56 protein-coding genes and 1 tRNA gene (2 of these 57 running past the window's edge) are annotated in these 57,671 nt (G+C 65.4%); 21 read left to right on the top strand and 36 right to left on the bottom strand.

Features of this window, described 5'->3' with window-relative positions; translation table 11 throughout:
* From A5636_RS20115 to A5636_RS26275, 8 genes are all read right to left on the bottom strand, one after another.
* Positions 1–368: the 5' portion of a YoaK family protein gene (locus A5636_RS20115; protein ID WP_081287893.1), read on the bottom strand. 403 nt of this gene lie to the left of the window's left edge; the window shows 368 of its 771 coding nt (coding positions 1–368); its start codon is at positions 366–368; its stop codon lies off the left edge, out of view.
* Between the two features lie 79 nt (positions 369–447).
* Positions 448–1,647: an acyl-CoA dehydrogenase family protein gene (locus A5636_RS20110; protein ID WP_065160369.1), complete on the bottom strand. Its 1,200-nt coding sequence runs from the start codon at positions 1,645–1,647 to the stop codon at positions 448–450.
* A gap of 4 nt (positions 1,648–1,651) precedes the next feature.
* Positions 1,652–2,689 (bottom strand): acyl-CoA dehydrogenase family protein, encoded by a 1,038-nt coding sequence (locus A5636_RS20105; RefSeq protein WP_065160368.1) that lies wholly within the window; start codon positions 2,687–2,689, stop codon positions 1,652–1,654.
* A gap of 2 nt (positions 2,690–2,691) precedes the next feature.
* On the bottom strand, positions 2,692–3,540 hold the full coding sequence (locus A5636_RS20100) for an amidohydrolase family protein (RefSeq protein WP_065160367.1): 849 nt from the start codon (positions 3,538–3,540) through the stop codon (positions 2,692–2,694).
* Positions 3,537–5,168 (bottom strand): acyl-CoA synthetase, encoded by a 1,632-nt coding sequence (locus tag A5636_RS20095; RefSeq protein WP_065160366.1) that lies wholly within the window; start codon positions 5,166–5,168, stop codon positions 3,537–3,539. Before A5636_RS20095 ends, A5636_RS20100 begins: the two co-directional genes overlap by 4 nt.
* An 8-nt stretch (positions 5,169–5,176) precedes the next feature.
* Positions 5,177–6,388, bottom strand: a complete 1,212-nt coding sequence (locus A5636_RS20090; RefSeq protein WP_065160365.1) for an amidohydrolase family protein — start codon at positions 6,386–6,388, stop codon at positions 5,177–5,179.
* A gap of 33 nt (positions 6,389–6,421) precedes the next feature.
* Positions 6,422–7,285: an enoyl-CoA hydratase gene (locus tag A5636_RS20085; protein WP_065160364.1), complete on the bottom strand. Its 864-nt coding sequence runs from the start codon at positions 7,283–7,285 to the stop codon at positions 6,422–6,424.
* Between the two features lie 180 nt (positions 7,286–7,465).
* A complete protein-coding gene (locus A5636_RS26275) occupies positions 7,466–7,618 on the bottom strand; it encodes a hypothetical protein (protein WP_155763913.1) in 153 nt (50 codons plus the stop codon).
* 32 nt (positions 7,619–7,650) lie between these two features.
* Between A5636_RS26275 and A5636_RS20080 the strand changes: the two genes are divergently transcribed.
* Together A5636_RS20080 and A5636_RS20075 are read left to right on the top strand one after the other, a co-directional pair.
* On the top strand, positions 7,651–8,865 hold the full coding sequence (locus tag A5636_RS20080; RefSeq protein WP_065160433.1) for a CaiB/BaiF CoA transferase family protein: 1,215 nt from the start codon (positions 7,651–7,653) through the stop codon (positions 8,863–8,865).
* Between the two features lie 116 nt (positions 8,866–8,981).
* The gene (locus A5636_RS20075; RefSeq protein WP_065160363.1) at positions 8,982–10,529 is read left to right on the top strand and encodes an HNH endonuclease signature motif containing protein; all 1,548 of its coding nucleotides are present in this window, start codon (positions 8,982–8,984) and stop codon (positions 10,527–10,529) included.
* A gap of 11 nt (positions 10,530–10,540) precedes the next feature.
* On the opposite strand, the gene A5636_RS20070 is transcribed toward A5636_RS20075, so the two are convergent.
* On the bottom strand, positions 10,541–11,386 hold the full coding sequence (locus A5636_RS20070) for an enoyl-CoA hydratase (protein ID WP_065160362.1): 846 nt from the start codon (positions 11,384–11,386) through the stop codon (positions 10,541–10,543).
* Between the two features lie 35 nt (positions 11,387–11,421).
* Entirely contained in the window at positions 11,422–11,694 is a 273-nt protein-coding gene (locus tag A5636_RS20065; protein ID WP_065160432.1) for a GlsB/YeaQ/YmgE family stress response membrane protein, read from the bottom strand.
* Between the two features lie 114 nt (positions 11,695–11,808).
* On the opposite strand from A5636_RS20065, the gene A5636_RS20060 reads away from it, so the two are divergent.
* Complete coding sequence (locus A5636_RS20060) at positions 11,809–12,048, top strand: hypothetical protein (RefSeq protein WP_155763912.1); 240 nt, start codon at positions 11,809–11,811, stop codon at positions 12,046–12,048.
* Positions 12,049–12,122: 74 nt separating this feature from the next.
* Here the strand turns inward: A5636_RS20060 and A5636_RS20055 are convergent, their stop codons facing one another.
* On the bottom strand, positions 12,123–13,127 hold the full coding sequence (locus A5636_RS20055; protein WP_065160360.1) for a dihydrodipicolinate synthase family protein: 1,005 nt from the start codon (positions 13,125–13,127) through the stop codon (positions 12,123–12,125).
* Positions 13,128–13,242: 115 nt separating this feature from the next.
* On the opposite strand from A5636_RS20055, the gene A5636_RS20050 reads away from it, so the two are divergent.
* Entirely contained in the window at positions 13,243–14,016 is a 774-nt protein-coding gene (locus tag A5636_RS20050; protein WP_065160359.1) for a TetR/AcrR family transcriptional regulator, read from the top strand.
* Between the two features lie 17 nt (positions 14,017–14,033).
* On the opposite strand, the gene A5636_RS20045 is transcribed toward A5636_RS20050, so the two are convergent.
* Together A5636_RS20045 and A5636_RS20040 are read right to left on the bottom strand one after the other, a co-directional pair.
* Positions 14,034–14,930, bottom strand: a complete 897-nt coding sequence (locus tag A5636_RS20045; RefSeq protein ID WP_065160358.1) for an enoyl-CoA hydratase/isomerase family protein — start codon at positions 14,928–14,930, stop codon at positions 14,034–14,036.
* On the bottom strand, positions 14,927–15,601 hold the full coding sequence (locus tag A5636_RS20040; RefSeq protein ID WP_065160357.1) for a hypothetical protein: 675 nt from the start codon (positions 15,599–15,601) through the stop codon (positions 14,927–14,929). Before A5636_RS20040 ends, A5636_RS20045 begins: the two co-directional genes overlap by 4 nt.
* A gap of 127 nt (positions 15,602–15,728) precedes the next feature.
* Here A5636_RS20040 and A5636_RS20035 point away from each other — a divergent pair, with 127 nt between their 5' ends.
* From A5636_RS20035 to A5636_RS20010, 6 genes are read left to right on the top strand one after another with little or no spacing between them, the layout of a single operon-like run.
* Positions 15,729–16,550: an enoyl-CoA hydratase-related protein gene (locus A5636_RS20035; RefSeq protein ID WP_065160431.1), complete on the top strand. Its 822-nt coding sequence runs from the start codon at positions 15,729–15,731 to the stop codon at positions 16,548–16,550.
* Positions 16,551–16,571: 21 nt separating this feature from the next.
* Positions 16,572–17,378, top strand: a complete 807-nt coding sequence (locus A5636_RS20030) for an enoyl-CoA hydratase/isomerase family protein (protein WP_065160430.1) — start codon at positions 16,572–16,574, stop codon at positions 17,376–17,378.
* Positions 17,378–18,163 carry an enoyl-CoA hydratase/isomerase family protein gene (locus A5636_RS20025; RefSeq protein WP_065160356.1) on the top strand — a complete coding sequence of 262 codons (786 nt, stop codon included), beginning with the start codon at positions 17,378–17,380 and terminating at the stop codon, positions 18,161–18,163. Before A5636_RS20030 ends, A5636_RS20025 begins: the two co-directional genes overlap by 1 nt.
* Positions 18,163–19,611: a class I adenylate-forming enzyme family protein gene (locus A5636_RS20020; protein WP_065160355.1), complete on the top strand. Its 1,449-nt coding sequence runs from the start codon at positions 18,163–18,165 to the stop codon at positions 19,609–19,611. The genes A5636_RS20025 and A5636_RS20020 overlap by 1 nt, the downstream gene beginning before the upstream one ends.
* The gene (locus A5636_RS20015) at positions 19,601–21,148 is read left to right on the top strand and encodes a class I adenylate-forming enzyme family protein (protein ID WP_065160354.1); all 1,548 of its coding nucleotides are present in this window, start codon (positions 19,601–19,603) and stop codon (positions 21,146–21,148) included. Before A5636_RS20020 ends, A5636_RS20015 begins: the two co-directional genes overlap by 11 nt.
* Positions 21,141–22,667, top strand: a complete 1,527-nt coding sequence (locus A5636_RS20010; RefSeq protein WP_065160353.1) for a class I adenylate-forming enzyme family protein — start codon at positions 21,141–21,143, stop codon at positions 22,665–22,667. The genes A5636_RS20015 and A5636_RS20010 overlap by 8 nt, the downstream gene beginning before the upstream one ends.
* On the opposite strand, the gene A5636_RS20005 is transcribed toward A5636_RS20010, so the two are convergent.
* The 6 genes from A5636_RS20005 to fabG form a co-directional block, all read right to left on the bottom strand.
* Positions 22,664–23,026 carry a hypothetical protein gene (locus tag A5636_RS20005; protein WP_065160352.1) on the bottom strand — a complete coding sequence of 121 codons (363 nt, stop codon included), beginning with the start codon at positions 23,024–23,026 and terminating at the stop codon, positions 22,664–22,666. The two genes, A5636_RS20010 and A5636_RS20005, sit on opposite strands and share 4 nt — an antisense overlap.
* 220 nt (positions 23,027–23,246) lie before the next feature.
* Entirely contained in the window at positions 23,247–23,939 is a 693-nt protein-coding gene (locus A5636_RS20000) for a GntR family transcriptional regulator (RefSeq protein ID WP_065160351.1), read from the bottom strand.
* Positions 23,940–23,943: 4 nt separating this feature from the next.
* Positions 23,944–25,137 carry an acyl-CoA dehydrogenase family protein gene (locus A5636_RS19995; RefSeq protein ID WP_065160350.1) on the bottom strand — a complete coding sequence of 398 codons (1,194 nt, stop codon included), beginning with the start codon at positions 25,135–25,137 and terminating at the stop codon, positions 23,944–23,946.
* Positions 25,134–26,342: a CoA transferase gene (locus A5636_RS19990; protein WP_065160349.1), complete on the bottom strand. Its 1,209-nt coding sequence runs from the start codon at positions 26,340–26,342 to the stop codon at positions 25,134–25,136. The genes A5636_RS19995 and A5636_RS19990 overlap by 4 nt, the downstream gene beginning before the upstream one ends.
* Entirely contained in the window at positions 26,339–27,565 is a 1,227-nt protein-coding gene (locus A5636_RS19985) for an acetyl-CoA C-acetyltransferase (RefSeq protein WP_065160348.1), read from the bottom strand. The genes A5636_RS19990 and A5636_RS19985 overlap by 4 nt, the downstream gene beginning before the upstream one ends.
* Positions 27,562–28,311 carry a 3-oxoacyl-ACP reductase FabG gene (fabG, locus tag A5636_RS19980; protein WP_065160347.1) on the bottom strand — a complete coding sequence of 250 codons (750 nt, stop codon included), beginning with the start codon at positions 28,309–28,311 and terminating at the stop codon, positions 27,562–27,564. The genes A5636_RS19985 and fabG overlap by 4 nt, the downstream gene beginning before the upstream one ends.
* A 104-nt stretch (positions 28,312–28,415) precedes the next feature.
* Between fabG and A5636_RS19975 the strand changes: the two genes are divergently transcribed.
* The gene (locus tag A5636_RS19975; RefSeq protein WP_065160346.1) at positions 28,416–29,576 is read left to right on the top strand and encodes an acyl-CoA dehydrogenase family protein; all 1,161 of its coding nucleotides are present in this window, start codon (positions 28,416–28,418) and stop codon (positions 29,574–29,576) included.
* A 114-nt stretch (positions 29,577–29,690) separates the two neighbouring features.
* Here the strand turns inward: A5636_RS19975 and A5636_RS19970 are convergent, their stop codons facing one another.
* The 5 genes from A5636_RS19970 to A5636_RS19950 form a co-directional block, all read right to left on the bottom strand.
* A complete protein-coding gene (locus A5636_RS19970; RefSeq protein WP_065160345.1) occupies positions 29,691–30,767 on the bottom strand; it encodes a phosphotransferase family protein in 1,077 nt (358 codons plus the stop codon).
* A 53-nt stretch (positions 30,768–30,820) separates the two neighbouring features.
* Complete coding sequence (locus A5636_RS19965) at positions 30,821–32,575, bottom strand: ABC transporter ATP-binding protein (protein ID WP_065160429.1); 1,755 nt, start codon at positions 32,573–32,575, stop codon at positions 30,821–30,823.
* Positions 32,572–35,148, bottom strand: coding sequence for an ABC transporter ATP-binding protein/permease (locus A5636_RS19960; protein ID WP_065160344.1), 2,577 nt, complete (start codon positions 35,146–35,148; stop codon positions 32,572–32,574). Before A5636_RS19960 ends, A5636_RS19965 begins: the two co-directional genes overlap by 4 nt.
* On the bottom strand, positions 35,148–35,861 hold the full coding sequence (locus A5636_RS19955; RefSeq protein WP_065160343.1) for a TetR family transcriptional regulator: 714 nt from the start codon (positions 35,859–35,861) through the stop codon (positions 35,148–35,150). The genes A5636_RS19960 and A5636_RS19955 overlap by 1 nt, the downstream gene beginning before the upstream one ends.
* Positions 35,862–35,949: 88 nt before the next feature.
* Positions 35,950–36,570, bottom strand: coding sequence for a TIGR03085 family metal-binding protein (locus A5636_RS19950; RefSeq protein WP_065160428.1), 621 nt, complete (start codon positions 36,568–36,570; stop codon positions 35,950–35,952).
* An 85-nt stretch (positions 36,571–36,655) separates the two neighbouring features.
* Here A5636_RS19950 and A5636_RS19945 point away from each other — a divergent pair, with 85 nt between their 5' ends.
* The 4 genes from A5636_RS19945 (at position 36,656) to A5636_RS19930 (ending at position 38,766) form a co-directional block, all read left to right on the top strand.
* Positions 36,656–36,871 (top strand): DUF3072 domain-containing protein, encoded by a 216-nt coding sequence (locus A5636_RS19945; protein ID WP_065160342.1) that lies wholly within the window; start codon positions 36,656–36,658, stop codon positions 36,869–36,871.
* An 84-nt stretch (positions 36,872–36,955) separates the two neighbouring features.
* Positions 36,956–37,252, top strand: a complete 297-nt coding sequence (locus A5636_RS19940) for a hypothetical protein (protein WP_065160341.1) — start codon at positions 36,956–36,958, stop codon at positions 37,250–37,252.
* Positions 37,252–38,331, top strand: coding sequence for a hypothetical protein (locus A5636_RS19935; RefSeq protein WP_065160340.1), 1,080 nt, complete (start codon positions 37,252–37,254; stop codon positions 38,329–38,331). The genes A5636_RS19940 and A5636_RS19935 overlap by 1 nt, the downstream gene beginning before the upstream one ends.
* A 12-nt stretch (positions 38,332–38,343) precedes the next feature.
* On the top strand, positions 38,344–38,766 hold the full coding sequence (locus tag A5636_RS19930; RefSeq protein WP_065160339.1) for a hypothetical protein: 423 nt from the start codon (positions 38,344–38,346) through the stop codon (positions 38,764–38,766).
* 61 nt (positions 38,767–38,827) lie between these two features.
* Here A5636_RS19930 and A5636_RS19925 read toward each other — a convergent pair.
* A tRNA-Leu gene (locus A5636_RS19925) sits at positions 38,828–38,910 on the bottom strand.
* 61 nt (positions 38,911–38,971) lie between these two features.
* On the opposite strand from A5636_RS19925, the gene A5636_RS19920 reads away from it, so the two are divergent.
* The gene (locus A5636_RS19920) at positions 38,972–39,361 is read left to right on the top strand and encodes a hypothetical protein (RefSeq protein WP_065160427.1); all 390 of its coding nucleotides are present in this window, start codon (positions 38,972–38,974) and stop codon (positions 39,359–39,361) included.
* A complete protein-coding gene (locus A5636_RS19915; RefSeq protein ID WP_065160338.1) occupies positions 39,358–39,714 on the top strand; it encodes a DUF3817 domain-containing protein in 357 nt (118 codons plus the stop codon). The genes A5636_RS19920 and A5636_RS19915 overlap by 4 nt, the downstream gene beginning before the upstream one ends.
* 1 nt (position 39,715) lies before the next feature.
* On the opposite strand, the gene rdgB is transcribed toward A5636_RS19915, so the two are convergent.
* From rdgB to clpS, 8 genes are all read right to left on the bottom strand, one after another.
* Positions 39,716–40,318 (bottom strand): RdgB/HAM1 family non-canonical purine NTP pyrophosphatase, encoded by a 603-nt coding sequence (rdgB, locus tag A5636_RS19910; protein ID WP_065160337.1) that lies wholly within the window; start codon positions 40,316–40,318, stop codon positions 39,716–39,718.
* Positions 40,315–41,094: a ribonuclease PH gene (gene rph / locus A5636_RS19905; RefSeq protein ID WP_065160426.1), complete on the bottom strand. Its 780-nt coding sequence runs from the start codon at positions 41,092–41,094 to the stop codon at positions 40,315–40,317. The genes rdgB and rph overlap by 4 nt, the downstream gene beginning before the upstream one ends.
* 81 nt (positions 41,095–41,175) lie before the next feature.
* Positions 41,176–41,955 carry a cyclic nucleotide-degrading phosphodiesterase gene (locus A5636_RS19900; protein ID WP_065160425.1) on the bottom strand — a complete coding sequence of 260 codons (780 nt, stop codon included), beginning with the start codon at positions 41,953–41,955 and terminating at the stop codon, positions 41,176–41,178.
* 67 nt (positions 41,956–42,022) lie between these two features.
* Complete coding sequence (murI, locus tag A5636_RS19895) at positions 42,023–42,838, bottom strand: glutamate racemase (protein ID WP_065160336.1); 816 nt, start codon at positions 42,836–42,838, stop codon at positions 42,023–42,025.
* The gene (locus A5636_RS19890) at positions 42,835–43,497 is read right to left on the bottom strand and encodes a rhomboid family intramembrane serine protease (RefSeq protein WP_065160335.1); all 663 of its coding nucleotides are present in this window, start codon (positions 43,495–43,497) and stop codon (positions 42,835–42,837) included. The genes murI and A5636_RS19890 overlap by 4 nt, the downstream gene beginning before the upstream one ends.
* A 48-nt stretch (positions 43,498–43,545) precedes the next feature.
* On the bottom strand, positions 43,546–44,586 hold the full coding sequence (locus A5636_RS19885) for a P1 family peptidase (RefSeq protein ID WP_065160334.1): 1,041 nt from the start codon (positions 44,584–44,586) through the stop codon (positions 43,546–43,548).
* Positions 44,583–45,170: an oxidative stress transcriptional regulator AosR gene (gene aosR, locus A5636_RS19880; protein WP_065160333.1), complete on the bottom strand. Its 588-nt coding sequence runs from the start codon at positions 45,168–45,170 to the stop codon at positions 44,583–44,585. The genes A5636_RS19885 and aosR overlap by 4 nt, the downstream gene beginning before the upstream one ends.
* Positions 45,171–45,194: 24 nt before the next feature.
* Positions 45,195–45,500 (bottom strand): ATP-dependent Clp protease adapter ClpS, encoded by a 306-nt coding sequence (clpS, locus tag A5636_RS19875; protein WP_065160332.1) that lies wholly within the window; start codon positions 45,498–45,500, stop codon positions 45,195–45,197.
* Here clpS and A5636_RS19870 point away from each other — a divergent pair.
* Positions 45,499–46,854 (top strand): nicotinate phosphoribosyltransferase, encoded by a 1,356-nt coding sequence (locus tag A5636_RS19870; RefSeq protein ID WP_155763911.1) that lies wholly within the window; start codon positions 45,499–45,501, stop codon positions 46,852–46,854. The genes clpS and A5636_RS19870 overlap by 2 nt on opposite strands.
* Positions 46,855–46,860: 6 nt before the next feature.
* Complete coding sequence (locus A5636_RS19865) at positions 46,861–48,840, top strand: ATP-dependent DNA helicase (RefSeq protein ID WP_065160330.1); 1,980 nt, start codon at positions 46,861–46,863, stop codon at positions 48,838–48,840.
* Here A5636_RS19865 and glgP read toward each other — a convergent pair.
* Complete coding sequence (glgP, locus tag A5636_RS19860) at positions 48,837–51,431, bottom strand: alpha-glucan family phosphorylase (protein ID WP_065160329.1); 2,595 nt, start codon at positions 51,429–51,431, stop codon at positions 48,837–48,839. The two genes, A5636_RS19865 and glgP, sit on opposite strands and share 4 nt — an antisense overlap.
* A gap of 361 nt (positions 51,432–51,792) precedes the next feature.
* Between glgP and A5636_RS19855 the strand changes: the two genes are divergently transcribed.
* Together A5636_RS19855 and glgB are read left to right on the top strand one after the other, a co-directional pair.
* Positions 51,793–53,901, top strand: coding sequence for an alpha-1,4-glucan--maltose-1-phosphate maltosyltransferase (locus tag A5636_RS19855; protein ID WP_065160328.1), 2,109 nt, complete (start codon positions 51,793–51,795; stop codon positions 53,899–53,901).
* A 6-nt stretch (positions 53,902–53,907) separates the two neighbouring features.
* Positions 53,908–56,109 carry a 1,4-alpha-glucan branching protein GlgB gene (gene glgB, locus A5636_RS19850; protein ID WP_065160327.1) on the top strand — a complete coding sequence of 734 codons (2,202 nt, stop codon included), beginning with the start codon at positions 53,908–53,910 and terminating at the stop codon, positions 56,107–56,109.
* A 31-nt stretch (positions 56,110–56,140) separates the two neighbouring features.
* On the opposite strand, the gene A5636_RS19845 is transcribed toward glgB, so the two are convergent.
* Complete coding sequence (locus A5636_RS19845) at positions 56,141–57,097, bottom strand: thioredoxin family protein (protein ID WP_065160424.1); 957 nt, start codon at positions 57,095–57,097, stop codon at positions 56,141–56,143.
* Positions 57,098–57,229: 132 nt separating this feature from the next.
* Positions 57,230–57,671, bottom strand: partial view of an acetyl-CoA C-acetyltransferase gene (locus A5636_RS19840; protein ID WP_065160326.1) — the final stretch only. Its footprint extends 740 nt past the window's final position; 442 of the gene's 1,182 nt are visible here — the last part of the coding sequence; its start codon lies off the right edge, out of view; it ends in the stop codon at positions 57,230–57,232.

Here is a 57,671-nt window from a genome sequence, read left to right as displayed (position 1 = left end):
GATTCCACCCCTGCGGCGGCAAGGAATAGCAGCAGCGCCTCGATCACCAGCACGGTGGCATGCCGTGTCCTGCGCGGCGCCCCGTTCGAGGCGAGCAACGCCCCGGCGACCGCCGCACCTACCAGAAAGCCCAGCAGGATGGCTATCAAGACGTGGCTCTCGTATCGCCAGGGATTGGCCGCATCCATACCGAGCTGGGTGGTGACGCCGGTGAGGTTGCCCACCGGCACAGCCAGGATCAGCAGCGCTACCGCGTTCACGAACCCGGCTGTCAAGGCCAATGCCGCGCAGTAAGCAAGGACGTGACTCGGCGGGTGCAGCGGCTCGGGGCGACGCTCTTGAATCCCGCGCGGGTCGGTTGTGGTCATGCCGCAATGCTGGCGGCGCGACCTTGAAGGATCCTTGAAGAATTCTCGGAAGGCGTCGGAAGGCGTCGGAAGGCGTCGGTCAGGACGCCTTGGCGGCCGGCGGCGAATAATTCGGCTTACCCAGGCCAAGCACGTGCTGAGCGATCATGTTGCGGAAGACCTCCAACGTCCCGCCGTAAATCCCAGCCAGCGGTGCGAACCGGTAGAGATATTCCGACGTTCCGTTGTCCGCGGCGCCGTCGGTCTCGATGGGTAGCACCGAGGCGGGTCCGGCGATGTCCATCAAATCGGATCCGATGTCGCGCATGGTCTGCGCCTGGGCGACCCTGCCGAAGATGCTCGGAGTCGACAGTGCACCCTCCAACCGCGCGGCGCTGCGGCCCAGCCGGTATGCCACGGATCCGTCATCGATCGGTCGCGCCCCGTCCGGTCCCGGCTGGGCGACCCTGGCTGCAACGGCGTCCAAGGCCGCCGACATGAAGCCGGTCTGATGCTGCATTATCGCGACGTCCTGCAACCCGTCCGGCGCCGCTGCCACGGCGCCGTGTTCGGCATCCAGCGGTCCGCGCAGCACCGTCCAACCGCCGTTGACCTCTCCGAGCAGATACTTGTCGTCGACCCGCACGTCGCTGTAGTAGACGATGTTCGTCCGGTCACCGTCGACGGTGCGGATGCCCTGGATCTCGATGCCGGGCAGGTCGAGGGGAACCAGGAACATGGTCAGGCTCTTGTGCTTTCGCGCTGACGGGTCGGTGTTGGTGATCAGGAAGACGTACTGGCAGTTGTGCGCGCCGGTGGTGAACATCTTCGACCCGTTGATGATCCAACTCGACCCGTCCGCCTCCCGCACCGCCCGCGTCTTACACGTCGCAATGTCGGAACCCCCCTCGGGTTCGGTGTAACCCAGGCACATCCGTACCTCTCCGGTGAAGACCTTCGGTAGCACCTCTTCCACGAGTTCGGGTTTGCCGAAGGCGGCGACGGCGCGCGCCACCATCGCCGTTGTCCCCCAAGTCACCCAGGGCGTGTGTACGCGGCGCTTCTCCAACTCCCAGATCCGCCGCCGCACCCGGGTGAAGCCGCCGTCGGCCGCGGACTTCCACTCCTTTTCCAGGTAGCCTGCGGCGCCGATCGCCAGGTGCACGCCCTCGTCGAAATTGTCACCGGTGTCCCGGTCCCGACGGCGTACCTCATCCGTCACGTGCTCGGCCAGGAATGCGCGAACCTCGGCCAGAAACGCCTTGTCGTCATCTTCGAGTTGTACGTGTCCGAAATCCATTGTGTTATGCGCTTTCCCGCTCGGCGACCAGTCGACCTACCTGCTTGGCCGTGAGTCCCGGATCACCGCCGGCCAAGCCCCAACCTCGGGCCCGGACCAGATACGCGGTCGCCGCGGCTTCCACGGAGACACCGAGACCGCCCTGAATATGAACCGCCATCGTTGCCGCCTTAGGTGCCTCTTCGGCCATGAACACAAACGCGCAACCCGGTAATTCCGGTCGCTCGTCGGGTTCGTTGTCCAGGAACCACGCGGCGCGCCGGGTGAGATTACGGCCGCCCTGGACGGCAATTGCCATGTTGGCCAATGGATGTGAGATCGCCTGCAACGTCGAGATGGGAACACCGAGGGTGTAGCGCATCTTGGCGAATTCGGCGGCGATGGTCATGGTCTGCTCGACCAGACCGGTCAGCGCCGCGGCGGTGAGCACCCGCCACTCGTCGACGGCACGACCGTAGGCGGCCATCGCCTCCGGACCCGCGCCCAGGACCGTGCGGGAATCCGCCGCAGCAGGGTCTACCCAGGCCATCGGCAACTGACCGAGATTGGGCACCCGCGTCGGGTTGGTCGCAAACGTCAGTAACACCACCTCGTCCCCGTCCCGGACAATGAGGCTGTCTGCGATCGCTGCGGACGGGATAAGCCGCTGTCCTGTCACGGGTTCCGGCGTGATCTCGAGACCGACGATCCGATTGCCCTCGACCATCTCCGGTGTGACCGCTCCAAGTCGCTCGGCCAACCGCACGGCACAGACATGATCGATCCACGGCACCGGGGCCAACACCCGGCCGACTTCCTCGGCGACCAACGAGAGATCCACCAGGGTCGCGCCGTCCCCGCCGGCGTGCTCCCCGACTGCCATCGAGGTGGCGCCGGTGGCGCACAGTCGCTCCCACAGGCTCTTGTCGAATCCCGTCTCCTGCGCAGCCCATACCGTCTCGATGGGGCAGTGGGTCTCCAGCAGTTGCCGGTAGGCGGCCTGCAGGGCCTTGTGATCCTCCGTCAGGCTGTAGTCCATGCGGCGCAACTCGTAGCGATCCACTGTTACTGCTCCTGTTCCAAGCCGAAAAAGAACTCTTTGGCGTTGTTGTAGAGGTAGTTGTCCAGGACGTCGGTCGGCAGATCGAGGGCCCTGGCCTCGGGTACCACGCGGTGCTGGCGCAGTACCGGCCAGTCGGAGGCAAAGATCACCTTGCCGGTGCCACGGGTGCGCATGTAGTGAATGAGGCTTTCCGGCAGCCGCTTTGGCGACCAGGCGGATGTCATCAGCCGTAGGTTCCGGTACTTGATCAGCATCCGGATCGCGATGTCCCACCAGGGATCCGCGCCGTGGATCATGCACAGCTTCAGCTCCGGGAACCGCACGCACACCCGGTCCAGGTGGATCGGGTTCTGCACCTCACCGGGGATCGGCGGCCCAGGCAGGCCGGTGTTGACGCACAACGGTAGATCGATCTCGGCGCACTTGGCGTACAGCGGGTAATACACGGCGTCGCTGGGCGGGTACATGCCGTCGGCCCAGAAGCTGGGGCCCACGACGGTGTAGGCCACCGGCAGGTCTGCAACCGTCGCACTCAACTCGCGCAATGCTGCTACCGGGCGCAGCAGGTTAACGCCGCCGATGGCCAGGGCGAACCGGTCCGGGCGCGCGTCGACGAACTTGCGGGCCGTGACCGAGGGCTTGACCAGATTGTCCATCAAGATGGCTTTCTCGACGCCGTGTTCGTCCATCTCGTCGAGCAGTTCCGCGAGATCCACCGGGTCGAACATTGATGTGGGTCCTTTGAAGTAGTCGTCTCGGACTCGCTTCATGAACTCCGGTTGCGCTTCGGTCTCGCCGAAGTGCACGTTGACCAGGCAGTCGATCACCGGCCGGTGGCTCCGTCCGCTCATTCTCCGGATACCTTTGCCATGCTTACCGTTTCAGCTCGCTGTTTGGCCCATCGATAGTCGGCCTTGCCGTTGCCCAGCCGGCGCACCCGATCTACCACGATAATCGCTTTGGGCACCTTGAACCCCGCCAGATCGGCGGCACAATGTGTGCGTAACGCGTCAGTGTCGGGCTCGGCACCCGCGCGCAGTTCGACCAGCGCCACCACTTCCTGTCCCCACCGCTCGCTGTCACGACCCACCACGAGAGCGTCCGCGATGGCCGGGTGCGCGCGCAATACCTCCTCGACCTCCTCCACGAACACCTTCTCACCACCGGTGTTGACCACCAACGAGTCGCGCCCGAAGAGCCGAAGCGTGCCGTCGGCGTCCACCTGGGCTCGGTCACCCGATATCACTACCCGCAACCCGTCCACCACCGGAAACGTTTTGACGGTCGCCGCCTCGTCTTCGAAGTAGCCCAGCGGAATCCGTCCGGTACGGGCCACCCAACCGATCTGCGGTTCGCCCGGATCGAGGAACCTGCGGTAATTTTCCGACAACACCAGGCCGCCGGCGCGGATGGTGAAGGTGTCGGCCTGGGTGCCCTGCCGGCTGTGCCCGAACCCCATGTTGCCCGTCTCCGAGGAGCCGTAGCCGTTGATGACGGTGATGTGCGGCAGATATTTCAACAGCGCCCGTTGATATTTGACGTTGGTGGCCGCTCCACCGGTACCGATCGCGAACAACGCGGACAGGTCGTAGGTGCGCCGGCCGAGTTCGTCGACGAGCGGCGCGGCATAGGCATCGCCCACCATGGTCATCAGACCGACCTTCTCGCGCTCGGCGATCGCCAGCACTGCTGCGGGATCGAACTTCTGCCGGGTGTCGTAGAGGACCGCCGTCTGCCCGGACAAAATGGCGGAGAACGCGGTCCACATCCCGGCGGCGTGCATCAACGGGGACACCGCGAACCACGGTGCTCCCGCGTTCTGGACCCGCTGCTGGATCTCTCCGGCGTCGGCGTGGTCGTCGCCGTTCATCGACGCGACGTACATGTCGGCCTGTCGCCACAGCACGCCTTTGGGCCGCCCCGTCGTTCCGCCCGTGCAGATCATCATCAGGTCATCGGGTGAGGGTGTGCTGTCGTGGTCGGAATCACCCTGTGCCAGAGCGTCTTCAAGATCAACGGAACCCCCGAGCTGAGCAGCTGCGCTGCCGTCGTCAATCGAGATCAGCAGGTCGGCACCCAAAGTGGTCAGGACGTCGGCGAACTTGGCACCCAGCGAGCGGTGGTAGACGACACCCCGAGGTTTGACGTAGGCCAGCAACTCGGCCACTTCCCGCGGTGTGTAGTAATGGTTTACGTTGACCGGCACCACTCGCGCTTTCAGACAAGCGATCACAAGGTCGGAATAGAGATCGTTGTACATGATGAGCGCCACCCGGTCCTGGCCGCATTCCCAGTTTCGCAGTGAGTCACGCTCGCTATATGCCCCGAACCGCCTGTCCGCCAAAAAATTTGCCAGTCGGCGGGTCCGGTCGGCGGATTCGGCGAACGTACTGGTGCGGTCCCCGCAGATCGTCATCACCCGGTCCGGCACGGCGTCGGCCATAGCGTCCAGAACGTCTCCGATCGTCCATTCGCTCATCGCTGGTGTTATACCGACGCGGTAACGTTCGCACCCAGCAGGTCAAGCGCGTTGTCGCGCATGACCTTCCGAGTGTCTTGGGGGCTGAACTCGGGGAATTGCGGAATGTCGGCGGTGAAAGACATTGGATCTGCCAGCCCCTCGCCGTGCGGCCAATCCGAGCCGAACAGGATCTTCTCCACGCCGATCGTCTCGGCGAGCAGCTTGACGTCATCCTCGTAGTAGGGCGCGATCCAGACGTTGTTCCTCAACTGCGCCACCGGATCTTCCTTGAAGTGGTAGGGCGCAGTGTTGGCAGCCTTCTTGAGCCGCTTGATCAACCGGTAGACGAAGTACGAACCGTTCTCGATGCTGGCGACCTTCAATTTCGGATGCCGGGTGAAGACCTGATGCACGATCATCGAGGCCATCGAGTCGTGAATGGCCCGGTCATCGAGGAGCACCTGGTCGAGGGGATCCTTCTTGCCGAATCCCTCGAAGGTGGCCTTGCCGCCCCACAAGGCATTGATCGCCAGATAGCCGCTGTCACTGAGGTGAAACCCAACGGGGACACCGGCTTCGGCGAGTCTGGCCCAGACCGGATCGTGCACCGGGTCACCCAGCGAGCGCGGCTTGACCGCGCCGGGTACCGGGGCTGGACGGACCAGCACCATCTTGGCGCCCCGACCTAGTACGAACTCGACTTCCTCCACCGCTTTGGCTGGATCGGCCAGCGAAATGATCGGCGCCGAGATGATCCGGTGATCGGGACGGTCGAAACCCCAGTCTTCGTCGAGCCACAGATTGAACGCGTGCACCGACGCCATGGTGGCGTCGATGTCGGTTTTAAGTGCCTCCTCCACGCCGCAGGCGAAGGTCGGCAACATGAACACAGTCTCCAGATTCTGGGTGTCCATGACCTTCACCCGGGCGTCCCGGTTCTGGTATTCGGGATGGTTCGCCATTCGGTCCACCTTCATCAGTGAGGCGGGATCGACGCCGTCCGGGATCTCGCCGCGGAACAACAGATCCAGACACCCCGGTTCGATGATCGGGTCGAACGTCGGGTTCGGGATGAACTGGTTGATCCGCTGGCCGATCACCGCCCAGGTGCGTTTGCCGTCGTGCAGCATCTGCACACCACGGCGCTTGAACTCCTTCGGCAGATGCCGAGTGAATGAGTCGGTCGGTTCGTAGTAGTGGTTGTCGACGTCAATCGCTCGATAGTCCAACGTCGTCATCGTGGACGTCCTCTCAAATCAATTCCGGTGCCTCTAAGTGTCGTCGCTATGCGCGGCGAGCGGTGGAAATCGTGGTGCGCGCTTTTCGAAGAACGCCGTGATGCCTTCGATGAAGTCGGAACGCTGCATGGATTCGTGCATCAATTGTTCGGCGGAGTGGCTTGTTTGGACGATGCCCAGACCAGCGTCGGCGTAGAGCTGGCGCTTCATGACCGCCAGTGAGCTGGGCGCACAATTCACCGCGATGTCCTCGGCATAGGTCAATGTGACGTCCAGCAGCTGGTCGCCCGGTACCACCCTGTTGACCAGACCCAACTCGGCGGCTTCCTCGGCCGGGAAGGTACGACCGGACATCAGCAGGTCGGCGGCCGCACCCCAGCCGACCAGCCGCGGCAGGATCCAGGAGATGCCGTATTCGGCCACCAGTCCTCGACGCGCGAACGAGGTGGTGAACTTTGCGCCGGCAGCGGCGAAACGCATATCGGCCATCAACGCCAGGGACAGCCCGATGCCGGCGATCGATCCGTTGATCGCAGCGATCACCGGTTTGCGCAATTGGGTCAGGTAATACGGATGCTTCTCTGCCACCAGCGAAGTGACGTCGGTTTGACCGGCCGCCTCGACCGTCGTCGACGAGATGGAATCCAGATCACCCATGTCCGCCCCGACGCAGAATGCGCGGCCGCGGCCGGTGATCACGATGACCCGGACCCGGCCATCAGCCTCCGCGGCTTCCAGGTACCGGAAGAACGTCGATGTAAGCGCCCCGCCCCAGGCGTTTCTGCGCTCGGGCCGGTTCAGGGTGATCAGCGCGACGCCGGCCGGCGAGACCTCGTAGAGCACCGGGTCGCTCGACGTGGTCGGCCGCTCGGCAACCGCGCTGCCGTCGGTGCTCATCGAACCTGTCCCCTCGTCGTGCGACGCGTGCGCGACGCCTCCGTAAGGGTGGTCGCGTAGTAGATACTGTATACCTATCGGTACTCCTTTCTGCAATGCTGGCAGGACCTGCGTCGCGCGAGAGATTGCCTGATCACACCGGTTGTCGGCGGACTCGACTCTTGGCCTACTGTGGTGATTTCAGTAGGCTCCCACGAATAGATCTTTGGAGGGAGCCTGCCGATCCGGGCCGAACGGTTGTGCAATACCGAACTGGTCGTCGATCGCGATCCGCACTTCCCGGCCGACCATCCGTTCACCGTCGGGGCTGCCGGTAACCTTCGAACCGACCACGTGACGGGAGGCCACTCTTGACGATCAAGGTGATGGAAGGCATCAGGGTGCTAGAGGTTGCGCAGTTCACCTTCGTCCCGGCCGCCGGAGCGATCCTCGCCGACTGGGGAGCCGACGTCATCAAGGTCGAGCACCCACTGCGCGGGGACACCCAACGGGGGTTCCTCAACATGGGCGGCATCCAGGTCGACCCGGACCGCCACCCCCTCATGGAGCATCCCAATCGCGGTAAACGCAGTGTGGGAATTGACATCTCGACACCCGGCGGCCAGGAGGTGATCTACGAATTGGCCAGGAGTTCCGATGTATTCCTGACCAATTACATGCCCGCACAGCGACAGAAAAACAAGTTCGACGTCGAGCACATCCGCGCGGCGAATCCCAACATCATCTATGCCCGTGGTTCGGCTTACGGTGACAAGGGCCCCGAACGAGACGTGGGCGGGTACGACGGGACGGCGTTCTGGACTCGCAGCGGCGTCGGGCACTCGCTGACTCCGGCAGAGCTGGGTGGGGCTCTGGGACAAGGCATTCCGGCGTTCGGGGATTCAATCGGCGGCATGTTCATTGCCGGTGGGATCTCGGCGGCACTCCTGCACCGGGAACGCACGGGTGAAGCCGTCGAGTTGGACGTGTCGTTGTTGAGCACTGCCTGGTGGGCGGCCGGCGCGAGTGTGACGCAGGGTATGGAGACCGGCGAAGTGATGCGCTCCCATATGCCCGGATCCCTTGCCCCGTCGGTGAACCCGTTCATGGGCAACTACCAGACCTCCGACGGCGGCACCATCAATCTGTGCATCATCAGTCCGACGGGCCTGATTCGGGATACGTTCGAACACCTCGGTATTCCGGAGGCGGCCGACGATCCGCGCTTCGCGGATGTGTTGCCACTGATCCAGAACGCCGATGCGGCCGGCGAGCTGATCGCAAACGCTTTCGCCGCCAAGCCATTCGAATACTGGCGCCAACACCTGAAGACGATGCGAGGGCAGTGGGCCCCGTTCCAGAGCCTCATCGACTTGACCACTGACGAGCAGGCCATAGCCAACGACATGATCGCTGAGGTCGAGGTGGCCAGCGGCGGGGCACCGTTCCGCGTGGTCCGTGGACCCGTCCAGTTCAACCACGAGCCGTTGGAGACGACAAGGGCGCCGCAGGCATCCGAGCACACCGAGATCGTTCTGATGGAACTCGGTATGGACTGGGACCGGATAGCCGAACTCAAAGAGTCCGGCGCCATCGCCTGACGGGCCTGCTATCCACAGTTGGCCGTTCATCGGCTTGCTATCCACAGTTGAGCGCTCATACCCAGGTGCGTTTGCGGCCGGTAAGTTTGTCACCCCTCCGACCTAGTATCGAACATATGTTTGATCGTGTTGCGGATGCCGCCCTCGTGGACGCCATGGTTGCTGGCGCCCGCGCGGAGGCCACCGCAGCCGCCCAGCGTTTGGCCGCCATCGCCGAATTGGTCGCCCGACACGGCGAAGGCCCCGCCGATAGCCCCCGGTGGTCGTGTGACAACTGGGACTTCATGGCAGCCCAGGTCGCCGCCGCGCAGAACATCAGCCACGGCATGGCTTCCGGACAGATGTACCTGGCGTGCGCGCTACGCAATCGGCTCCCCAAGGTCAATGCTCTGCTGGCGGCCGGCATCATCAGCCTGCGCCTGGCCAGCACCATCGTCTGGCACACCGGACTGATCAAAGACCCTTGGGTGATGTCCCTCGTCGATGCCGCGCTGGCTGCCGACGCCGAGCGCTATGGGCCGTTATCGTCCGCCAAGACAGCGACCGCCATCGACGCACTCATCTCGCGCCATGATCCCGCGGCAGTGCGCCGCACCCGCAGTGGCGCACGCGGCCGCGACGTGACGATCACCCCCGCCGACGACCAATCCGGTATGGCCTCCATCTGGGGCAGTTTGCTGGCAATCGACGCGGCAGTCCTGGACCGTCGTCTGGACACGATGGCGCGTGATGTCTGTCCCGGCGATCCCCGCACCTTGGGTCAGCGCCGCGCCGACGCGCTGGGCACGCTGGCCGCCGACGGCAAACACCTGACCTGTGAGTGCCAGTCCCCGGACTGTCCGTACCGCGACCGGGTCGATGCCCGGGCCACCGCCGTGGTGATCCATGTCGTTGCCGACGCCGCTAGCGTCACCGCCGAGCCCGACCCGCTGATCAACGGCGAGCTGCCCGCGGTCACACTCGGTGCCGACTCCGACTCCGACCCAGAGTCCGCGTCGGCGACCGGATTGACTCCCGCCCAGATTCCCGGTGGATTCAGCCTTCCGGCAACGCTTTTGGCCCGATTGATAGCAGCCGGCGCCAAGGTTGCGCCCCTCGGGACATTCTTCGACACCCGGCCCGAAACCCGTTACCGCCCCTCTACCGCGCTGGACCGCTTCATCCGGTCGCGCGACATGACCTGCCGCTTCCCCGGCTGCGATGCAGTCGCCTGGACCGGCGACATCGACCACACCATCGCCTACCCCTGGGGACCTACCCACCCGTCCAACCTCAATTGCCTATGTCGAAAACACCACTTGCTCAAGACCTTTTGGACGGGTCTCGCTGGGTGGCGCGACCGCCAGCACCCCGACGGCACGATCGTCTGGACAGCGCCGACCGGCCACACCTATACCACCCGACCCGGCAGTCGGCTGCTCTTCCCCAACTTGTGCCTGCCCACCGGGAGCCTGCCGACCGGGAGCCTGCCGACCGGGACAGCGCAACCACTTTCGCCGGGACGCGGCATCATGATGCCGACCCGCCGCCGCACCCGCGCGCAAGATCGCGCCCAGCGCATCGACGCCGAACGCCGCCAGAACCTTTCTGTCCCAACGACCGCGCCCGTCGCTCCACCCCGCGAAGTACGCCCACCACGGGACGACGATCCGCCGCCGTTCTAGGCGGAACCTCGTTACGCCTGACTGAGCGACGGGAACTGCGGAGGCCGCTTCTGTAAAAAGCTCACGATGCCCTCGATCACGTCGGGCCGCGGCAATGCTTCCCACATCAACGACTCGGCATCGGCGGTGGCTGCTACCACGTCGCGCGTGGCATCGCCGTAGGCCTGCCTCTTGATCACCGCCATCGCCGTGGGCGAGCAGTATTTAGCGATGTCCTCGGCATATTCGAGGACGCGCGGCATAAGCTCGTCCGGCGCCACCACTTCCTTGACCAGACCAAGCTCGGCCGCCTCGTCGGCGAGAAAAGTCCGCCCGCTCAACAACAGGTCGAGGGCGACGCCCCAACCCACCAACCGGGGCAGGATCCAGGAGATGCCGAATTCGGCGATCAGCCCCCGGCGCGCGAATACCGCGCCGAACTTGGCACCCGCCGCGGCGAACCGGACATCGCACATCAGCGTCTGGGTCAATCCGATACCGACGCACGGCCCGTTGATCGCCGCGATAACCGGCTTACGCAGCTCGGTCACGAAGTGCGGGGGGCGCTCACCGACGAGGTCCGCGACACTCTTGCCGCCCGCGCTTTCCAGTGATTCACCCACTCCGCCTACCGAATTCGAAGAACCAAGATGCGCTCCCGCGCAAAAGGCGCGGCCGCGGCCGGTCACCACGATCACTTTGATCGCCGAATCCTGTTCGGCGCGATCGACCGCGGCATAGAAAGGGACCGCCATGTCGGGGCCCCACGCGTTCAGGCGATCAGGCCGGTTGAGCGTCACGATGGCGACGCCACCGGGAGTGGCCTCGTAAAGCACGGCGGGTTCGTCGTCACCGGCAACCGGTTGCGGGTTAGGCACCCATACTGTCTACCTATCGGTAGCGCTTTCCACAACTAACGGGAGGCCCGGCGCCCGCTGACCAATTTGACGATTCCCAGCAGGATTACCGCACCCAGCAGACACGTCAGGAACGAGAACAACAGTCCGCCGCCGGCCACATCGACACCGAACCCGCGCAGCAGGAAACCGCCGATAAGGCCCCCGACGATGCCGACCACAATATTGAGCACCACACCCATCTGTGCATCGGTCTTCATGATCTTGCTGCCAATCCAGCCGGCCAGACCGCCGATGATGATCCATCCGATGACACCCAGCGTGAGCATTTCCATTTCCTTTCGACGACTTTCGATGACGAGGGCCCCTGCCGCGCATGAAGCCGCATTGTCACGGGTATGCCCAGCTATCCGCCCCGATAATCGAACTGTTGAGAGGACTCCATGGATAGGACGAAGGCAGTTGCTCACCGCGCAGGTCAAGCGCGCTCATTGCTGCTGCGCGCCCAGCTGGCTCTCACACTCACTCAGGCGCTGTTCTGGCTATCGCTGATCGGCGGCGCTGTTGGTGTGGCGCTGCTGTGGGTGCGGCGGCGTGCCGCCGCTGCGGAGCAGACAGCGGCCGCTTCGGCAGCACCGGCCGCCGACGGGGCGAGCGACACTTCACCGGCGAGTTCGCCGTGACTCTTCGCCCGGGAATGAGCGATTCGCCCGGGAATGAATGATTCGCCCGGGAATGAGCGATCGATCCCCGGGGATCAGTCCACGAGTCCGAGCCGGCGATACGCACCTTCGATCTGCGTCTTGGCCTCCGGCGGCAACATGGCCTGGGGCGGGCGTGAATGCGGATAATCCCCTATCGGCAGACCCAGTACTGAGGCTGCGTATTTGAACGCACCGCCCCAGTGAGTGAAATAGTCGGACCTCCCCGGGTAGCAGGTGAACCACCCGCCGAGGTCGAGATCGAACTGGTCCAGTCCGGACTCGCGCCCGTAATCCATTGCCTCGAGCAACTTGTCGGCCCACACCAGGTCCCAGTATTCGGAGAACAATCGACGCTCGGGCGTCTCGAACAGGTAGCCGGTGGTGCCCAACTGCGCCGGGCAGACGATTCCCGCCCGCAGCCACCCCGCGCGGTAAACCGTGCGGTCGCATTCCCACAGCACCAGTCCGGGTGCGAGTTCGTGCAGCCGTCGGCTGCTCTCCGGCCGGAAGGCGCCCTCCTTGGTCGCGCACACCGCGGGCACCTCGTCATAGATTCGCGCCGCTTCGGCCGCGGTCAAGACGTAGCCCGAGGAAGGCGAATTGAACATGCCCAGCGCGATATCGGTGCGCGCCGCAATGTAGCAGAAAAACCTCAGAACACCCTCGCCCCCATGGGCTTCCATCATCGGCGTCTGGATGTAGGCGATGTCAGCGCCTGCCTGCTGTGCGTGCAATGTCAGCTCCAGACAGTCCTTCGCGGTCATGGCCGCGGTACAGGCCTGCACAACAACATCAGGATTGACACGCCGTCCCTCTTCAATGGCGATCTCCAGCAACCGCTTTCGCTCGTCTAGGGTCAGCGCCCAGAATTCCGCGAGGCCACTGGTGCACCACAACATCGGGTGCCCAAGATCACCGACGCAGTACCGCACCAGTGTGCGGTAAGCATCCCAATCGATATCGTCTCCGTCGGCACCGCAAAACGGGGTGTAAAGAGAGTCGCCAATGCCGCGTAGCGCACCCGGGGCCCAGCGGCGCGCATCACTGGCGGTCGCCACTACGACCTCGCTCTGCGCTGTATACAAAAAAGCCTACGATAGGTATTACAGTAACAGAGGAAGACGGGTTCGAGACCCGCGCGCGCAGGTCAGATCTTGATGGAGGTGCCCGGGAGTGGCAAAGCAGGCAACTGCGGAGAAGCGTCAACGCCGCGAGCGCGGGTCCATCAATCCTGACGACATCATCAGTGGCGCATTCGAACTCGCAGAACAGGTTTCGATCGACAATCTGAGCATGCCGCTGCTCGGCAAACACCTCGGCGTCGGTGTCACCAGCATCTACTGGTACTTCCGCAAGAAGGACGATCTGCTCAACGCGATGACCGACCGTGCGTTGAGCAAGTACGTCTTCGCCACTCCCTACGTCGAAGCCAACGACTGGCGGGAGACGCTGCGCAATCACGCGCGGTTGATGCGCAAGACGTTCATGGGCAATCCCATCTTGTGCGACCTCATTCTCATTCGGGCCGCGCTGAGCCCGAAGGCCGCTCGGGTCGGTGCCCAGGAGATGGAGAAGGCGATCAGCAACCTCGTCGAGGCGGGGTTGTCGCCCGAGGACGCATTCGACACCTACTCGGCGATGTCACTGCATGTTCGCGGGTCGGTGGTACTGCACCGACTGCACGAGAAGAACGAATTGTCCGACGCCGGAAGCCGCACCATCGAGGATGCGGTCGCCATCGACCCAGGGACAACGCCGTTGATCGCCCAAGTCACCGGCAAAGGGCATCGCATCGGCGCTCCCGACGAGAAGAATTTCGAATACGGCCTCGAGTGCATCCTCGAACACGCCAGTCAGCTGATCGAGAAGACCGCCAAATCCGGGGCGAAAGCCAAGAAAGCGGGCGCACGCAAGTCGGCCCCTCGCGCCCGGGCGGCGTCTCGCTGAGGTAGCGAATCTTGCAGTCAGGCTTCAGGTTCGGGCACGTGAAAGTGTTCATCTCGTAGCCTGAACGCTTCCTTGGTGCCAAGCTGTGCGCGGGTTTTCACGAAATTGAACTCCCCCGGTGCAAATTGCAGGTTGGTGCCGAAGGCGTGGAAGAGATAGCTGGCAACTTCCTCGCCCTGGTACACCTGACTCTGTTCGACCAGCCGGAAGGCCTCCTTGGCGATGACGACGCCGTCGGCCGGCATCTTCGCTGCCTTCTGCGCCCAATACCGGGCGCGGGCCGGCACGGCTTCGGGATCGCATGTCTCAGTGAAGATTCCGAGATGGGCGAGCTCGCCGGCTTCGATGATGTCGCCGGTCAGCAACAGCCGCCGTGCCATCACCGGGCCCAGACGATGGAAAAACATGTGCAGGCTACCCAGGGCGGGCCCCAGGAAACGCGTGGCCGGCATCCCGATTCTGGCATCCCGGGCGATCACCGAGATATCAGTCATCAAGGCGATCTCGAACCCGCCGCCGAGCGCGTAGCCGGAGATCTCGCCCACCGTGACCTTCGGAAAACCCAGCAGGTTGTGGTAGAAGCCAAATGACTTGCGGTCCACGGTGAGTCGCCGCCGCTGGCTGGGTCGGCTTGGCCTGGCCGGTTCGTCGTCGCCGCTCTTCGCGCCATACCAGCCATAGGCGTTGTTCATGTCCGCGCCGGTGCTGAACGTGCCGCCCGCACCGCGCAGTAGCACCACAGTGAGATCGTCATCCTCGGCGGCATGGTCCAAACATCTGGCGATGGCGTCGCGCATCGCGGGGTCATAGGTGTTGCGGTGCGCGGGATTGTTCAGCGTGATGGTGGCGATGCGCCCGTCGGGATCCACATCGAACAACACCCGGTCATCGGCGGTGTCGAAGGAGGTGCTCATTTGTCTAACTCCTCTCGGCGCCTGCCGAATTGGGTGGTGGCGAGCTGTTCTGGGCGGGACGCCAGTGCGTTGACCTCGCCGGTGCAAAGTACCTCGGCGTCGAGCAGCAGCCGGGCCGTCGATGTGATCCCCCGCTCAGCCCGCGAGCGGGTGATGTCAAACCGCAGTTCGGTCAGTATCGGAGTCGGTCGGCGGAAGGTGATCGTCAGTGAGCGCGTCTTCCCGGACAAACCGACCACACAATTCTGGTGCTGCATGATGCAGTCGAAGAAGACGCCCAGAAAGCCACCATGCACCAGGCCCGGAGGCCCTTCGTAGACCAGCGGGAAGGTCACCGAACCGACGGCGGTTTCGGCGTCGAGTTGATCGAATCGGTATTCGGGGAAGCATGGATTGAACGCCCCGATGTCCGTCGCGTGGTCGAGGTAGATCCGCCGGACATCATCTGGCTGGTGCCCGATTCGCGGGCTCGGATCGGGTGCCGCAGCCGCGGTCAGTTCGCGCTCCCACGCAGCGAACTGGCCCAGCATCTCGTCCACAGTTGGGTGCGGATGTTCCAGGGACAGCAACAGTGCGCTGAGCCGCCGGATCGCCCCGGCAGCCGCGACCGTCTGGGCAAGAGGCGCTTCACCGAACCGGGCCCTTTCGGGATTCACCTGTCCTTCGGGCATGCGTCCTCTTTCACCCTGCTGTTCCGTCGGCAGCGTTTCCTTGCTAACTTATACAGCGTAGCAATCGTATTGTTTACTGTATGGGTAACCGTATAGTTGGAGATCAGTGGAAGAGCCGGATCCGAAAGTGAGTCACCAGGCCGATTCGGCCGAGGTCCCGGGTTCGGTGACAGCCCGCCGGGACGGCGGGGTTCTGCGGATCGTCCTCGACCGGCCATCTCGCCGGAACTCACTGACACACATGATGATTCAGACTCTGGTTGATGTGCTGACCGATGCGGCCACGGACTACTCGTTGCGCGCCATCCACATCACCGGGGCCGGGGACGACTTCTGTGCGGGTGCGGACTGGGTGGCCACCAACTCCGCGGGCGGCGAACGCCCGCGCACGGGCGATCTGGTGCGCCGGGTTCCACACGCCGCCCACCGCGTGATCGAACTGGTGCACACGATCCAATTGCCGGTGCTTTGCAGCGTGCGGGGCTGGGCAGCCGGCATGGGCTGCAATCTCGCGCTGGCCGCGGACTTCACCCTCGCCACGACCGATGCGGTGTTCTGGGAACCCTTCATGGACCGCGGATTCAGTCCGGACTCCGGTTCGACCTGGCTGCTCCCCCGACTGATCGGTGTGGCGCGAGCCAGGCGGATGTTGTTGCTCGGGGAGAAAGTCGGTGCGACTGATGCCGCCGACTGGGGCATGATCCATCAGACCGTCGCCGCCGCCGAATTCGAGAGCACCGTCGAGGAGTTGTTGGGCCGGTTGGCGGGCGGACCGACCGTGGCGATCGGACTGACCAAGCAAGCTCTGGGCTTCGGCCAGCGGGCCACGTTGGGCGAGTCCTTGAGCCAGGAGTTGTTCAACCTGGAATTATCATGTCGGACAAGTGATTTCAAGGAAGGCCTGGAAGCGTTCAGGCAACGGCGCGCACCAGAGTTCCGGGGTCGGTGAAATGTCAGAAGGAACACGATGATGCCTACGTTTGACGCCATCGGCTACGACGTCGACGGGCACACCGCCACCATCACCCTCAACCGGCCCGAGGCGCTGAATGCGTTGAGTCCGCACATGATCACCGAACTCCGCGCGGCCTATGACGAAGCCGAGAACGACGATAACGTGTGGCTGACCATCGTGACGGGTACCGGTCGCGCGTTCTGCACAGGCGCCGATGTCAAGGAGATTCCCGAAGACGGGAAGGTGATCTACGAACGGCCCTACCTGTCCACGTATGACCAGTGGGAGGCTCCGCAGGAAGGCACACCGCCGTTTCGCACCATGGCCAAGCCCGTCTTGACCGCCGTCAACGGATTGTGTTGCGGCGCGGGCATGGACTGGGTCACCACGTCAGACATCGTCATCGCCTCCGAACAAGCCACGTTCTTCGATCCGCACGTCAGCATCGGGCTGGTGGCCGGCCGGGAATTGGTGCGAGTGGCGCGGGTGCTGCCACGATCGATTGCGTTGCGGATGGCGCTGATGGGTAAGCACGAGCGGATGAGCGCCCAGCGGGCCTACGAGCTCGGGCTGATCAGCGAAATCGTCGAGCATGACAACCTACTGGATCGCGCCCGTGAGATCGCCGACATCGTCAATTCCAATGCGCCGCTGGCAGTTCGGGGAACCCGGCTGGCGATACTCAAAGGCTTCAATATCCCGCTGCACGAGGCTGAAATCCTCGCCGAAACATTCCGTGAGCGGGTGCTGCGCACCGAGGATGCGCAAGAAGGCCCACGCGCATTCGTAGAGAAGCGGAAACCGAACTGGCAGTGCAAGTGATGAGTGCCGACTTCGAAACCATCCTGCTCGCTGTCGATGCCGCCAGTCACGTCGCAACCATCACATTGAATCGGCCCGAGCAACTCAACGCGTTCAACCGCACCATGTGCCGGGAGATGGCCGAAGCATGGCGACTGGTCAAGTTCGACGATTCGGTTCACGCGGTCGTACTGCGGGCGGCCGGCGACCGCGCGTTCAGTGCCGGTCTGGACGTCAAGCAGGCTTACGGCCAACCCGAAAACGTCTGGAACCACGAAGATCCTGGCGAGTACCTCAGCCCGAAGTGGCAGAAGATGTGGAAGCCGGTGGTGTGCGCCGTCCAAGGCATGTGCACGGCGGGCGCCTTCTATTTCGTCAACGAATCCGACGTAGTCATCTGCTCAGCCGACGCCACGTTCTTCGACTCCCATGTGTCGGCGGGTCTAGTCTGTGCGTTGGAGCCGATCGGGTTGATGCGTCGGATCGGATTGGGCGAGACGCTGCGAATGGCGTTGACGGGCAATGACGAGCGGGTCAGCGCCGACACGGCGCTGCGTATCGGGCTGGTGTCTGAAGTCGTGGAAACCAGCCAACTCTGGGCACGCGCGGATGAGATCGCGACGACGATTGCCGCCAACCCGCCCACGGCGACACAGGGCACCGTAAAGGCGATCTGGGAGTCCTTGGACAAGCCCTACCGGGCCGCCCTGGAGCAGGGACTCATCTACACGAGGTTGGGCAACCCACTGGGGCAGGCGGAGTTGGCCGCCCGGAACTCCGGCAAGCGAAAGCCGCAGATTCGCTAGTGGCCGTCCATCCACTCAGCCGGCGCATCGCCGATGTGCTGGATCTGCAACCGGATTCATCCGCCGTCGAGTACGACGGCGAGTGGTTGTCCTGGGGGCAGATCGGCGCGGCGGCGCGCCACATTGCGTCGTTGTCGCAAGGCCCCGACGCAGGTGTGCTGCTGCGCAACCGGCCCGCGCAGATGTCGGCTTTCCTGGGAGTGCTGCTCGGCGGTGGCACGGTCGTCACCCTCAACCCGTCCCGCGGTGACGACCGCACCCGCGCCGACATCCAAGCGCTGCGACTGCCGTTGGTCATCGGGGAACCCCAGGACCTGGCGGCGTTGGTCATCGACGCGCCCGATACCGTGACGGTTTCGACTGCGGGAATCTTCGATGGCCCCGCCGCGTCGCCGACGTCCGCCGGTGCCTGTTCCGGCGTCGCCGTACGCATGCTGACCAGCGGAACTACCGGTCCCCCCAAGCGAATCGATCTCAGCTACGACATGCTCGCACACAGCACGATGGGTCGCGACTACCGTGACGCGCCAACTCCCACCGGCCTGCGGCGTGGGGTCGCGATCGTGAACTCGCCGCTGGTGCATATCGGCGGCGTGTTCCGGGTGCTGCAGTGCGTCGCGCAAGCGAGACCCTTTGTGCTGTTGGACCGATTCGACCTGACCCAGTGGGTGGCAGCGGTGCGCAAGCACCGGCCCCGGACGGTGTCGCTGGTTCCCGCCGCGTTGCGGACTGTGTTGCATTCCGACCTGACCCGAGAAGACCTGTCCAGTATCCGCGCGGTCACCTGTGGCACGGCACCATTGTCGGCCGACGACGCCGATGCGTTCACCGACAAATACGGCATCCCGGTCCTCACCTCCTATGCGGCAACCGAATTCGGCGGCGGGGTGGCCGGCTGGACCCTTGCCGATCACGAGCAGTATTGGAAGGACAAGCGGGGCAGCGTGGGTCGTGCCAATCCCGGTACGCAACTGCGTGTCGTGGATGACGACGGCGCTCAGTTGGCGGCGGAACAGGTCGGCCGGCTGGAGGTCAAACCCGCACAGCTAGGTTCGTCGACACCCTGGATGCGCACCACTGACCTGGCGCGAATCGATACGGAGGGGTTCGTCTGGATCGTCGGGCGGGCCGACCAGGCGATCATCCGGGGTGGCTTCAAGGTGATGCCCGACGACGTGCGCAACGCGCTGGAGAATCACCCCGCGGTTTCCGGTGCGGCCGTGATCGGCCGTCATGACGACCGGCTCGGTGAAATCCCGGTGGCGATGGTGGAGCTTCGCGGATCCGCATCAACTCAGGAACTGGTCGAGTACCTGCGGACCCGCCTGGCCCGCTACGAAATTCCCGCCGATATCGCTGTTGTCGAAGCGCTCCCCCGCACTCCGTCCGGCAAAGCCGATCTCGGTGCCATCCGAGACTACTTCGACACCGCCGACCATGCCCGGTGAGCCCGACACGATCGCCGGGGTCCTTCGGCAGCAGGCTAAGTCGCGGGTCGATCACCCCCTGCTGGTGTGTGACGGTCAGCGGATCAGCTACGCCGAAGCGGAACGGCGCTCAGCCGAACTCGCCCGCCGGCTGATCGCGCTGCGGTCCGGCAAGGGCACCCACGTGGGCCTGCTGTATCCAAATGGCCCTGAATTCGTCGTCGGCATGCTGGCGGCCGCGCGCATCGGCGCGGTGGTGGTGCCGTTCTCCACCTTCGCCACCACCGGCGAGCTGGGGCGGCAACTGGTACACAGCGATACGGCCGTATTGTTGAGCGCCGGTACCTTTCGATCGCACAACTATGTGCAGAAGTTGACCGAACTACTCGGCGAGATCGACGGCGCCGATGAGCTGTTCTGTCCCACCGCACCGCAATTGCGTCGCGTCATCATCGGGTCACGGCCCGGACCCAGCGCTTCACCCGAGTTGTTGCGCGCGATGGAAGATGACGTCGATGGGTCTGACGTGTTGGCCATCGTGTACACTTCGGGCTCGACCAGCGCCCCTAAGGGTGTGGTGCACACCCAGGCAGCACTGCTTGCACACCAGCGCAACCTCAACGTGATTCGCGGTCTGAACGCCCAGGACAGACTGTTCTGCAACTCGCCTTTCTTCTGGATCGGCGGATTAGCGTTCGCGCTGCTGGCAACGTTGGTCTCCGGGGCGACCCTGGTGTGCTCCAACGCCACCGACGCCGGTGCGGTGTTAGATCTGATCGAGGCCGAAAAGCCCACGGTCACCAATGGATTCACAGCCGGTGTGACACACTTGGCCGAGCATCCGAGCTATCCTCGGCGGGACCTGTCGTCACTACGACGTGGCAACCTGTACCCGATCATGGCACCCGAAACCCGACCAGCCGACCCGGAACTGCGGCACAACATGCTGGGGATGACCGAGGCCGGCGGCGTACTGCTGATCAGTGCGGACGAATCAGACCAACCCGAACACCGGCGCGGCTCATACGGTAAGCCGGCACCCGGATTTCAAACATTGATCGTCGACGCGGAGACCGGAACACCGGTTGACCCCGGCTTCGTGGGTGAACTGTGTATCCGCGGGCCGTATGTCATGCAGGGGTATCACAAGCGCAGCCGGGAGCAATGTTTCGATCCCGACGGCTGGTTCCACACCGGCGACCTGGTACGTGCCGACGCAGACGGTTTCATGTATTTCATGGGCCGGTTGTCCGGGATGATCAAAACCGGTGGAGCCAATGTTTCTGCCGCCGAGGTAGAGCAAGCCATGGCCACACTAGGTGTCACGGCGCACGTCTTCGGGCTACCGGACGCCCGGCGTGGGCAAGTGGTGGCCGCGGTAATCGTCGCGCCAGACGGTGCTGACTTCGACGAGTCGGCCCTGCGCGACCGCCTGAAAACCACGTTGTCGGCTTACAAAATCCCGCGACGCTTCGCCGTCCTCCCCCGCGCCGGTGTGCCATTGCTTGCCAGCGGCAAGGTTGACACCGAACAATTGAAAAAGCTGTTCCGTGACTGACATTCACACCATTGATGATCTGCTGCGTTCGCACGCCGTTCGGCATGGCGCCAAACCCATGGCCGTCGACCCCTCATCGAGCGTCAGCTATACCGAACTCGACACATCCACAACGGCGTTGGCCGCGGTGCTGATCGAAGCCGGGGTACGCAAGGGCACCCGGGTGGGATTGATCATGCCCAACGGCACCCGCTGGGTGCAGATTGCCATGGCGGTGACCCGCATCGGCGCCGTGCTTGTTCCATTGAGCACCCTGTTGCAGCCCGCCGAACTGGTCGCGCAACTGCGCATGGCCTCGGTGCAGTTCCTGGTGAGTGTCGAGGAGTTCCGGGGTCATCGGTACCTCGATGCCGTCCGGTCTCTGCAGCGAACCGACCTTCCTGCACTGCAACAGTTTTGGCCAGATAGTGGACTCGCACAGGCCGCCGGCGGCCGCGCTCGCGGAGTCGTCGACGCGCTGGCCGGGACAGTCACGGCCGCGGACCCGTTCGTCATCATGTTCACCTCCGGCAGCAGCGGCCCACCCAAGGGCGTCGTGCACTCGCACGGCAGCGCCTTGGGAGCGGTGCGATCGGGCTTGCCGGCGCGCTGCATCACATCCGACACCCGGCTGTATCTACCGATGCCGTTCTTCTGGGTGGGCGGATTCGGCAGCGGCATTCTCTCGGCATTGATAGCCGGCGCCACGTTGGTGACCGAGGAACGACCGCAGCCCGACACCACGCTGCGACTGTTGCAACACGCGCGGGTCACTTTGTTCCGCGGCTGGCCAGAGCAAGCCGAAGCGCTGGCCCGGCATCCGGACCGAGCGCGAACCGACCTGTCCGCGCTGCGTCCCGGCAGTCTGGAGGCGCTGCTGCCCGCCCACCGGCGTGCCCAGCCGGGGGCGCGGGCGACGTTGTTCGGCATGACGGAAGCTTTCGGACCCTACAGCGGCTATGCAGCCGACACCGACCTGCCGGCGTCGGCGTGGGGCAGTTGCGGAAAGCCGTTCCCCGGCATGGAGGTTCGCATCACCGATCCGGATACCGGTGAGCCGCTCGCGCCGGATACCGTCGGTATGGTCCAACTCCGGGGGCCGCACATGCTGCGCGGGATCTGCCGCCGCAGCCGGGACGAATTGTTCACCGTCGACGGGTACTACCCCACCGGCGACCTCGGCCGGCTCACCAGCGAAGGATTCCTGTTCTATCACGGACGCGCCGACGACATGTTCAAAGTCAGCGGCGCCACGGTTTACCCGAGCGAGGTGGCGAGCGCGCTACGCAGCATCGACGGTGTCGCCAGCGCTTTCGTCACGAACGTGATGGGCAGCGCGGGTCAGCGGGTGGGTGCGGCGGTGGTGGGCCGCGGGCTGTCAGTCAACCAGTTATTAGATGCGGCAAGGCAATTGCTGAGCGCATTCAAGGTGCCGACGATGTGGCTGTTGTTCGAATCCGACGACGACGTTCCGCGCGGCGCTACCGGCAAGGTGGACATCCGGCGACTGCGGGAGATGCTGATCGATGCGGACCCCTAGGGGACGCGCGTCCAGGGCTGGCAGTTCTGCGACTCGAAGGCTTTAACCGTCGTGTTGATATTGGCGAACATCGGGCCGACGGAGATATTCGTCTGCAGCACATGCTCTTTGTTCGCATCGGGCGTGCTGTAGGTGAACCATGCGCACATCGAGTCCTGGGTCGGCACGTTGTTGATCCAGACCCCGAAGGTCGAGGCGGACCCGGCCGTGCGGTAGAGACCGGGCGCGATGTCGGGCCCCACGACGAAGACACCGTTGCCGGGAATGGGGTCCAACGGTTCGGCGGTGGCCGGCGGGGCGATAGCGACCACCACAACGCAGGCCAGGAATCCGGCGACGACGCGAATCGTTGGGGGCATCTGTTCTCTTCCTGACATGTTTGCCGGCGGTTACAGGCAGCGTAAGCCGCGACCAGCCGGGGCAACAGTCCCGAGTTCAACGTTTCATCCGGCCGCGACATTGAACCCGACTTGAAACCGACCTTGAAACCGACATTGAACCTATGCACACGAAACGCCGCAGACACTGTGCGTAGCGTCAGTCTCGACGCCTTCGGTGCGAAAGTTGGCGCAGTGGCTCCTAGCCCCGCGGCACCGACGGCGTCACGTCCACCACGCCACGCTCGACGAGGTGGTCGATCAGCGGGACCGCGCTGGCGGCAAGGTGTTCCGACATGGCGGCGCGCGCTTGCTGCTCGTCATGCCGAGCCAGCGCCGCCAGCACCCGCCGGTGGTCCTTGACGGCCTGGTCCGGCCAATGCTCGATCATCGGGAACACCGATTCCGGTGCGTAGCGGGTGATCTGGGACATCAGTTGTGCCAACTTCGGGGACGCCGCAGCGATATTGATGGCTCGGTGAAACTCGTGGTTGAGCCGTATCGTGCGGTCGTCGTCGGCGGCGGCGTAGGCAGCCTCGAGTTGGCTCTGCAGGTCCTGCAGGTGCCCCAGTTGTTCGTCGGTGATGTGCAGCGCGGCCCGGGCCGCGAGTTCGCCGCCGACGTGGGCCTGCACGTTGGCGACGTCGGCGAGGTCGCGCTGGGTCAACGGCAGTACCACGAAACCCCGGCGCGGCTGCTGGGCGACAAGACCTTCAGCGCGCAATGCAAACAGGGCCTCGCGCACCGGCGTGACGCTGATCCCCAACTCGGCGGCTAGTTGGTCGAGGCGAATGTATTGCCCGGCGGCGTAGCTGCCCTCGAAGATTCGCTTTCGGACAAAGCTTGCGACGTCCTCGGAAAGTTGTGGTCGCGCACTGAAATCCGGAACGGTCATGACCTCACACCCGGTACTCGTCGAGCAACCGCTTGCTGATGATGGACTTCTGGATCTCGCTGGTTCCCTCGCCGATCAGCAGGAAGGGCGCGTCGCGCATCAGCCGCTCGATCTCATACTCCTTGGAGTAGCCGTAGCCGCCGTGGATCCGAAAGCTCTGCTGAGTGACCTCGGAGCAGAATTCGCTGGCGAGGTATTTCGCCATCCCCGCGGCGACATCGTTGCGCTCACCAGAGTCCTTGAGTCGGGCGGCATTGACCATCATCAGATGTGCCGCTTCGACTTTGGTCGCCATCTCGGCGAGCTGAAAGGCAACGGCCTGATGCTCGGCGATCGGCTTACCGAACGTTTGCCGTTGCTGGGCATACTTGACGGCGAGTTCGAAGGCGCGGATGCCGATCCCGCAGGCACGCGCGGAAACATTCACCCGGCCGACTTCGATGCCGTCCATCATCTGAAAGAAGCCCTGCCCGGGCCGACCCCCGAGAATGTCATCGGCGCTGGCCCCATAGCCGTCGAAGATGAGTTCGGTGGTGTCGATGCCCTTGTAGCCCAGCTTGTCTATCTTGCGGGGGATGATCAGGCCGGGCACCACTTCGCCGAAGCCGGTCGGCTTCTCGACCAGAAACGCCGTCAGGTTGCGATGCGGCTTGTCCGCACCCTCGTCGGTGCGCACCAGCACGGCTACCAGCGTGGAACTGCCGCCGTTGGTCAGCCACATCTTCTGTCCGTCGATGGTGTAGGTGCCGTCGTCATTGCGGGCCGCCCGGGTACGAATGGCCGCAACGTCAGAGCCCAATTCCGGCTCGGACATCGAGAATGCGCCTCGTGTCTCACCGGTCACCATCCGCGGCAGGAACCGTTGCTTCTGCTCATCGGTTCCGTGCTGACGCAACATGTAGGCGACGATGAAGTGGGTGTTGAGCACTCCGGAAATGCTCATCCAGCCCCGCGCCAGTTCCTCGACACACAGCGCGTAGGTCAACAGTGACTCGCCGAGCCCGCCGTACTCCTCCGGAATCATCAGCCCGAACAGCCCCATTTCCCGCAACCCGTCAACGATCGCCTGCGGGTAGGTGTCGGTGCGTTCGAGTTCCGGCGCGTTCGGAATGATCTCCTTGTCGACGAATTGCCGTACCGTCGCGACGATCTCGGACTGGAATTCGGTGAGACCGAGGGTCTGGGCGAGTTTGGTCATCCGGTTGCTCCTATCGTCCCCGCCGTCGCCAGCCGACTGATGTCAGCGTCGGTCAAGCCCAGGTACTCCGCCAGCACATCGGCGGTGTCTACTCCCAATCCCGGCGCGGCGGCGCTGGCGGGGTGGACACCGTCGAGCACGGCCGGCATGGCCGGAGCGAGATAGTCACCGACGCCAGGCTGGTGCAGTCGGGAGAACAACGGATTGGCAGTCACTTTCGGCCCGGCGGCAACTTCGGCGAAGGTGCGGTAACGCTCCCACAGCACCGAGGTGCCCGAGAGCGCCGCGGTGACCTCGTCGCCGGTGCGGTCGGCGAACCAGGTGCCGAACAGACCGGAGAGCACATCCCGGTACCGGTACCGATCGCCCTCCGACCCGAAGTCCACCCCCAGCGCCTCGGCCAACGCCGCCATGGCGGCACCCGTGCCGGTCACCTCGACCAGGTCACGAAAGTGCCTTCTGGTCAACAGAACCACCATGAATCTGGCCCCGTCGCGGCTGACGAAGTCCTGTCCGTATTGCCCGTAGATCGAGTTGCCCAGACGCTCGCGTTGCGTGCCGATCACTTGCGGCTCGGTGAGCAATCCGAGGTTACCCGCGGTCGCCAGGGCTACGTCTTCGAGCGCGATGCTGATGCACGCACCCGCGCCGGACTGCTCACGGCGGTGGATGGCGGCCACCACGGACAGTGCCGCGTACAGACCGCAACTGACGTCCCAGGCGGGCAACACATGGTTGATCGGGCCGGCGTGCTCGGCCGGCCCGGTGACGAGGGGGTATCCAATGGCCGCATTCACGGTGTAGTCCACCCCGGTGGATCCGTCACTGCGCCCGAGTAATTGGACATGGATGAGATCGGAACGCCTGGTAGCCAGTGCATCAGGACTCAGCCAGGACATGCCCGCGGCATTGGTGACCACGATGCCGTCACCTTCGGTGATCAGCCGCGCCACCAGCTCCTGGCCCTCGGATGAACGCAAGTCGACGGTGACCGAACGCTTTCCCTTGTTCAGCCCGGTCCAATAAATCGAGGTCCCCTCCGCGGCCAACGGCCAGCGCTGCGTATCGGCGCCCCCGCCGATCGGGTCGACGCGGACCACCTGTGCACCGAGCTGGCTCAGGGTCATGCCGCACAGGGGTGCGGCGACGAAGCTGGACACCTCGACGACACGGATGCCGGTCAGCGGCAAGGCGGGACTCGTCACGTGACCCGCTCGAAGATCGCGGCCAGACCCTGGCCGCCGCCGATGCACATGGTCTCCAGCCCGTAGCGCCCCTGGCGGCGGTTCAGTTCGCGTGCCAGGGTGGCCAGCATCCGCCCGCCGGTCGCCCCGACCGGGTGGCCCAGCGAGATTCCTGAGCCATGCACATTGGTGCGGTCGTGATCAGTCGCAGTGAATTTCCATTCCCGCATGACCGCCAGCGCTTGTGCGGCGAAGGCCTCGTTGAGCTCGATGAGATCGATATCCGCAAGTCGCAGATCAGCTTTGTGCAGCGCGGCTTCGGTGGCCGGCACGGGGCCGATGCCCATGAGGTGGGGCGCCACACCGGCCTGGCCCCAGGAAACCAGGCGCACCAACGGTGTCAGCCCGTATTCGGCTGCTTTCTCCGGGGTGGTTACCACACACATCGACGCGGCGTCGTTCTGCCCACTGGCATTGCCCGCGGTGACCGTCGCATCCGGATCATCCTTGGCCAGAACGGGTTTGAGCCTGCCCAAGGATTCCATCGTGGTGTCGGCGCGTGGGTGTTCGTCGGTGTCCACCAACTCTTCGCCGTGCCGGGTGGCCACCGGCACCGGGATGATCTCCTCGCCGAGGGTGCCATCCTTTTGGGCGGCCGCCGCCCGCTGGTGTGACCGCACCGCAAGCTCGTCCTGCTCCTGCCGAGAGATGCCGTACTGCCGACGCAAGTTCTCCGCGGTCTCGAGCATGCCACCCGGCACCGGGTAGTGCCGACCGCCCGCGGTAGTGCGCCCGCGCGCCAACCCGTCGTGCACGTGCACACCGGAACGCGCACCACCCCAACGCATGTCGGTGGAATAGAAGGCCACGTTGCTCATGCTTTCGCAACCACCGGCAACGACGAAGTCGTCGTTACCGGTGCTTACCTGCAGGCAGGCCTGGATCGCCGCCTGCAGGCCGGACCCGCAGCGCCGATCGACTTGCATGCCCGGGACGGTGGTAGGTAGCCCCGCGTCGAGTGCGACCACGCGCCCGATCGCGGGAGCCTCGCTGCTGGGGTAGCAGTGTCCGAGGATCACGTCCTGCACGGCGTCCGGCGCGATGCCGGTGCGGTCGAGCAAGCCGCGCAGCGCGGCCACGCCGAGGTCAACGGCACTGAGCGACTTGAACATTCCGCCGTAGCGGCCGATCGGTGTCCGGACCGGTTCGCAGATGACGGCCTCTCGCCGAGTGCCATTGCTCATAGGTGCCGGCCGCCGGTGATTTCCATGACCGTTCCGGTCATGTACGACGAGAGGTCCGAGGCCAGGAACAAGGCGACACTCGCCACCTCGCTGGGTTCACCTGCGCGACCCATCGGCACCTCGGCGACCTTCGAATCCCAGATGCGTTGCGGCATCGCCTCGGTCATCGCGGAGCGAATCAATCCGGGTGCGATTGCGTTCACCCGGACCCCGAGGTAGGCAAGTTCCTTGGCGGCCGCCTTGGTCATGCCCACGATCCCCGCCTTGGCCGCCGAATAGTTGGTCTGGCCGACCATCCCGACCTTGCCCGACACGGACGACATGTTGATGATGGCGCCACGCTTGTTCTCCCGCATGACCGCCGCAGCCAACCGGGTGCCGTTCCAGGTCCCCTTCAGGTGCACGTTGATGACCTGATCGAACTGCTCTTCGGTCATCTTCCGCATGGTCGCATCGCGGGTGATGCCGGCGTTGTTGACCATGATGTCCAGACCGCCGAAGCGGTCGATGGCGGTCTGGATCAGGCTTTGCACCTGGTCGGATTGCGTGACGTCGCACCGCACCGCGACGGCGACTTCGGCACCACCCAACTTCTCGGCCGCCGCCTCGGTTGCCTCGAGGTTCACGTCACCGAGCACCACCCGGGCGCCCTCTGCGATGAATCGCTCCGCTATGGCAAATCCAAGACCCTGCGCGGCGCCGGTAACCACCGCGGTCTGACCCTCCAGCAACGACACCTGAATCACTCGCCCCTATATGTCATGGCCCAGGTTTGGGCACCCATCGTCGAATATCGTATTTCATATACGATATCGAGCATCCCGCACCCATTCGCCGAAGGAGCACCGGCATGACTTCCGAGGTCGCCGACGAGGATTTTCAGCAAATCCTGGCGCAGACCCGCCAATTCGTGCGTACCGCGGTCCTGCCGCGCGAACAGGAGATCCTCGACACTGACCGGGTCCCAGACGACCTGCGCGAGCAAGCCAAGCAGATGGGATTGTTCGGCTACGCCATCCCGCAGGAGTGGGGCGGCCTCGGCTTGGACCTGGTGCAGGATGTCGAACTGGCAATGGAGTTGGGTTACACGTCGCTGGCGGTGCGGTCGATGTTCGGCACGAACAATGGCATTGCCGGACAGGTTCTTGTCGGGTTCGGCACCGACGAACAGAAAGCACGGTGGCTGCAGGGGATTGCCAGCGGTGATGTGGTCGCGTCGTTCGCGCTCACCGAATCAGGGGCCGGCTCCAATCCGGCCGGTTTAAAGACCAAAGCCGTTCGGGACGGCCAGGATTGGCTTATCTCGGGACAGAAGCGCTTCATCACCAACGCCCCCACCGCGAACCTGTTCGTGGTATTCGCCCGCACCCGGCCCGCGGACGACCAAGGTCCCGGTATCGCTGTCTTTCTGGTCCCGGCGGACGCGGCCGGGGTCAGCGTGGGCACCAAGGACGCCAAAATGGGCCAGGAGGGTGCCTGGACAGCCGACGTCAACTTCGACGAAGTCCGCGTCGACGACACAGCACTGATCGGGGGCAGCGAGGACATCGGATATCGGGCCGCCTTGACCTCGTTGGCCCGGGGCCGGGTGCATATAGCGGCGATCGCCGTCGGCGCGGCCCAACGCGCACTCGATGAATCCGTGTCCTACGCCGCGACCGCCACGCAGGGCGGTACCCCGATCGGCAACTTCCAGTTGGTGCAAGCGATGCTCGCCGATCAACAAGCCGGTGTACTAGCCGGTCGGGCGCTGGTCCGCGACACCGCACGCCAGTGGGTGGCTAACTCCGACCGGCGGATCGCGCCGTCGGCGGCGAAGCTCTTCTGCACCGAAATGGCCGGCAAGGTCGCCGATCTCGCGGTCCAGATTCATGGCGGCAGCGGTTACATGCGCGGGGTGCCCGTCGAACGGATCTACCGTGATGTTCGCTTGCTTCGCCTTTACGAGGGCACCAGCGAGATCCAGCGACTGATCATCGGCGGGCAATTGGTGAAGGCAGCACAGCGGTGACGGGTCCAGTCGCCCACGTCGTGCTGACAAGGGATCGACGCGACTGATCAGCGATCTACGCGCATACGCGTATTTTCTCTCGCCGGTTCTCTCGCCGAGGGTGGGTTCGGCTACCTAGCCGATCAAGTCCAAGGTGCCCAAGTCGCGGATCGCCTCACACCCGCGCCGCAGCATGGTCAACACCATGTCGTCGCCGCGCTCGGTCGCGGTCGCGAACGCGAATCCCAACGCCGAGATCAACACGGTGTGCGGCATGCCGAGTCGGTAATCCCGCCAGCAGGTTTCGCGGTCGTAGTCGGTGACACCGTGCCCGATCAGGGCCTGGTGGTAGCTGTCGACGAGGTCTGCTTCGATGACTTTGCGCAGCTCGGAGTCAAGGCTGGTGGCGGTGAAATATGCCAAGTCCCGGGCGGGCAGGCCGATACCGAGTGTCTGCCAGTCCACCACGCTCACCCGGGTGCGTTCGGGATCGAACAACAGGTTGTCCAGTCGGTAGTCACCATGCAGCAGCGCGAAGCGGTCCCGCTCGGAAAGCAACCACGGCGTCACCAATGCCATTGCCGCGGCGAATGTTTCGCGGTCCTCGGCGGTCATCCGGGTACCGAGTTTGTCCAGGGTGATGTCGGCACTCATCTTCGCGACATCACCAAGACCCTTGGCGGATTCGTCATCCGGACGTCCGAACGCGATGCCGGGCAGATCCACCCACACTGGGTCACACCAACTGGGTCCGTGCAGTCCGGCCAGGGCGGTTACGGCCAGCTGCGCCTCCCGCTCCCCACAACCCGCGAGCTGATCACCCTGCACGGCGGGTGCCTGATCTGCCAGCAGCAAAGCGTATTCCATTGCATCATCGGTGATTTCGCAATAGAAGCACTCCGGCACCGGCACCCTCACCCGATCCGCCACCGAGGTATAGAAGGCACATTCGCTGCGGTAACCGAAGACAACGCGGTCCCGCACGGTGTCATCCTGGGCCGGCAGCTTGATCACGAAGGTCTGCGGGAGATCACCCGGATCGGTCCGATAGGTCGTCGTCACCCGGTAAGTGGCCCCGGTCTGTCCGGTACCGATCGCGACGACGTCGGTGTGCGACACCTGCACCGGATTGCCCCGGTGACTGAGCGCGGAGGACAGCCACTCCGGCGTGACATCGGCGGGGTACCGCGGAATCGACAACAGCGCGCTCATGGCACAACTGTAAGACATACGGCATGAGCTTCGGGCATCCCGTCCCGCGGCAGCTACCCGGCCAGGATCCGCCAGTCGGCAGCTTCGTGCTGCTGACGCCAGAACTCGCTGAAACGTCCACCGGCAGCGAGCAATTCATCCACGCCGCCATCCTCGACCACGCGACCGTTCTCCAGGAACAGCACGCGGTCGGCGTGCCGGATGCTGGCGAGCCGGTGGGCCACGATCACCCGGGTGTGCGAATGGGGATCGGCCGTCAGGGCCTCGACCACAGCTACTTCGTTCTCGTTGTCGAGAGCACTGGTCGCCTCGTCGACCAACAGTGTCGGCGCACCCTTCAGCAGCGCACGCGCGATGCTGACCCGCTGGCGTTCGCCGCCGGACAGCGCCGATCCGGCCTCGCCCACAACCGTATCCACCCCGTCGGGAAGTCTGCTGCTGAGCTCGTCGACCCGGGCCAGCCGAACAGCCCGGGCAAACCGCTCGTCATCGGCGTCCGGGTCACCGGCGAGCACGTTCTCCCGAATCGTTCCGTGGAAGAGGTATGGGTGCTGGAAGACGACGCTACTGGCGCGCCGGCGGGCGCCGGCATCCAGTGTGATGGCGTCCACGCCGTCGATGAGCACCCGGCCACTGGTCGGTTGGTGCAATCCGGCGATCAGCGCCAGGATGGTGCTCTTTCCGGAGCCCGACGGCCCGACGATCGCGGTCGCGGTCCCGGGTTGCAACGAGAAACTGACCCTGTCCAGTACCGGGGGGCCGCCGTCGTAACTGAAAGACGCGTCGTAACTGAAAGAAACGTCGTCGAATTCGATGCACGGCGCGGCGGTAGCGTCACGCAGGACGGCGTTTCCGGAGCCCAGTGCCGGCGCGGTAAGCACCGAGCGGATCCGACCGAGTGTGGCACGGATGGTTTCCAGGGCTGGTGCCAGCTCACTGACCGTCACGAAGGGTTCGAGGTAGCGGGCCATCACCACGATCAACGCGACAGCCTCGGGTACCGAGAGCGTTCCGCCCACGGTCAGTGCCGTAGTGACACCGGCGAGCAGGATCAACGCCAACTGGCTGGCGATGCTGAACAACAGCTGGCCCGGGATCTGCATGCCCAGCAGCCGTAGCGTCGCGCTGTGCTGGGCGCTCAACGCGTCGCCGACCATGCTGCGGGCGGGCTCGACGCGCCGCGCCGCGCGCAACGCCTGCTGGGTCCGGGCGAACTCGATGATGCGCTCGGTCAGCGCGCTGTTGGCCGCGCCGGCCGCGGCGTCGGCCTTACGGGAGAGCCGCACCGAACCCCACAACGCACCCAGGAGCAGCGGCACGCCGGCCAGCGCGGCCGCGCCGAGCTGCCAGGAGACCGGCAACAACACCAGCGCGATCACCGCCGGCAGCAGCACCGCACTGAGTAGCGGGGTGAGCAGGTTCACCACCAGTCCGACGAGTTCGGGCCCAGTGGAGGCAATCGCCTGCCGCGCCGTCGCGGTGTTCTCCGCGGTGAACCACTCCAACCGCACATCCGGCAACCGGTCGGCGATGTCGTGCTGGGTGTGGTCCAAGACGGAGAAGCCCAGATCGAAACCGATTCTCGCGGTAGAGGTGTCGATTATCCAACCGAGTACCGTCGCGGCGGTGAGCCAACCCAGCCACACCAGCGCCCGGTCCGGCGAATTACTGAACAGGGCGCCCACCAACGGCACCAGCAGCACCGCGCCCACTGCACGCACCACTACAGAGATGACCGTAAGCACGGCATAACTCAGGACCTTGCCGCGGCGGTCCGCCGGTACCAAGCCGATCCAGGTGCGGATCATCGTGCCGCCCCCTGTGCTGCGACCGAGGCCGACATCGGCCGGCCGGTCTCCCAAAGTCGGTGGTAGCGGCCCTCTGCAGCGAGCAACTCGTCGTGGGTGCCACGCTCGGCGATGCGGCCGTGGTCGAGTACGACGATCTGGTCGGCCCCGGTGACGGTGTGCAGCCGGTGTGCGATGACCAACACGGTACGATCTCGAGTCAGTCGGTTAAGTGCTTGTTGCACAAGGTATTCCGACTCGGGGTCGGCGTATGCGGTGGCCTCGTCGAGGATCAGTACCGGCGTGTCGGCCAGGATTGCACGAGCGATGGTCAGTCGTTGTTTCTCCCCGCCCGAGAGCGCGGCACTGGCGCCCAGAACGGTGTCGTAACCGTTGGGCAGGCGCAGGATGCGATCGTGGATCTGTGCCTCACGGGCCGCGGCCTGGATCTGCGCGATGGTGGCATCGGGCACGGCCAAGGCAATATTCTCCGCGACGGTGCCGTGCACGAGTTGGGTCTCCTGCAGGACGAAACCGACACGGCTGTAAAGCTCGTCGGCGGTCAGCGCGCGAATGTCACTTCCGCCCACCCGGATCGAACCCTGCTGCACGTCATGGAACCGGGCCAGCAGCGCAGCGAGCGTGGACTTACCCGAGCCGGACGGCCCAACCAGAGCGGTGACCGTGCCTGGTCGAAGTTCCAATGACACCTCACAAATCACCGGGACGCCCGGCCGGTAGCCGAAGCTCACCCGGTCGAACACCACGGTTGCGTCCTGGGACGATTCACCCGGGCGGTCCTCGACCTCGAGTTCGGGTTCGGCGAGCGCGATTTGGAGGCGCCGGGCGGCCAGCATACCGCCGCGAATACCGCCGATCCCATAGCCGATGCCCAGCAGCCGGGTACCGAATGTGGTGCCCAGCAACAGGAACGGCAGCAGGTCCACCGGGTCCATGCGGTGCGTCGTCACCAGCAGGGTGCCGGCTGTGACGATGAGCCACAGGAAGGTGGACGGACGGGTGGCCAGATCCATCATGGTCTTCTTGCCTGCCAGCGGACGCTGCCAGGCAACGAGGAAGCCGATGTATTCGTCCAGGCGACGCCGGAACGTCGAAGCGGCCGCGCCTCCGAAGACGCGGATCACCGGTTGGCCTTCGAGGTATGCGCCGGCTTCGGTGCTCATCTTCTCCGCCCACCGTTGGGATTGCGCGATGCGCGGGCCGGACTGAATCATCAAGGCCGACGACGTCACCAGGTAGACGAGGACCGGTCCGAACAGCACCAGCGCCACTCTCCAGTCCACGACGAACAGATACAGCAGCACTGCGAGCGGCGCGACGACCGCGTTCACCGCATCCGGGATGGCGTGTGTGACGAGATAGTGCAGCGACAGCGTGTCGTCCTGGACCAACTGCTTGATCGAACCCGATCCGCGTGCGGTGAACCAGCCCAATGGCAGCCGAGACAGCTTGCCCAACAACCGCGATCGCAGTCCGCTGGCGAAGCGTGCGTCGACGACGTGCAGCCAGAGGGTCAGCGCCGCGCCGAGCAGGGTGCCCAGCCCCAACAGCGAAACCGCCGCGATTCCGATGTTCCACAACCGGGATTCATTGGCACCGGCGACCAGCAGTCGGGACAATTCGACGAGCAGCACGAACGGGGCCAGCTGCACCAGGGTAATGACGGCTTGCAGCACCCCGGAGATGATCAGCGCCCCGCGCAGCGGCGCCAGCAACTGACCCGCGGCTTGAGCGCGCCAGCTGCCCCGCGCAATCTCAGGCTCAGGCTGTTCGACAACGTTTTCCGATTGCTCGTTGCCGGCTTGACCGGCGGCCTCGGTTTCCTCGTCACGTCTGATGCCCATTTCCTTGCCGGCGCTCCAATACGCCTGGGCGTGCACCTCGGACTTGGGGAACCCGAACACGTCACGCAGCCTTTTGCGAACGTTTTTCAGCGTGTTGGCTTCCGGGGTGACCCAGGCATACCAGTTGGACCAGTCACGAGATTCGATGGCGTCGGCCAACGACTTGTCGTCACGCCGGCCGATCCAATGCACCCGCAACCGAGGGTGCTCGGCGATGGGGATCAGGATGTCGTTGTCGTCGTGCTGTTCGAGATACATCTCGATCGGGACGTCCCGCGGGACGGTTCCGATGATCCCGTTCATGCCGGGAATCGACGCCGAGTCACCGATCAGCAGGTAGCCGGCCGGCTGCTCCTCGGGCGGATCGAACCGGGTGGAACCCATCAGCGACGTGACCGCAATGGTGGCACCGGGCTGCACGGTCTGCGCCCAGGTCGAGGCCGGCCCCGCGGGCTCGTGCAGCACCACGTCGACCGCAAAACGACCGCTGGCCGGGTCTGCTTCGGAAAGCGTGTAGCCGCGCTGGAATTCGGTTTTGGACCCCTTCGGATCCGGGAACCAGAATCGCAGCCAAGCGGCCGGCTCGGCCTCGGTGTCTTCGAACAGTGTCGGCGACTCCATCCGTATCCGGACGAAATGCGGTGCGATCATTAGAGTTTCGATCACCGTCGCCATGTGGTCGCGGGCACCGAAGCCTTTGAGCATCGCCCCCGAAAATCCGCGTGCCATCAACGATCCTCTCCCGCGGCGGTGTGCGCCGCCACGACTTCCAAGATCGGGCGGCCCGGCGGAATGTCACCGACCAGACCCCGGATCGACGCGGCAAGCAACAACCGCACGTATGTCGAACTCGACAGTTCGGGCAGGCCGACATGGGTGGCCCCGAGCCGCTCATCACCGGCCAACCGACGATTGGCGGCGTCGCGCTCCTGCGCGAACCGGTCGGCTTGCTCACCGCCGGTCGTGCTGGCATTGCTCTCTTCTCGGCAGGCGAGACTGATCGCCAACGTGGCAACGGCACTGGCCAGCACGATCGCCGCGTCCTCGCCGTACCCGCGTCGGCTCAGCGCGTCTACTTCCGCGACCAGCAACCGCATTCCGGCGTCGCCGCGCGGAAACAGCACCTGCAGATAGGCCCCCAGGCCGGGGTGCTCGACGGTGAAGTGCCACAGCTGAAGCCCGAATGACAGTAAGTGCTGCTCGACGTTCTCGTCCGGGTCATCGTCTAACCGAAGTTCGGCGAGCAGGCTTTCGCCGACCAGTCGCTCAAGCGCCCAGCGGCTCTCGATGTGCCGATACAGGGCGGTCGCCGAGACGCCGAGCCGGCCGGCGACAGCGGTGATGCTCAGACGCTGCATACCGAGCTCGCGACCCACGCGCAGGACGTCGTCCACCGCTATCAGCGCTGGCCGGCCGCCGGTGCGCTGAGCAATCGTTTCCACCCGGCTGACCCCTCGATGCGGTTAGTTACCCCCGTAAACTAAGGGTTACCTTACACACCGTCAACCGCGTGTACGGATCCTGCCCCGGTCACAGACTCTTAGGGGCGTTCTGCACGTCGCGGATCGCCTGCTCGTCGCCGTCGAAGTCGACTCGAGCCGTCCTGCCGACGGCGAACAGCAGTAACTCTTCAGGTTGGCCGGTCACCGTGACGGCCGGGCCGTGGCCGGCTATCAGCACCGTCTTGCCGTCGGTGGTGCGCAGGGCGACGCGCCCCGGCACCTTGGACAACGTCAGTCGCGCCATCAGTCCCAGGGTCCGTCGTAGACCGGCGACGAGTTTGGGTTCGAGTTGGCGTGGCTCCCAATCGGTTCCGGCGCGCCGCACGTCCTCGTGATGGATGAACATTTCGGCGACATTGGCCACCGGGTCGAGCAGTTTGAAAGGTGAGTAGGCGGGCGGACCGGATGCGATCTTTTCCACCAACTCCTCCCACTCGGTGTCTTCGGCGACCCGGTTCTGCAGTTTCTCGGTGTGGCCGGCGAAGAACGGAATAAGAATGCCAGGCCCGGCATCCAACCGGTGCTCCCTGATCACCAGATGAGCGGCGAGGTCGCGGGTGCGCCAACCTTCACAGAGCGTCGGCGCTTCGGGTCCCGCGGCCAGGATGGTCTCTACCAAGGCGGCGCGCTCGCGTCGTGCAACGGACACTTCGTCTCCAATCATTTCGACGGTCGATAACTATGGTGCCGCAGGCGCACGTTTCGAATGTATGTGCGACGGTTATCCGCGATGCATGAGTAACAACGCGCAGCAAGCCCCGCAGGAGAATCCCGAAAAGGACCCCGCCAACTGGGTAACGGGCGATGAACCGATGACCGGTCCGCAGCGCAGCTATGTGAGCACGCTGGCTCAGGAGGCCGGCCGTAGTGTGCCGGACGATCTGACCAAGGCGCAGGCCTCGGAGTTGATCGAGGAGTTGCAGCAGCAGACCGGTCGCGGCACAGGTTAGCCCCGGGACGGCCAGTCTGCTGAACCCGCATGACGCTCATTGGGTGAATAGCGCCGACTGGCCGCCCTACCTACCATCCGACGGATGGGATCGAACGAACTGCAGGTCGGCCTCGACGAACTACGAGCTACGGCTGCTCAATGGCAAGGGCTGAGTGCACAATTCACCGAGCCGGTACCGCCGTCACCGGGACAACCGTTTCAGCCCACCACGGCGGCGCTGAACACCGTGAATGCGGCTGTCCGCGCCGCTGCCGCATCGTTGCTCGCGCGGACTGAGGCGACCGCCGACGGGCTGGTCAGCGCTGCCGGGCAATACGGCATCCAGGAGGCGACCAGCACCGCCGATATGTCCAACGTTCCGCAGGTGGCGGTGGCGTAGTGGGCATCACCCTGTCGCAGATCCGGGCATGGAGCACCGAACCGTTGACCGCTGCGGCCAGCCAATGGAGCAAGACGGCCGATCAATGGGAAGACGCCTTCTCGACGATGCGCGACCAGTCCTATGCCATGGCATGGCATGGCGCGGGCGGTGATGGGCTCCGGCAGCGCACGAGCGCCGATCTAGCCACGGTCAACGGCGCGGCTGAGCGGTTGCGTCAGGCAGCAGCGATTGCACGTAAGGGCGCGAGCGATATCAGCGCGGCCAAACGACGGGCGTTGTATGCCGTCGAAGACGCTCAGAACGCAGGATACGATGTCGGAGAAGACCTTTCGGTTTCCTATACCGACGTTGGCGGCAGTGCCGCCGAGCAGGCAGCGCGCCAAGCCCAGGCCGAACGGATAGCCCGTAGCATTTGGTCTCGCGCAAAGCAGCTGGAGGGGGCGGACCGCAGCATCGCGAACCAAGTCACCGCCACCGCCGGCGACGTAGGGCAGGGCGGATTCGCGAGGCCGAACGGTCACTCCGTCTCCACAATCGGCGACGGAGGCTCTCCACGTGGGGGCCGCAACGGGCACATCACTCCTGCTGTTGTTCACGGCCAACGCGGCGGCATTCAGCTGGTTGATGTCAACGGTGGCGCGGAACCCGCGCCACCCATGCCGCAACCGACCCCGGCGTCAGGGCAGCCGCAAATAGGCCCGTTCCCGGTGCCACCGCTAGTGGCTGCTGCGGCGCCTAAGACTCCACCGCCGCCTACCGCACTGCCTGTGCCTGCACCGAGGCCGCCGGCGCCGGCTGGCCCGAGCTTCGGCCAATGCGTCGGGCAGCAGGTGAAAACCAATATCGGTAAAGACATGGTCAAAAGCGGTTTTACAGGCGGGATCGCGGGTGCCATTTCCGGAATCATTGGAGGCGCTGCCGGGGGCGCTGCAATCACACCTGAACTTGCAGGTGCCGGTGCCCTACCCGGTGCCGTCGGCGGAGGTGTACTCGGTTTCGTAGGCGGGTTCACGAAGGGGCTACTCAAGGCACCCGTCAAATCCGGTATCAGAGGCGCTATTGAGTGCGCGAATTAACGGAGGGTTGAAATGATTATCGACATACGTAAGGCGCTACTCCTGTTACCGGTTTACGTCGCCGGGATGGTCGGGACAGATTTGCTGATGAACTCCGATGGTTTGCAGACCCGCAACGATCTACCACTGTGGCTCATCATCGGCTTCACGATCATGAGTGTGACCGTATTGGGGCTTGTCGCCTGGTATCTCGGTCAAAGGTCTCGCGGGAACGTACTCGTGCAGACCGAACGCGTGTACATGGCTTTCTTCATCGCGCTTTTCATTTCGGGTCTCGTCAGTGACAGTCTGAAGGCTTTGACAAACCTCATCTTTCACAGCATGTCAATCTGGATTCTGATCCCCTTCTACATACTGTCGTACCCGGTGTCGCTCGCAGTGACCGTCATCGTTACCAATCGAATTGCGACCAAATCAGCTCAGCCACAGGGTTAAGCGCTGATCACCGGCATCGCGCCCGTCAAGCCGTCCGACGGGTGGAAGTCAGTCTATGAAGTGCGGGCGGAGGGACTCGAACCCACACGCTCTTTCGAGCACCGGCACCTAAAGCCGGCGCGTCTGCCATTTCGCCACGCCCGCGCGCCTAGCGATGCTACGCCGCCTACCCGGCCCCATCACCACCGCGCGGTACCGTCATGGTGTGTCCTCCCCCGCCCCGGTACGACGCCACCGGCGGGTCGCCGCGATCGCCCTGGTGATCGTTGCGGCCTGCGGGTGCCTGGCGCTGGGCTGGTGGCAGTGGACCCGTTTCCAGTCGGTATCGGGCACGTACCAGAACCTGGGCTACGCGCTGCAGTGGCCGCTGTTCGCCGGGTTCTGCATCTACGCCTACCGCAATTTCGTCCGTTACGAAGAGGCGCCGCCGGAGCCACGAAACCACCGCACCGCCACCGAGATCCCACCCGGGCTCCTGCCCGAGCGACCAAAGCAACAGCAGCAACCCGACGACCCCGCATTGCGCGAGTACAACGCTTACCTGGCCGAGCTCGCGAAGAACGACGCCGAGAAGCAGAACAGGACCACCGCATGAGCGCACCCGAGACACCCGAAACCGAACGGAGCGCCTCGGTGTTCCCGGCCGAAAAGATCCGGACGGCGTTACTCGCCTACCGGGTGATGGCGTGGGTTACAGGTATCTGGCTGATCGCATTGTGCGGAGAGATTGTCTCGCATGTGTTCTTTCACAACGAGATTCGGTGGATCGAAGTTGTGCATGGCTGGGTGTACTTCGTCTACGTGATCGCGGCATTCAATCTCGCGATCAAGGTGCGCTGGCCGATCGGCAAGACAGTTGGCGTGCTGCTGGCCGGCACTGTGCCGCTGCTCGGCATCATCGTCGAGCAGCGTCAGACCAAAAACGTCAAGGCCCGCTTCGGCGTCTGACTCAGTCCGCCAGCCCGCGCAGCGCGGGGAGCAACAGGGCCAGCGCGCGACCGCGGTGCGACGCCGCGTCCTTCTCGTCCGGGGTCAACTCGGCCGCGGTGCGCTGCTCCCCGCGAGGAACGAACACCGGGTCGTAGCCAAAGCCGCCGTTGCCGCGGGGCTCCCCCGCGATCGACCCGCGCCACTCGCCGCGCACCACGACTTCGTCTGAATCCGAGACCAGCGCGCAGGCCGATACGAACGCCGCGCTGCGCCGCCCGACGGGGACGTCACGCAACTGCGCCAACAGCAACGCGGTGTTGGCGTCGTCGTCACCGTGCCGGCCCGACCACCGTGCCGACAACACCCCCGGCATGCCGTTGAGCGCTGCGACCTCCAGCCCCGAGTCGTCGGCGACACTCGCCAGACCGGTGGCAGCGAACGCGTCACGCGCCTTGGCGAGGGCATTCTCCTCGAACGTCGCACCGGTCTCCGGCGCCTCGTCGAACCCCGGCACGTCTTCCAGCGATACCAGCGTCACGCCCGACAAACCGGCACCGTCAAGCACCCGCTGCAGCTCGGCCAGCTTCTTGCGGTTTCGGCTGGCCACCAGGAGGCGGGTCAGCTTCCGAACGCCTTCGGCTGCGGCGCTCCTTCGGGCAACTCACCGGGATACGGCAGCGCCAAGGCTTCTCGTTGGGCGGCGAACAGCTCGTCGCAGGCATTGAGCGCCATGTCGAGCAGCTTGTCCAGGGTTGAGCGCGGGAACGTCGCACCCTCGCCGGTGCCCTGCACCTCGACCAGCGTGCCGGTGTCGGTGGCGACGACGTTCATGTCAACCTCGGCGCGCGAGTCCTCCTCGTAGGGCAGGTCCGCCCGGATCCTGCCGTCGACCACGCCGACGCTGATCGCCGCGATGGCACAGGACAAGGGCCGGGGGTCGGACAACTTGCCCGCGGCCGACAGGTAGGTCACTGCATCGGCGAGCGCCACGTAGGCGCCGGTGATGGCCGCGGTACGGGTACCGCCGTCGGCCTGCAGGACGTCGCAGTCGACGGCGATGGTGTTCTCCCCGAGTGCGGCCAGGTCGATGCAGGCGCGCAGCGACCTTCCCACCAACCGGCTGATCTCCTGGGTACGTCCGCTGGGTCGGCCCTTCACCGACTCCCGGTCGGAACGCGTGTGGGTGGCCGACGGCAACATCGCATACTCCGCCGTCAACCAGCCCAGACCCGAACCCTTGCGCCAGCGCGGCACACCCTCGGTGACGCTCGCGGTGCACAACACCTTGGTTCGGCCGAATTCGATCAGCACCGAACCCGCCGGATTTTCGGTGAACCCCCGGGTGATGACCACCTGGCGAAGCTCGTCATCGAGGCGGCCGTCTTCTCGCTTTGACACGTCGACCACCCTAGCCCGCCTACGACGTGGGGCGAACAGCCCTGCGCGCACACCAGGATGTGCCGGGCGTCGCGCAAACAGCTAGCCGGTGCGGGCGATCTCGAAAGTCTCGTCGGGGACCACCGCGTGCACGGGCCCGTCGAATTCGGCCTTGGCTTCGCTGATCACGTCCTCGCGCGAGGTCCACGGCGGGATGTGAGTGAGCAGCAATTCGCGAACGCCGGCCCGCGCCGCGGCCCGGCCGGCTTCGGTGCCGGAAAGATGCAGGGCGGGAGGATGCTTCGGCGAGTGCGGCCACGACGCCTCACATAGAAAGACGTCGGCGTCGCGAGCCAACTCGATCAGTTGATCGCACTCCCCGGTGTCTCCGCTGTAGACCAGCGTCGCTCCGCTGCTGTCGGTGAACCGCAGGCCGAAGGACTCGGTCGGGTGGGCGACCGCCCGGGGCAGCACGGTGATCTCACCGATTGTCACCGGTTCGTTGTCGACCCAGTGCCGCACGTCGAAAATGTCCGAGCAGTCATCGATCTCGCCGCCATATGGTGACGACGCGGCGCCGATACGGGACCACGTGTCGCTCGGCCCGTACAAGAGCGCCTTGCCAGTAGGACGCGCGGTCGGGTGGTAGCGACGCCAGACAAACAGTCCCGGTACATCCAGGCAATGGTCCGCGTGCAGATGCGACAAGAGCACGTGCACCGACGCGGGATCGGCATGCCGTTGCAGCGCCCCCAGCACTCCGCCGCCGAAGTCGATGACGAGTGGCGGCGTGCCCGGTGCCCGAAGCAGATAACCCGACGCGGGCGAGTCCGGACCCACGACGCTACCTGAGCATCCGAGCACGGTTATGCGCACGGACACCACTGTGCCATGCCCGATACCACGATGGGGAAAACATCGCCGCATTCCGCAATAAACATCGGCATATCTAATGAACGCGCGTGGAGCGGGCGGGTTCAACGCCGATCACGGCCGGTCCGAGGAACCGGCTCGCCAATTCGGTGAATGCCTCCGGGTCGCCGGTGGCTTCGAAAATCCGGGCTGCCGGCGGCCCGCCGTGGGGGCGCAGCAAGTCCGATTCGGTGAGCACTCGCAGCACTTGCTTCGCGGTCTCCTCGGCGCTGGAAACCAGCGTGACGCCCTCCCCCATCACCAACTGAATCAGACCGGACAACAGCGGATAGTGCGTGCAACCGAGGACCAACGTGTCCACCTCGGCGCGTTGCAAAGGCTCCAGGTATCCCTCGGCCAGACCAAGCACCTGACGACCGCTGGTGACGCCACGCTCGACGAAATCGACGAACCGCGGACACGCCACCGCGGTGATCTCGGTGTCGCGGGCGGCGGCGAACGCGTCCTGGTAGGCGTGCGAGGTGATGGTCGCGCGCGTGCCGATCACTCCGATGCGGCCGTTGCGGGTCGCAGCCACCGCGCGACGCACCGCCGGCAGAATCACTTCGACGACGGGCACGTCGTACCGCTCCCGCGCGTCGCGAAGGCAAGCCGCCGATGCGGAGTTGCAGGCGATGACCAATACCTTGACACCCCTGCTGACCAGATCGTCACCGATGGCAAGCGCGTGCGCACGGATCTCCGGAATGGCCAGCGGCCCATACGGCCCGTTGCCGGTGTCGCCGACGTAGATGATGTCCTCGTCGGGCAGTTGGTCGATGATGGCCCGCGCGACGGTCAACCCGCCGACGCCGGAGTCGAAGATTCCGACGGGAGAAAGCGGCGAACTCATGCTCTACGGGGCAACGGCTTGCCCGCCCTTTTCAGCGCCCGGGCCTTGCGTTCGGGCGCGGACAGCAAGTAGGCCGCCGCCACGCCGGCCAGCGCGCCACACAGGTGCCCCTGCCAGGACACGCCACCGCACATACCCAGTCGCGGCAACGCACCGAGCAACACCCCGCCATAGACGAACAGCACCGCCAGCCCGATGACGATGTCCCACACTCGGCGCACAAATACGCCGAATACCAGTAGGAACGACAACCAGCCGAAGATCAGGCCGGACGCCCCGATGTGGTCGGTCGGCCCGCAACTGCTACCGACATTGCCGATCAGCCAGGTGCCGAAGCCACCCAGGATCCACACGATCGCCGTGGCCCAGACGAACCGGGACAGACCGGCCAGCGTCATAAGAAAACCGAGCACCAGCATCGGGACCGTGTTGGCGATCAGATGCTGCCAGTTGGCGTGCAGCACCGGCGCAAACACGATTCCCCACAGGCCATCGGTGGTCAGCGGTCGGATGCCGTTGTGATCCAGCCGATCACCGCTGAGTTGATCGATCAGTTCGATGACGTAGAGCAGCGCGACGAACGTGATGATGGTGGTCGCGCCGACCGCCCAGCGAGGCTTCTTCGTGTTCGTCTCCGTCGCCGGCGTGCGTGCGTTCATTCGCCGCTCCTCCTGCCCGTTTTCGGCTTTATACAGGTTACCGGGGGTTCAGCCACCCCGAACGGGCCCGAACGCGCCGGGTAGCACGTCGCGATAGGCGGGTATGCCGGCGACCGACTCCGCGGCGGTGACACCGGCCAGCACCGCGCGGGACAGGCAGTCCGCGGCGGCCGCACCCACCGCGGTGAGCAGTCCGGTCTCGGGGGACATCGCCGCCGGCGTGTCGGCCGCCGGCGGCACCTCCACCGCTCCGGTCGCCAGAGCGAAGATGGTGTCGCCGTCCAGCGGCGTGTGCGCCGGTCGCAAGGCGCGGGCCAGACCGTCGTGCGCGGCGATCGCGATGCGCCGGCACGCGGCGGGGCTCAACGCCGCGTCTGTTGCCACCACAGCGATGGTGGTGTTCAGCGAGCGCAGCGGCGACGGCAGTTGCGCCAGCGCGGCGATCTGTTCGCGCGGTGGCGGCGCGAGCGAAAACTCGCTGATCAAGTCCGCCATCCAGGGCAGGCCGGTAGCCGGGTCGACGGCTTCGCCGGCCGCGTTGACCACAACCAGCGCGCCGACCGTCACGCCCGAGGGCAGCGTGACCGACGCCGTCCCCACGCCACCTTTGAGCACCCCGACGCGCGCCCCGACTCCAGCGCCGACCGTTCCGACCATGACCTCGCTTGCGCTGTGGGCCGCTTCGCATGCCGCATAGCCGAATTCGGCGGTGGGCCGGCAGCCCCAGCCACCGACCGGCAGGTCGAAGATCACCGCGCCCGGCACGATCGGCACCACCCCGCCGGGCATCGCCACGCCGCGCTGCTGTTCCTCCAGCCAGTGCATGACCCCGTCGGCGGCGGCCAGTCCGTAGGCGCTACCGCCGGCCAACAGCACGGCATCCACGTAACGCACGCTGTTGACCGGATCGAGCAGATCGGTTTCCCGGGTGCCCGGCGCACCGCCGCGGCAATCGACCGCCCCGACCGTCCCGGGCGGCGTAAGCACCACCGTGACGCCGCAGGCCCAACCGCTACCAAGGGAGGCATCCGGATCCAACCGATGGTGGTGCCCGACGCGTATTCCGCCGACGTCGGTGATGGCGTTCATCCGGCCGGCTTCCCCATCAGGACCAGGACCAGATATTCCTGCAATACCGTCAGCCACTGGTAGACGTCGAAGTGCGCGGCCAACGGGTGGTCGGCCGGGAGACGCTCCGGACCTTGCGGACCGATCTCGAGCATGATGCCCAGCGTCAGCCGCAGGTCGTTGACGGCCGAGATCCACGCGTTGGCGCTCTCTTCGGTCAGCTCGAACCTCCCGCCGTTGGCGGGGACTGTGTCAAGTAACTGTTGCGCGGCAACGCGTTTGGCGTCGATGATCTCCGGCTCGTGCAGACTCCGGAGCGCGGAGTTGAGCGCTTCGGACGTTTCCAGAGGCAGCGCGTCGCTGTGGTCTTGCCGGTAGAAGTCCGGCAGCAGCCGCCCGAGCGTCGGGTCACCGGGCCGATCCGAATGCCCCGTCCTGATTCCGGTGATCTCCTCGAGTTCGTCCGACGGCGAGGTGGACTGCCGTTCGTCGAGGAGCCCGATCATCGCGCCGACCAGATTCTTCAGGAGGGCGGATTCGTGGGGCGCCAACGACGAACGGAATCGGGGGCCGTTGCGGGTTTCAACGCGCTTCCATTTGCGCACGATGTTTCCGGCTACCCGCGCGACTCAGTGGTCCTGCTGCATCGTCGCCCACAAACCGGCGGCATGCAGCTTGGACACGTCTGCTTCCATCGACTCTCTGCTGCCCGACGACACCACGGCCTTCCCCTCGTTGTGCACCTGCAGCATCAGCTTCGTGGCGTGCGGTTCGCTGTAACCGAACAGCTTCTGGAACACATACGTCACGTACGTCATCAAATTGACCGGGTCGTCCCAGACGATGGTGACCCAAGGACTTGTCGTAGCTTCGACCGGCGCGGATTCGCGTTGTCCGGTGCTGCCCGGTTTGGCCGGCGCTATCGCTACAACCATGCAGCCAAGGATACCGAGGGCAGAACCCGGTGCGGCCGGCCGATACCGTGGCAATGTGAATCACCCGGTCTCAGCTGGCCTGCTGACCGACAAATACGAGCTGACCATGCTGGCGGCGGCGCTGCGCGACGGCACCGCCCATCGGCGGACCAGCTGGGAGGTGTTCGCCCGGCGACTCCCGCCCGGCCGGCGGTACGGCGTGGTCGCCGGCACCGGCCGGCTGCTGGACATTTTGCCGCAGTTCAGGTTTGACGAGAACGCGTGCGAGTTGTTGTCAGAGTTCCTCGATCCGGACACGGTGGCCTATCTGCGGGATTTCGAATTCCGCGGCGATATCGACGGCTACGCCGAGGGTGAACTGTATTTCCCCTATTCACCCGTACTGTCGGTGCACGGCACCTTCGCCGAATGCGTGCTGCTGGAAACCCTGGTGCTGTCGATCATCAATCACGATGCGGCGATCGCGTCGGCCGCGGCCCGAATGGTGTACGCGGCCAAGGGCCGTCCATTGATCGATATGGGATCGCGCCGCACGCATGAGCAGGCCGCGGTGGCCGCGGCGCGGGCCGCCTACCTCGCCGGCTTTGCGGGCACATCCAACCTGGAAGCTCAGCGCCGCTACGGCATCCCCACGGTGGGCACCGCCGCGCACGCCTTCACCATGGTGCACACCACCGCAGACGGGCCCGACGAGCTGGCCGCGTTCCGCGGCCAGGTCACTGCATTGGGCTCGGACACCACGCTGCTGGTCGACACCTACGACATCGCCGAGGGCGTGGCCAACGCCGTGGCGGCCGCGGGGCCGGCGTTGGGGGCGGTTCGTATCGACTCCGGAGATCTCGCCGAGTTGGCCCGCCAGGTGCGCGACCAACTCGACGAACTCGGTGCAACCCGGACCCAAATCGTGGTTTCCAGTGATCTCGACGAAATGTCGATCGCGGGCTTGGCGGCGGCGCCAGTGGACAGCTATGGCGTCGGCACCTCGCTGGTCACCGGGTCGGGTGCGCCAACGGCCGGCATGGTCTACAAGTTGGTTGAGGTGGACGGCATCGCGGTGCAGAAGCGCAGCAGCCAGAAGCAGTCACGCGGCGGCCACAAGGCGGCGCTGCGCCTGGCACGAGACACCGGCGTCGTCACCGAGGAGGTGGTGCATCCGGCGGGGCGCCCGCCCGCCGGCACCCAACCGCACCGGGTATTGACCACGTCCTTGGTCAGAGCCGGGCAAGCGGTCACCGACACCGATCTGGCCGCAACACGCGAACTCGTGGCGGCCGGGTTGCGCAGCCTACCGTGGGAAGGGCTGCGATTATCGCCCGGTGACCCCGCCATTCCGACCCAGATCATCCCGGCCTGACAGCCCGTGAACGCTTCGGTACCGGACCTGCTGGCCGCCGCGGTGGCCGCACTGGGCGGCAGTGAACGACGCGGCCAGGTGGAGATGGCATCGGCGGTCGCGCAGGCCTTCGAAACCGGGGAGCACCTGGTCGTCGAGGCCGGCACCGGCACCGGCAAGTCGCTGGCCTACCTGATTCCCTCGATCGTCCGTGCGGTCGCTGACGACACCCCCGTCGTGGTGTCGACGGCCACCATCGCGCTGCAACGCCAACTGGTCGACCGGGATCTGCCACGGCTGGCCGATTCACTGGCCGACGCGCTGCCCCGGCCGCCGACCTTCGCGTTGCTCAAAGGTCGCCGAAATTATCTGTGTCTGAACAAGATTCACAATGGGGGTGCAAGCGAAGACGCCGATGACCGGCCCCAGGAAGAACTTTTCAATCCGATGGCCGTCAGCGCGCTGGGCCGCGACGTGCAGCGCCTCACCGAATGGGCATCGAGCACCGAGTCCGGCGACCGCGACGACCTGAAGCCCGGCGTGCCGGATCGATCCTGGTCTCAGGTCAGTGTCTCCGCGCGCGAATGTATCGGCGTAGCCCGCTGTTCCTTTGGCGCCGAATGCTTTTCGGAGCGCGCACGCGCACGTGCCGGCGGCGCCGACATCGTCGTCACCAACCATGCGCTGCTGGCGATCGATGCCGTCTCGGACTCCGCGGTGCTGCCCGAACACGATTTTCTGGTCGTCGACGAAGCGCACGAACTGTGTGACCGGGTCACGTCGGTGGCCACCGCGGAGCTGACGTCGGCGACCCTGGGTGTTGCGGCGCGCCGGATAACCCGACTGGTGCCCCCGGAATCGGTCGAGCGGCTGGAAGCGGCGTCGGCCACCTTCTCCTCGGCGATCCACGACGCGCAACCCGGCCGCATCGACTACCTCGACGACGAGTTGGCCACGTATCTCACTACGTTGCGTGACGCGGCCAACGCCGCCCGCTCCGCGATCGAGAGCACGAGCGACGCGCGAGCGGCTTCGGCACGCGCCGAGGCGGCCGCCGCGCTGATCGAGATCTCCGATACGGCCGCGCGGATCCTCGATTCGTTCGGCCCGGCCATCCCGGACCGCACCGACATCGTCTGGCTGGACCACGAGGACAACCGGGGTTCGCCGCGCGCGGTGCTTCGGGTGGCTCCGTTGTCGGTAGCCGCGCTCTTGGCCAGTCACGTGTTCGCCCGCGCGACGACGGTGCTGACGTCGGCGACGCTGACGGTCGGAGGCACTTTCGACGCGATGGCCGAGAACTGGGGGTTGAGCGGCGACGACCAGAAGTGGCGCGGCCTCGATGTCGGGTCGCCGTTCCAACACGCCAAGTCTGGAATCCTTTATGTCGCAGCACATTTGCCGCCACCTGGCCGCGACGGCGTGGGTTCGGCAGAGCAGCTGCGGGAAATCACCGAACTCGTCACCGCGGCCGGTGGTCGCACGCTGGGACTGTTCTCGTCGATGCGGGCGGCCCGGGCTACCGCCGAGGCCATGCGCGAACGGCTGTCCACCCCGGTGTTGTGCCAGGGCGACGACAGCACCTCGGCGCTGGTCGAGCGATTCGCCGACGATCCGGCGACCTCCCTGTTCGGCACGTTGTCGTTATGGCAGGGCGTCGACGTTCCAGGCCCGTCACTGTCGTTGGTGCTGATCGACCGGATCCCCTTCCCCCGGCCCGACGACCCGCTGCTCAGTGCCCGTCAGCGCGCGGTGGCCGCGCGCGGCGGCAATGGCTTCATGGCCGTGGCGGCCAGCCACGCGGCGCTGTTGCTGGCGCAGGGGTCTGGCCGGCTGCTGCGTCGCGTCACCGACCGCGGCGTGGTCGCGGTGCTCGACTCGCGCATGGCCACCGCCCGGTACGGCGAGTATCTACGCGCGTCTTTGCCGCCGTTCTGGCCGACGACCAACGCAGAACAGGTCCGGGCGGCGCTCACCCGACTGGCGGGCGCCGACGCGGCCGGCTAGGCCAACGTGACCAGGCCCAGCTCGCTGCTGTCGGCGAGCATCGGGTGTCGGGGCAGCACCCGCACGGTGTAGCCGAGCGCCCCCGCCAGGGGCAGCGGCGTCGTCGCAGTGAACACCTGGTTGCCCCCCTCGGCGCTTCCCGTGTAGGTCATTTCCGTGGTGACGGGATCCACCAGGTCGTCGCTGGCGTCGACCCGGCCCAGCACCGCCTGCACCGTCACCTCCTCGGGCGCCAAGCCGGCCAGTTGCACCGTCGCGGTCAACGTGAGCTTCGACCCCAGCAACGGCGTGTCGGGCAATCCGGTGCTGTCGACGTCGGTGACGTCGATCTTGGGCCACGCCTCGTGGGCGCGGCGGCGGTAGGCCGCCAGTTCTCGCGCCGCGTCGAACTCGCTGCCGCCCTGCGGAGCCGCCACGGTCTTGCGCAGCGATTGCGCCGCCGGCAGGTAGTAGCGCTCGACGTAGTCGGTGACCATCCGAGATGCCAGCACCTTGGGTCCCAGCGTCTGCAGAGTGTGCCGGACCATCTCGATCCACCGCGGCGGCACTCCCTGCGCGTCCCGTTCGTAGAACTTCGGTGCCACGGCCTGCTCCAGCAAGGTGTACAGGCCACTGGCCTCCAGTTCGTCACGCCGGTTGTCGTCGGTGAGGCCGTCGGCCGAGGGGATTTCCCAGCCGTTTTCGCCGTCGTACCACTCGTCCCACCAGCCGTCCCGGATGGACAGGTTCAATCCGCCGTTGAGCGCGCTCTTCATTCCCGATGTGCCGCAGGCTTCCAACGGGCGCAGCGGGTTGTTCAGCCAGACGTCGCAGCCCCAATAGAGCAGCCGGGCCATGGACATGTCGTAATTGGGCAGGAACGCGATGCGGTGCCGGACCTGCGCCCGGTCGGCGAACCGCACCACCTGCTGGATCAGCGCCTTACCGCCGTCGTCGGCCGGGTGTGACTTACCGGCGACGATCAGCTGAATCGGCCGTTCCGGATCGAGCAGCAGCCGCTCCAACCGCTCCGGGTCGCGCAGCATGAGGGTCAGCCGCTTGTACGTCGGCACCCTTCGGGCGAACCCAATGGTCAACACGTTCGGATCGAAAGCCGTTGCTATCCAACCCAATTCGGCTTCAGAAGCGCCTCGCTCCAGCCACGACTGGCGCAGTCGGGCCCGGACGTCGTCGACCAGCAGCGCCCGCAGCTGCGAACGAATCCACCACAGATGTCCCGGGTCGACCTGCTGCAGGCGCAGCCACACCGCCGGCTCGCCGAAGGAATCCGATCCGGCCAGCTCGCGGCCGAGCTCCAGCCATTGCGGTGCGGCCCAGGTGCGGGCGTGCACCCCGTTGGTGATCGACCCGATCGGCACTTCGCCGGAGTCGAAGCCCTGCCACAACTCGTTGAACATCACCCGGCTCACCCGGCCGTGCAGCAGCGAGACACCATTGGCCCGCTGCGCCAGCCGCAGACCCATGTGCGCCATGTTGAACTTGGCCGGATCGTCCTCGGCGCCCAGGGCGAGGATGTGTGCGGTCGGCACACCGGGCAGCAGCGCGGAGACACGGTCGCCGTTGTCGTCGAAGTACCGCTGCACCATCTCCACGGGAAACCGGTCGATGCCGGCGGGCACCGGGGTGTGGGTGGTGAACACCGTGCTCGATCGCACCACCGTCAGCGCGGTGTCGTAGTCCAGTCCGGACTCGGTGACGAGCTCACGGATGCGTTCGGCGCCTAAGAAGCCGGCGTGGCCCTCGTTCATGTGGAAGACCTCGGGGGCGGGGCGACCTTCCAGTGCGGTGAATGCGCGGATGGCCCGCACGCCACCGATGCCCGCCAGGATCTCCTGCCTGATGCGATGCTCCTGGTCACCGCCGTAGAGGCGGTCGGTGACGCTGCGCAACTCGTGCTCGTTTTCCGGGACGTCGGAATCCAGCAACAGCAGCGGCACCCGGCCAACCTGGGCGACCCAGATCCGCGCCCGCAGCCGCGCCGAATCCGGCAGCGCCAACTCGATCAGCACCGGATCGCCGACGGTGTCGGTGAGCAGGCGCAAGGGCAGACCCTGCGGGTCCAGCGAGGGATACGTTTCCTGCTGCCAGCCGTCAGCGGTCAGCGACTGGCGGAAGTACCCCGAGCGGTAGTACAGACCCACCGCGATCAACGGCAGGCCCAGATCCGACGCGGATTTCAGATGGTCCCCGGCCAGAATTCCCAACCCACCCGAATAGTTGGGCAGCACCTCGGCGACGCCGAATTCCATCGAGAAGTACGCGATGCCGGTAGGCATGGGGACGCCTGCGGCCTCCTGCTGCTGATACCACAGCGGGCGGCTCAGGTAGTCGTCCAGATCGGCCGCAAGTTCGTCGAGCCGTCGCAGGAATACCTCGTCGATTGCCAACTCGTCGAGGCGCGCGGGCTTGACCGCGCCCAGCACCGCCACCGGGTCCTTCCCGCACTTGGACCACAGGTCGGGATCGATGCTCGCAAACAAGTCCTGCGTGGGTTTTTCCCAGGACCAGCGCAAGTTGGTCGACAAACGGTCGAGCGCGGCGAGACGGTCGGGGAGGTGAGCACGGACGTTGAAGCGGCGGAGGGCTTTCACGCATCTCTACGTTACTGCGGATTTCGTTGCGCGCAGCGTTCCATAGGGACCCCATAGGCAGACGACTTTTTGGCTGCTCCGGTGTAGCCGGACACTAGGGTGGGTATGGGGCGCACAGAGGCCAGCAGACAGGGACCTACGAAAACTTACGAACGACACCCCGATGACGCCAGCGGAGCCGGTTGGGGTGAATGCCTAGGAAGCCCGGCGACGGTGTGGTCGCGTTGTAGCCGGGAAAACCCCTTGCCGGCGACGCGGGCCGCGGAAGCGGAACGCGTGGTGGGCGGGATCGAAACCCCCCGGCGACGGTGCGGGCCGCGCAGCGGAACGTGTCGTGGCGGGATCGGAACGGAGTGATTCGGTGCCCGGTCGTATCGAGATCGATGACGTTCAGCCCGTTGTCTCGTGCGGTACGTATCCAGCCAAAGCGGTGGTCGGCGAGGTGATTCCGGTCAGAGCGGCGGTGTGGCGCGAAGGCCACGAGGCCGTAGCGGCCACCTTGGTGGTGCGGTACCTGGGAGCGCGGTACCCGCAAGGTGCGGAAGTGCGGAAGCTCAAGGCGCTGCAACCCGCCGAGCCCGAGACGGCCGCCAAGTCGGATCCGGCCCGCCCCGGGCAGCAATCCGAGCCACGGATCAAACCGTTGCAGTTGCCGATGACGATGGGTCTGGAGCCCTATGTGTTCCACGGCCAGTTCACCCCGGACAGGACCGGCCTCTGGACGTTCCGCGTCGACGGCTGGGGTGACCCCATTCACAGCTGGCGCCACGGGGTGATCGCCAAGCTCGATGCGGGCCAAGGCGAAAGTGAGCTCTCGAACGATCTACTGGTCGGCGCCGCACTGTTCGAACGCGCCGCCACGGGCGTGCCGCGTCAGCTGCGTCACCCGCTGCAAGAAGCCGCAACGGCCTTGCGCACCCCGGGAGACCCGCTGACCCGCACCGCGGTGGCGCTGAGCACCGAAGTCGAGGAGCTGCTGGATCAGTTCCCGCTGCGAGAACTGGTCACCCGGGGGGAGCAGTTCGGCGTGTGGGTAGACCGACCACTGGCCCGGTTCGGCTCGTGGTACGAGATGTTTCCGCGTTCCACTGGAGGCTGGGATGCGGACGGCAACCCGGTGCACGGCACCTTTGCCACGGCCGCGGCCGCGCTGCCCCGGATCGCCGAGATGGGTTTCGACGTCGTGTATCTGCCACCGATCCATCCGATCGGTGAGGTGCATCGCAAGGGCCGCAACAACAATCCCACCGCATCGCCGGGCGACGTCGGGTCGCCGTGGGCAATCGGGAGCGCCGATGGGGGCCACGACGCCGTGCACCCCAGTCTGGGCACGATCGAGGACTTCGACGACTTCGTCGCCGCGACCCGCGAGTTGGGCATGGAGGTCGCGCTGGACCTCGCGCTGCAGTGCGCGCCCGACCATCCCTGGGCACGCGATCACCGCAACTGGTTCACCGAGCTGCCCGACGGCACCATCGCGTACGCGGAGAATCCGCCGAAGAAGTACCAGGACATCTATCCGCTCAACTTCGACAACGATCCCGCCGGGCTCTACGACGAGGTGTTGCGGGTGGTGCTGCACTGGATTGACCACGGCGTCAAGTTCTTTCGGGTCGACAACCCGCACACCAAACCGCCCAACTTCTGGGCATGGCTGATCGCCGAAGTCAAGTCGGCGCATCCCGACGTGCTGTTCCTGTCCGAGGCCTTCACCCCGCCGGCCCGCCAGTACGGGCTGGCCAAGCTCGGCTTCACGCAGTCCTACAGCTATTTCACCTGGCGCACGGCAAAATGGGAGCTCACCGAATTCGGCAACGACATCGCCAGACTCGCCGACTTCCGCACCCCCAACCTGTTCGTCAATACCCCCGACATCCTGCACGAGGTGCTCCAACACCACGGTCCGGGCATGTTCGCCATCCGCGCTGCACTGGCGGCAACCATGAGCCCAGCCTGGGGCGTTTACTCCGGCTACGAGCTGTTCGAGCACCGAGCGGTGCGAGAAGGCAGCGAGGAATACCTGGATTCGGAGAAATACGAACTGCGCCCCCGCGATTTCGAGGGCGCACTGGCAGAGGGCCGGTCATTGGAACCGTTCATCGCTCGGCTCAACGCAATTCGCCGCCTACATCCGGCGTTGCAGCAACTGCGCACCATCCACTTCCATGACATCGACAATGACGCGTTGCTCGCGTACAGCAAGTTCGACCCAGCCACCGGCGACTGCGTCCTGGTGGTCGTGACGATAAACGCGTTCGCACCCGAAGAGGCGACATTGGGGTTGGACATGCACGCGCTGGGTATGGAGCCCTACGAGCGGTTCTGGGTGCGCGACGAGATCACTGGCGAGGAATACCAATGGGGGCAGAACAATTACATCCGCATCGATCCGGGGCGCGCAGTCGCGCACATCGTCAATATGCCGCTGATACCCGAGGAGTCCCGGGTCACGCTGCTGCGCAGGAGGTGAGAGAAAGTGAATAAAGCCGACCAATTCACCAGCACGCATCTGGTGCCGGACCCGGCGGAGGTCGCGACACTCGCTGCCGGCGCGCATCACAACCCCCACGGGATTCTCGGAGCACACGAGTACCGCGACCACACCGTCATCCGGGCCTTCCGCCCGCACGCCACCAGCGTGGTCGCGCTGGTCGGTGACGACCGCTTCCCACTACAACACCTCGACGCCGGTTTGTTTGCGGTCGCGTTGCCTTTCGTCGACCTGGTCGACTACCGGCTGGAAGTGACCTATGACGGCTCGGGCCCGCAGGTCGTCGCCGACCCGTACCGGTTCCTGCCCACGCTGGGCGAGGTCGACCTGCATCTGTTCGCCGAGGGACGGCACGAGCGACTCTGGGAAGTCCTTGGCGCTCATCCCCGTTCGTTCACCACCCCGGATGGCGTGGTCAACGGGGTGTCGTTCGCCGTGTGGGCGCCCAACGCCAAGGGCGTCAATTTGATCGGCGAATTCAACGGATGGACCGGCAACGACGCTCCGATGCGCGTGCTCGGATCATCCGGCGTCTGGGAATTGTTCTGGCCGGATTTCCCCGTCGATGGTCTGTACAAGTTCCGGGTGCACGGCGCCGACGGCGTGGTGTCCGATCGGGCCGACCCGCTGGCGTTCGGCACCGAGGTGCCGCCCCAGACGGCATCGCGAGTGACGGTCAGCGAGTACACCTGGAACGACGACGAGTGGATGACGCAGCGGCCGCAGCGCAACCCGGTATTCGAGCCGATGAGCACACTCGAAGTCCATCTCGGCTCCTGGCGGCCCGGGCTCAGCTACCGTCAGCTCGCCCACGAGCTGACAGAATATGTTGTCGAGCAAGGGTTTACCCACGTCGAGCTGCTGCCCGTCGCCGAACACCCCTTCGGCGGGTCGTGGGGGTATCAGGTCACGTCGTACTATGCGCCCTCGTCGCGGTTCGGCACACCTGACGAGTTCCGCGCTGTGGTCGACGCCCTGCACCAGGCGGGCATCGGTGTGATCGTCGACTGGGTGCCTGCCCATTTCCCGAAGGACGCGTGGGCTCTGGGCCGATTCGACGGCACCCCGCTCTACGAGCATTCCGACCCCAAGCGGGGTGAGCAACTCGACTGGGGCACTTATGTTTTCGACTTCGGCCGACCGGAAGTCCGGAACTTCCTGGTAGCCAACGCGTTGTACTGGCTGCAGGAGTTCCACATCGACGGCCTGCGGGTCGACGCCGTCGCGTCGATGCTGTACCTGGATTATTCACGCCCAGAGGGCGGCTGGACGCCGAACATCTACGGCGGCCGGGAGAACCTGGAGGCAGTGCAGTTCCTGCAGGAAATGAATGCCACGGCACACAAAGCAGCGCCCGGCATCGTCACCATCGCCGAGGAGTCGACATCCTGGCCCGGCGTGACCCGGCCCACCAACCTTGGCGGACTTGGCTTCTCGATGAAGTGGAACATGGGCTGGATGCACGACACGCTGGATTACATCAGCCGTGACCCGGTCTACCGCAACTACCACCACCACGAGATGACATTCTCGCTGCTGTACGCGTTCAGCGAGAATTACGTGCTGCCGCTCAGTCACGACGAGGTGGTGCACGGCAAGGGCACCCTGTGGGGCCGGATGCCGGGAGACAACCACGCCAAGGCGGCCGGCCTACGCAGTCTGCTCGCCTACCAGTGGGCGCACCCCGGCAAGCAATTGCTGTTCATGGGACAGGAATTCGGGCAGCGTGCGGAATGGTCGGAAGAGCGCGGCCTGGATTGGTGGCAGCTGGACGAGCAAGGGTTCTCCAACGGTGTGCTGCGCCTGGTGCGCGACATCAACAAGATCTACTCCAGCCACCCCGCGCTGTGGAGTCAGGACACGACCCCCGACGGCTATTCGTGGATCGACGCCAATGACTCCGCCAACAACGTGTTGAGCTTCCTGCGGTATGGCAGCGACGGGTCGGCCATGGCCTGTGTGTTCAATTTCTCCGGAGCCGAGCACAGCGGCTACCGACTCGGCCTGCCGCAGGCCGGACGCTGGCGGGAAGTGCTGAACACCGACGCGACCGTCTACAACGGCTCCGGGCGGGGCAATCTGGGCGGCGTCGACGCCACCGACGATCCGTGGCATGGGCGTCCGGCGTCCGCGGTCATGGTGCTGCCGCCCAACTCGGCGATCTGGCTGGAACCCGAAGAGGTCTGATTCGCTCGAGAGTTCTCGCGCGAGCAGACGGTCAGTACAGCGCGTTGGCGAGGTTTCGACGGCCCGCAACGACTTCGGGATCGGCCGGGTCGAACAGCTCAAACAACTCGATCAGTCGTGTCCGCACCGTGGTCCGGTCATCCCCTGCCGTCCGGCGCACCAGCGCCGTCAGGCGTTCGAACGCCCCGGTGACATCGCGGTTGAGTATCTGCACGTCGGCGGCAGCGAACGCGGCCTCGATGTCGTCGGGAGCCGCGTCGGCGACCTCGACCGCATCGGGACGTTGTGCTGTTGCGCGCGTGAGGAAGTCGATCTGACGGATGGCGCCCTTGGCTTCGACACTGCCGGGGTCGGCGTCCAGGATCGTCTGGTAAGAGGTCCGGGCCCCTTCGAAGTCACCGGCCTCGAGTTGTTGACGCGCTTGGACCAACACCGGGTCCACCTGCTCCGGTTGACCAGCGCTTGCCGGCCCTTTGAGCTTTCCGGCCGTCGCGTCCAACAGGGAGTCGATCCAGCTGCGCAACTGGTCGGCGGGCTGAGGGCCCTGAAAACTCGAAACTGGTTGCGCGGCAGCCAAAGCCACCACGGTCGGAACAGCCTGCACGCCGAAGACCCGGGCGATGCCGGGGGCGGCGTCGACGTTGGCGGCGGCCAGCACCCAGGAGCCGTTGTCCTCGGCCGCCAGTCCGGACAGCGTCTCGAGCAGGTCGACGCAGACGTCGCTGCGCGGTGACCACAGCAGCACGACGACGGGCACCTCGTCGGAGCGATTGATCACCTCGTCTTCGAAGTTGGCTTCGGTGACCTGGACAATGCGCACTTCGCCGGGGCCGGGTCCGGCCGAAGACCCGCCGGATTCGGCGGCAGACGACCGCGCCGTCGGGCCGGCTGCGCCGGCTGTCGCCTTCTGCTGGGCGCGTTGTTTGAGACCGGACAGGTCGACCGCACCGGCCAACGCTGGCCCGATCGAGGGGCGAGGACGTGTCACGCCGACAAGTCTGTCACGCAATCGTGGTCCGTTCACACCGACCCTGACCGGCGGATATGACCAATCTCACAGCAGCCGCGGTCAGGCCAGCCGAGCGGCCTCTGTAGCAAACGTTTGCTTGGTTTCGCGGGTCTACCGCGCGCGCAGAATCAAGGCGTCGCCCTGCCCGCCGGCACCGCACAGCGCAGCGACACCGACACCCGAGCCGCGGCGGGCGAGTTCCAGCGCCACGTGCAGCGTGATCCGTGCCCCCGACATCCCGATGGGGTGCCCGACGGCGATCGCTCCGCCGTTGACGTTGACCTTCTCCGGGTCGATCCCGAGTTCCTGAGTCGAGGCCAGGGCCACCGCTGCGAAGGCCTCGTTGATCTCGACGACGTCCAGCTCGTCGACGGAGATGCCTTCGCGGTCGAGTGCCTTCTTGATGGCGTTGGCCGGCTGCGACTGCAGGGTCGAGTCCGGTCCTGCCACCACGCCGTGGGCGCCGATCTCGACCAGCCAGGTCAGCCCCAGTTCCTCGGCCTTGTCCTTGTTCATCACCACAACCGCGGCCGCGCCGTCCGAGATCTGGGAC

It is taken from the genome of Mycobacterium asiaticum (genome assembly GCF_001673315.1).
GTDB classification, from domain to species: Bacteria; Actinomycetota; Actinomycetes; order Mycobacteriales; family Mycobacteriaceae; genus Mycobacterium; species Mycobacterium asiaticum_B.
Note: the sequence above shows the minus strand (reverse complement) of the source record. Positions and strands in the feature narration are given on the sequence as shown.

Bases quoted from the DNA above. Each gene is read 5' to 3' on its own strand.
- A5636_RS20110 (WP_065160369.1), bottom strand. From the start codon at position 1,647: ATGGATTTCGGACACGTACAACTCGAAGATGACGACAAGGCGTTTCTG.
- A5636_RS20100 (WP_065160367.1), bottom strand. From the start codon at position 3,540: ATGAGCGGACGGAGCCACCGGCCGGTGATCGACTGCCTGGTCAACGTG.
- A5636_RS20095 (WP_065160366.1), bottom strand. From the start codon at position 5,168: ATGAGCGAATGGACGATCGGAGACGTTCTGGACGCTATGGCCGACGCC.
- A5636_RS20090 (WP_065160365.1), bottom strand. From the start codon at position 6,388: ATGACGACGTTGGACTATCGAGCGATTGACGTCGACAACCACTACTAC.
- A5636_RS20085 (WP_065160364.1), bottom strand. From the start codon at position 7,285: ATGAGCACCGACGGCAGCGCGGTTGCCGAGCGGCCGACCACGTCGAGC.
- A5636_RS20080 (WP_065160433.1), top strand. From the start codon at position 7,651: ATGGAAGGCATCAGGGTGCTAGAGGTTGCGCAGTTCACCTTCGTCCCG.
- A5636_RS20075 (WP_065160363.1), top strand. From the start codon at position 8,982: ATGTTTGATCGTGTTGCGGATGCCGCCCTCGTGGACGCCATGGTTGCT.
- A5636_RS20065 (WP_065160432.1), bottom strand. From the start codon at position 11,694: ATGCTCACGCTGGGTGTCATCGGATGGATCATCATCGGCGGTCTGGCC.
- A5636_RS20060 (WP_155763912.1), top strand. From the start codon at position 11,809: ATGGATAGGACGAAGGCAGTTGCTCACCGCGCAGGTCAAGCGCGCTCA.
- A5636_RS20045 (WP_065160358.1), bottom strand. From the start codon at position 14,930: ATGAGCACCTCCTTCGACACCGCCGATGACCGGGTGTTGTTCGATGTG.
- A5636_RS20040 (WP_065160357.1), bottom strand. From the start codon at position 15,601: ATGCCCGAAGGACAGGTGAATCCCGAAAGGGCCCGGTTCGGTGAAGCG.
- A5636_RS20030 (WP_065160430.1), top strand. From the start codon at position 16,572: ATGCCTACGTTTGACGCCATCGGCTACGACGTCGACGGGCACACCGCC.
- A5636_RS20025 (WP_065160356.1), top strand. From the start codon at position 17,378: ATGAGTGCCGACTTCGAAACCATCCTGCTCGCTGTCGATGCCGCCAGT.
- A5636_RS20015 (WP_065160354.1), top strand. From the start codon at position 19,601: ATGCCCGGTGAGCCCGACACGATCGCCGGGGTCCTTCGGCAGCAGGCT.
- A5636_RS20005 (WP_065160352.1), bottom strand. From the start codon at position 23,026: ATGCCCCCAACGATTCGCGTCGTCGCCGGATTCCTGGCCTGCGTTGTG.
- A5636_RS20000 (WP_065160351.1), bottom strand. From the start codon at position 23,939: ATGACCGTTCCGGATTTCAGTGCGCGACCACAACTTTCCGAGGACGTC.
- A5636_RS19995 (WP_065160350.1), bottom strand. From the start codon at position 25,137: ATGACCAAACTCGCCCAGACCCTCGGTCTCACCGAATTCCAGTCCGAG.
- A5636_RS19985 (WP_065160348.1), bottom strand. From the start codon at position 27,565: ATGAGCAATGGCACTCGGCGAGAGGCCGTCATCTGCGAACCGGTCCGG.
- A5636_RS19975 (WP_065160346.1), top strand. From the start codon at position 28,416: ATGACTTCCGAGGTCGCCGACGAGGATTTTCAGCAAATCCTGGCGCAG.
- A5636_RS19970 (WP_065160345.1), bottom strand. From the start codon at position 30,767: ATGAGCGCGCTGTTGTCGATTCCGCGGTACCCCGCCGATGTCACGCCG.
- A5636_RS19965 (WP_065160429.1), bottom strand. From the start codon at position 32,575: ATGATCCGCACCTGGATCGGCTTGGTACCGGCGGACCGCCGCGGCAAG.
- A5636_RS19960 (WP_065160344.1), bottom strand. From the start codon at position 35,148: ATGGCACGCGGATTTTCGGGGGCGATGCTCAAAGGCTTCGGTGCCCGC.
- A5636_RS19945 (WP_065160342.1), top strand. From the start codon at position 36,656: ATGAGTAACAACGCGCAGCAAGCCCCGCAGGAGAATCCCGAAAAGGAC.
- A5636_RS19940 (WP_065160341.1), top strand. From the start codon at position 36,956: ATGGGATCGAACGAACTGCAGGTCGGCCTCGACGAACTACGAGCTACG.
- A5636_RS19930 (WP_065160339.1), top strand. From the start codon at position 38,344: ATGATTATCGACATACGTAAGGCGCTACTCCTGTTACCGGTTTACGTC.
- A5636_RS19915 (WP_065160338.1), top strand. From the start codon at position 39,358: ATGAGCGCACCCGAGACACCCGAAACCGAACGGAGCGCCTCGGTGTTC.
- murI (WP_065160336.1), bottom strand. From the start codon at position 42,838: ATGAGTTCGCCGCTTTCTCCCGTCGGAATCTTCGACTCCGGCGTCGGC.
- A5636_RS19890 (WP_065160335.1), bottom strand. From the start codon at position 43,497: ATGAACGCACGCACGCCGGCGACGGAGACGAACACGAAGAAGCCTCGC.
- A5636_RS19885 (WP_065160334.1), bottom strand. From the start codon at position 44,586: ATGAACGCCATCACCGACGTCGGCGGAATACGCGTCGGGCACCACCAT.
- A5636_RS19870 (WP_155763911.1), top strand. From the start codon at position 45,499: ATGCAGCCAAGGATACCGAGGGCAGAACCCGGTGCGGCCGGCCGATAC.
- clpS (WP_065160332.1), bottom strand. From the start codon at position 45,500: ATGGTTGTAGCGATAGCGCCGGCCAAACCGGGCAGCACCGGACAACGC.